Below are 54,555 nucleotides of genomic sequence, written 5' to 3'. Positions count from 1 at the left end.
TGGATCATCTTGCCGCCGAGCCCCTGGCCGCGCGTCGAGGCGGCCACCCTGACGGCCTCGATCTGGCACCGCTCGGAGCCCAGCCGCGACAGCCCGGCCAGGTACGTGAGCTGCATCGTGCCGACGACCTCGCCCTCCCGCTCGGCCACGATCAGCTCGTCGTGCGGGTTGGCCTCGATGCGGTCGAAGGCCATCAGGTAGCGGGTGTCGTCGGGGGCTCCCTCGCGGGCGGCGCCGAGCGGGTCGTCGGCCAGCAGCCGGACGATGGCCGGGACGTCCTCCTTGCGCGCCTGGCGGAACAGCAGGGACAGCACGTAGTGGGACTCCATCAGGGACGGGTTGGAGGGCAGGGCCATGACCTTGCCGCTGCGCACGAAGCCCTTGGCCGCGTAGAGCGCGCGGGCGGCGTGGTTGCCGTCGACGGCCCAGAGCTGCACCTGCTCGGCCCCGGCCGAACGGGCCCACTCCACGGACCGGTCGACCAGCCGGGAGGCGAGCCCGCGTCCCCTGGCCTCGGGGGCGACCCACATGGACAGCAGGTGGGCGCCGGACTCCTCCAGGAGCATGCACACCAGGCCGACGTCGCCCAGGCCGTCGCCCTCGGCCACCCACCACCGCGAGTGGGGGTTCTTCAGCCGCTCGGCCCAGTCCTCGGCGGAGAACGCGACCTCGCGCGCGTAGGAGGAGCCGAACGCGTCCGGTGACTCCTGCAGCGCCCGCAGCCGGACGTCCTTCAGTCGTTCCCCTTCGTCCGGCCCCAACTGCACAATGGCGATTTCCGTCATATGGGAATCATGTCAGGGACAGGTCAGGGTCCGTCCCCGATGCCTCATGGGGGCCCGCGGCGGCACCATGAGGACATGAACGAAATCAGTAGACGCGACGAGGTCTCACTGTCCGCGGCGGCCCTGCGGGGCGCCCCTTGGAAGACCGCCGCCATCGGCGGCGTCGTGGTGTCGGCCGCCAGCTTCGGGATGGGCCTGGTCACCGGCGGCGGTGACCTGGTCTGGGCCCTGGGCCTCGGCATCAGCCTGTTCGCGCTGATCGCCGCGATCGGCGCGGTCGCCAAGCCGCACGAGGGCGACCGCGTCACCCGCCAGGCCCGGCTCTGGTCGCTGCGGCACCCGTGGAAGTTCGCGCTCCTGCCCGCCGCGATCACGGCGGTGCTCGACTACCCGGTGCAGCTCGTGCTCGACGACGAGGGCGTGTTCGGCTCGGCCGTGCAGGCGATGTGGCACGGCGCGCTGGTCTACCTGATCGCCGCGATCCTGACCCTCACGATGAAGGGACGAGCACGATCTTCCCAGTGACCCGCCGCTCCAGCAGGTCGTCCATGGCCCGGCCCGCCTCCGCCAGCGGCCTGACCTCCGGCGCCGCCGGGACGATGCCCGGCATCGCCAGCAGACCTTCGAGCATGGCCCGGTTCTCCACGGCGTGGCCCATGGACCACGCGCCCCAGTCGACGCCCACCACGGCCCGGTTACGCAGCAGCACCTGGTTGGCCGGCAGCCTCGCGATTCCGCCCGAGGCGAATCCGACGACCAGGAGCCGCCCGCCCTCGCGCAACCCGCGAAGGGCCTGCTCGGACAGCTCGCCGCCGACCGGGTCGAGGGCCACGTCCACGGCCCACGCCCTGGCCGCTTCCTTCAGCCCGTCGTAGCCGATCACGTCGTCGGCTCCCGCCCGCCGGGCGCGCTCCCTCTTCTCGCCGGTGGACGCCGCCGCCAGCACGACGGCGCCGAGCGCCTTGGCGACCTGGACCACGGCCAGCCCCACACCGCCGCCCGCCCCGAGCACGAGCACCCGCTCGCCGGGCAGCAGCCGGCCGCGCTCCCTGAGCGCGTACATGGCCGTGCAGTAGCTCTGCGGGAACGCCGCCGCCGCGAGCACGTCGAAACCCTCGGGCAGCGGTACGGCCTGCGCCTTGTGCACCAGCACCCGGGTGGCGAAGCCGCCCAGCCCGGTGATCGCCACGACCCTGCCGCCGTCGGGCAACCGCCCGGCCACCTCGTAGCCGGGGGTGAAGGGCAGCGGTGGCCTGATCTGGTAGCCGCCGCGCACCATCAGCCCGTCCACGAAGTTGACGCCGGCCGCCTCGACCTCGACGACCACCTGGTCAGGACCGGGGACGGGATCGGGCAGCTCGGCCAGCCGGACCGGCTTGCCGTATTCGGTGCAGACGACGGCCCTCACGCTCATGGGGCCAGCTTCACCGACAGAACATCATTCCGGCAAGGCCTTCTCCGCCTCGCTCCGGCACACGCAGAACTCGTTGCCCTCGGGGTCGAGCATGGTCACCCAGCCCGTGCCGTCGGGCCTGCGCTGGTCCTGGAAGACGGTCGCGCCGAGGCCGAGCAGCCGCTCGACCTCCTCGTCACGCGTACGGCCCTCGGTGCCGTTGACGTCGAAATGCACCCGGTTCTTGCCGGTCTTGCCCTCGGGCACGCGGATGAACAGCAGGAACGGGTCCTGCGGCGTGCGCAGCATCACCTCGTCGGCGCCCGGCTTGTCACCCTCGGCCAGCGGCCATCCGGTGGCCTGGCTCCACCAGTTCGCGATCTCGTAGGGGTCGGTGGCGTCGACGGTGATGGCATGGATCTCAATCATCGCACTAGTGTCCACCAGCCAGATTGAGCCCCACGACACCGGCCAGGATGAGCGCGATCGAGGTCAGGCGCAGCGGCGACACGTCGTCGCCCATGGCGACCATGCCGAGGATCGCGGTGCCGACGGCTCCGATGCCGGTCCACACGGCGTACGCGGTGCCGACCTCCAGGGACTTGAGCGCGTAGGCGAGCAGCCCGAAGCTGAGGGCGGCCGTGGCCAGGAAGGACAGGGTCCACCACAGGTTGCCGAGGCCGTTGCTGAGCTTGAGCGACAGTGCCATGGCCACCTCGAACAGGCCGGCCAGCACGATGAGGATCCACGCCATGATCAGTACTCCTGAGGACGAGACGTACAGGTACGTGCGTCGTCTTGGCGTTTCCGGGTACGGCGCGTCTCGTCCGGGAGCTGTCAGCTCAATTTCTACAACGGCTCAGCGAAACGGATCATTCCCACCAGACGGTGACCCACCGGTCACGCGGCACCGGCCACATGCCCAGCTCGACGGCGGTCTCGGCCACCTCCCCCACCCTGGACGGGTCGAGGCACACCCGGCGGCAGGCGCTCTCGGCCAGCTCCTCGACGGTCGTGAAACGTTCCAGGGGCGCCTCCCGCTCCTCCACGCGCACGGGGAAGCCCAGCGCCGCGGCCAGGGCCACGCAGTCTTCCGCGATCGGCCGGACCGGGCGGTCGACGCCGTGGAAGTGCTGCCAGAGCGGCGTCATCCAGCTCATGGGATGGCGGTGGGGCAGTTCGAGCACCACCCGGCCGCGGGTGCGGCGGCCGAGCGCCTGAAGGAACTCCGCGAGGTCGGGCACGTTGTAGACCACGTGCGCGGCGACGGACACGTCGACCACGGGCACCTGATCCGCCACGTCGGGCCAGCGCCCCTCGACGGTGGTGGCGGGCACGCCGAGGTCCATCGCGCGGACCTTCAGGCCCTCCAGCATGGGCGCGGACGTGTCGACCGCGTAGAGGTGGCCGACGCGCTCGCGCAGCGGCAGCGACGCGGCGCCGGGGCCCGAGCCGACGTCGAGCAGCGTGCCCTTGTCGGGCAGCGCCTCGGCCAGCCGGGTCATGGTCGGGCCGTCGTCGGGCTCGGCCAGCGCCCGGTCGGTCCGCGTGGCGAACCGGGCCGGCGAGTGGCTCCACGGATCGGCCGGAGCCTTGGCCAGGATCTCCTCGGGGATGGCCCAGGATTCCAGTCGCTCCCGCCATCTTGTGGCGAGTTCTTCGGCGTCCATGGAGTCGAGCATGCCACGCATGGGCGGGGTTACCCGCGGGTAGCATTGCAGGTAAGGTTACTGGCCAGTACATGAAGACCTCGGTTCAAGGAGATCTGCACCCATGGGCCACTACAAGAGCAACGTGCGTGACCTGGAATTCAACCTCTTCGAGGTGTTCGGTCGACGCGAGATCCTCGGCACCGGCCCCTTCGGCGAAGTGGACGAGGACGTCGCGCGGAGCATCCTGGACGAGGTCAACAGGCTGGCGACCGGCGTGCTCGCCGACTCCTTCGAGGAGGGCGACCGCACCCCGCCGGTGTTCGACCCCGCGACGAGCACGGTGACCGTCCCGGCCGGCGTCAAGAAGTCGTTCAAGGCGCTGGTGGACGGCGGCTGGGCGCACCTCGACCTGCCCGCCGAGCTGGGCGGCCCCGGCATCCCGCGCACCCTCGCCTGGGCGACGGCCGAGATGGTGCTCGGCTCCAACCCGGCCCTGTACATGTACGCCGCCGGCCCCAACTTCGCCTACACCCTGTGGAAGCTGGGCACCCCGGAGCAGAAGCGCTTCGCCGAGCTGGCCATCGAGAAGAACTGGGGCGCCACCATGGTGCTCACCGAGCCGGACGCGGGCTCGGACGTCGGCGCCGGCCGGGCCAGGGCGGTCCAGCAGCCCGACGGCACCTGGCACATCGAGGGCGTCAAGCGCTTCATCACCAGCGCCGAGCACGACATGGCCGACAACATCTTCCACCTGGTCCTGGCCCGTCCCGAGGGCCACGGTCCGGGCACCAAGGGCCTGTCGATGTTCCTGGTGCCCAAGTTCCACGTGGACCTGGAGACCGGCGAGCTGGGCGAGCGCAACGGCGCCTACGTCACCAACGTCGAGAAGAAGATGGGCCTGAAGGTCTCCACGACCTGCGAGCTCACCTTCGGCGACAAGCACCCGGCGATCGGCTGGCTGGTCGGCGACGTGCACGAGGGCATCAAGCAGATGTTCATGGTGATCGAGCACGCCCGCATGATGGTCGGCACCAAGGCCATCGCCACGCTGTCCACCGGCTACCTCAACGCCCTCGACTACGCCAAGTCCCGCTACCAGGGCGCGGACCTGACCAAGATGGCCGACAAGTCCGCCCCCCGGGTGACCATCACCCACCACCCGGACGTGCGCCGCGAGCTGATGCTGCAGAAGGCGTACGCCGAGGGCATGCGCGCCCTGGTCCTCTACACGGCCACCTTCCAGGACGCCCTCCTGATCGACCCGGCGGACCGGCACGCGGAGGCCATGAACGACCTGCTGCTGCCCCTGGTCAAGGGCGTCGGCTCGGAGCGCTCGTACGAGCTGCTGGCCCGCTCGCTGCAGACCCTAGGCGGCTCGGGCTACCTCCAGGACTACCCGATCGAGCAGTACATCCGCGACGCCAAGATCGACTCCCTGTACGAGGGCACCACCGCGATCCAGGGCCTCGACCTGTTCTTCCGGAAGATCCTGCGCAACCAGGGCGCCGCGGTCGGCGCGCTGCTCGCCGAGATCAACGAGTTCGCCGCCTCCGAGGCGGGCAACGGCCGCCTCAAGGAGGAGCGCAAGCTGCTCGCCGAGGCCGCCGCCGAGGTCAAGGTCATGGGCGACACCATGGCCGGCTGGGCGCTCGGCTCGCTGGAGAAGCCGGAGGAGGTCTACAAGGTCGGCCTGAACAGCACCCGGTTCCTGCTCTCGCTGGGCGACCTGGTGATCGGCTGGCTGCTGCTGCGCCAGGCCGAGGTGGCCCTGGCCCGGCTGGCGGAGTCGGAGGACCCGTTCTACCAGGGCAAGGTGGCCGCGGCGTCGTTCTTCGCCACGACCGTGCTGCCCAGGCTGGCGGCCGAGCGGCGCGTCCTCGCCGCCACCGGCCAGGACCTCATGGAGCTTCCCGAAGAGGCCTTCTGAGCCACCGTTTGTGACGCCCGCCTCCCGTCCGGGGGGCGGGCGTCGCTGTTAGGTTCCGGGCATGAGCTCTTCTCCTCATGACCACCCCCTGCCCCCGCCGCGCGTCGAAGAGGTCTCCGAGGGCGTCTACGCCTACGTCCAGCCCGACGGGAGCTGGTGGATCAACAACACCGGCTTCCTGGCCGGGCGGCGCGGCGTGATCTGCGTGGACGCCTGCTCGACCGAGCGCCGCACCCGCGACCTGCGGGCGGCCGTCGGCAAGGTCAGCAGCGGGCCGATCACCACGCTGGTCAACACCCACCACCACGGCGACCACACCTTCGGCAACTGGCTGTTCCCCGAGGCCACGATCGTCGGGCACGAGGGCGTACGCGCCCAACTCCTGGCCGACGGGGTCCCGGCGTACCGGGGGGCCTGGTCGCCGGAGGTGGTGTGGGGAGCGATGGAGGTCGCGCCGCCGTTCCTGACGTACACCGAGGGGGTCACCCTCCACTCCGACGACCTGCGCTGCGAGGTGCGGCACGTCGGGCCGGCCGCGCACACGACCAACGACTCGATCGTCTGGATCCCGGAGCGGCGGGTGCTGTTCTCCGGCGACCTGGTCTTCAACGGCGGCACGCCGTTCGTCCTGATGGGCTCGGTGGCCGGGACGATCGCCGCCCTGGAGACGCTCAGGGGGCTGGGCGCCGAGACGATCGTCCCCGGGCACGGCGAGGTGTGCGGGCCGGAGGTCTACGACCGGGTCGAGGGCTACCTGCGGTTCGTCCAGGAGACCGCCCGGCGGGGCCACGCGGCGGGCCGGACGCCCCTGGAGGCGGCGCGGGAGACCGACCTCGGCGAGTGGGGCGCGCTGCTCGACCCCGAACGGATCGTGGGCAATCTCCACCGTGCCTACGCCGAGCTGGACGGCCGCCCGCCGGGCGCGCCGATCGACGTCGGCGCGGCCGTCCAGGACATGATCGCCTACAACGGCGGGCGGCCACTGTCCTGTCTCGGCTGACGCGGCGGGGGTGTGGTCACCGATACCCGGGTATGACCGTGGGCACATCTCGCCTTTGCCTGGAGGTCGTCATGGGTGTCGGGGTCAGCATCTTCTTCCTCACGCTCGGCGCCATCCTGCGGTTCGCCATCGAACCCGACGTGTTCGGCCAGAGCGTGCACATGGACATCGTCGGCGTCATCTTCATGATCGTCGGAGGCGTCGGCGTCGTGCTCAGCATCGTGCTCGCGCCCCGGCGCGGGCGCACCTCCGAGGACCGGCTGATGCACCGCGAGAACCACCCGCCCGAGCTCTAGAGGCTGAGCTGCACGGCGGCGCGCGTCGCCAGGATCGGCTTGATGTACTCCGCGATCACGGCCTGGTGCCGGGGATGGTCGCGGTAGATCACGAAGTCGTCCACGCTGTCGAGGTCGGCGACCACGGCGAACTCGTGGTTGCCCGGGGTGATGCCGGCGTCGGGCCCCACCGTGTACGCCCGTAGCTGCGGGATCTCGCCCGGCAGCTTGCGCAGCTCGGTCGCGACCGCGGCCTTCTGCTCGTCGGTGGCGTCGTCGGCCCAGGTGAACAGCACAATGTGACGGATCATGCGCCAACCCTATCGACACACACCCGTCGGCGGAGTTATTCTCAAATCGAGACTGACTCGAACTGAGAAGGACTTGGGGATGGAAGAGTTCCTGGCCGGTTACAACCCCCGGCGCTACGCGCCGGTCGCGGTCACCGTCGACGTGGTGGCGCTGACCATCCGCGACCGGCGGCTGCACGTCCTGATCGTCGAGCGCGGCGTGGAGCCGTACGCGGGCTGCTGGGCCCTGCCCGGCGGTTTCATCAAGCCGGACGAGGACCTCGCCGAGGCGGCGGTGCGCGAGCTGGCCGAGGAGACCGGCGTGGCCACCCGCCCGGCGCACATCGAGCAGCTGGCCAGCTACGGCGGCCCCGGCCGCGACCCCCGCATGCGGGTGGTGTCGATCTCCTACCTCGCCTTCGCCCCCGACCTGCCCGACCCCCGGCCCGGCACGGACGCCGCCGCGGCCGTCTGGCACCCGGTCGACGACGTGCCGCCGCTGGCCTTCGACCACGCTCGCATCCTGGCCGACGGCGTCGAGCGGGCCCGGTCGAAGCTGGAGTACACGCCGCTGGCCACGGCCTTCGCCGGCGCCGAGTTCACCGTCTCCGAGCTGCGGCTGATCTACGAGACCGTGTGGGGCACGCCGCTGCACGCGGGCAACTTCCACCGCAAGGTCCTGTCCGTCCCCGGGTTCGTCGAGAGCACCGGCCAGACGACCGAGACCGGCGGCCCCAGAGGCGGCCCGCGGGCCAGGCTCTACCGCGCGGGCGACGCCCGGCTGCTCCACCCCGCGCTGCTGCGGCCCGCACGGGAGGAGGAGGTGCGATGAACACCGAGCGGGCGGCGGCGATCGTCATGGGGGCGCGATCGGCCCAGGAGCTCTTCGCCGGCGGGTCCGCGGCCCGCGTCTACCGGCGGTTGGCCAGGGCGCTGCATCCCGACCTCGCGCCGGGCGGCGAGGAGGCGTTCAAGCGGCTGGTCGCGCTCTGGGAGACCTACCACCGGGGCCAGCGGGTCGGTGACTTCCTGGTCGGGCCGCCGCTGCACAAGGGCGGCACCGCCGTGCTCTACCCGGCCGGGCGCGGCGCCGAGCGCGACTCGCTGCTCAAGGTGGCCCGCGACCCGGCCGCCGACCGGCTGCTGGTCCGCGAGGCCGCCGCGCTGCGGAAGATCGCCGCCGACGGCGATCCGCGTTTCCTGCCGTACGTCCCCCGCCTCGTCGCGAGCTTCCGCTACCGCGGCGGCGAGGTGGTCCGGCAGGCGAACGTGGTCAGCCGGGCGCCCGCCGGGTTCGTCACCCTCGACCGCGCCGGCACCGGCCTCGACCCGCGCGACGTGGCGTGGATCTGGCGGCGGCTGCTCGTGGCCGCCGGGCTCGCCCACCGGGCCGGCGTCGCGCACGGCGCCGTGCTCCCCCGCCACGTCCTCATCCATCCGCTCGACCACGGGCTCGTGCTGGTCGACTGGTGCCACGGCGACCGGCTCGACGAACGCGCCGACATCGCCGCCCTGACGCGGTGCGTCGACCACCTGATGGGCGAGTGCCCGCGCCGGATGCGCGCCTTCGTCCGCGGCTGCCTGCTGCGCCCGCCGTCCGACGCGTGGGAGCTGCTGCGCGAGCTGGACGACCTGCTCGACGACCTCTACGGGCCCCGTACGTACCGTCCGCTCCACCTTTGAGGGAGGCTGCCATGGGCAGCGGAATCTGGTCCACGAACGTCTACGACTCCGCCGCGCGCTACCGCGCGGCCACCGGCTCCAGCGCCTTCGCCTACAGCGACGGCGGCGCCCGGCGCGTCCACCCCGACCTCGACCCCTTCGGCGTGACGCGGGAGAGCCGCGACTCGGCCGAGCACCCCGACTCGCTGGCCATCGCCGTGCTCTTCGACGTGACCGGCTCGATGCGCGCGGTCCCCCGCACGCTCCAGGCCCGCCTGCCCGACCTGCTCGGGCTGTTGCTGCGCAAGGGGTACGCCACCGACCCGCAGATCATGTTCGGCGCGATCGGCGACGCCACCTGTGACCGGGCGCCGCTGCAGGTCGGCCAGTTCGAGTCCGACAACCGCATGGACGACCAGCTCGGCCTGATCCTGCTGGAGGGCGGCGGCGGGGGGCAGAAGCGCGAGTCCTACGAGCTGGCCATGTACTTCATGGCCAGGCACACCTCCATCGACTGCCACGAGAAGCGCGGCAAGCGCGGCTACCTGTTCGTCATCGGCGACGAGATGCCCTACCAGCGGGTGTCCAGGAACCACGTCAAGGACCTCGTCGGCGACCGGCTGACGGCGCCCCTCGGGGTGGACGACGTGGTGGCCGAGCTGACCCGCAAGTACGACGTCTACTTCATCCTCCCGCAGGGGGCCAGCTACGCCGGCGACCCCGAGGTGCTGGACTCCTGGCGCCGTCTGCTCGGCCAGAACGTGCTGGAGCTGGACGACCTCGACGCCGTGTGCGAGACGATCGCGCTCACCGTCGGGCTCGGCGAGGACGCGATCGGCCTGGACGAGGGCCTTGAGGACCTGGCCGAGCTGGGCTCGACGGCCGGCGCGTCGGTGTCGCGGGCCCTGGCCAGGCTCGACCGCGGCACGGTGGTCAGCGCCGAGCCGCTCGACGGGCTCGACGGGTTCGGCGGGCTCCGGGCGTGAACGAGCACCTGGTCGTCGTCGACCTCGGGTACGGCGACGCCGGCAAGGGCACGGTCGTGGACTGGGCGTGCGCCACGCTGCCCGTCCACGCCGTGGTCCGGTTCAACGGGGGCGCCCAGGCGGGGCACAACGTCGTCCTGGACGACGGGCGGCACCACACGTTCGCGCAGTTCGGCGCCGGGACGTTCCGGGGGGTTCGCACGCATCTCTCGCGGTTCGTGGTGGTCGATCCGCTGGCGTTGTCGGCCGAGGCGGAGCACCTGGCCCGGCTCGGCGTGCCCGACCCCTTCGGGCTGCTCACGGTGGACCGGGACTGCCTGCTGGCGACGCCGTACCACGTCGAGGCCGGGCGCAGGCGGGAGCTGGCGCGCGGGGAGGCGCGGCACGGATCCTGCGGGATGGGCGTCGGGGAGACGATGGCGTACCACCTGGAGCACGGCGCGCTCGCGCCCCGGGCGGGCGACCCGCCGCGCGAGCTGACGCGCAAGCTGACCGTGCTGCGGGAGGCGCTGGGGGGCGAGGGGCCGCCGGTGGCCGACTGCGTGGCCGTCTACCGGGCGTTCGCCGAACGGGTGCGGCTGGTGGACTCGTCGTACACCGCCGGGCTGGTCAGGCGGGGGCCGGTGGTGTTCGAGGGCGCGCAGGGCGTGCTGCTGGACGAGCGGTGGGGGTTCGACCCGTACACGACGTGGAGCACGACGACCTTCGCCAACGCGCTGGAACTGCTGGACGGGGCCGGGGCGGCGCGGCTCGGCGTGCTGCGGACCTACACCACCCGGCACGGCCCCGGCCCGCTGGTGACCGAGGACCCCGGCCTGGAGCTGCCCGAGCCGCACAACGTGACCGGGCCGTGGCAGGGGGCCTTCCGCCGCGGGCACTTCGACGCGGTCGCCCACCGGTACGCGGCCGAGGCGGCCGGCGGCGTGGACGGTCTCGCGCTCACCCACCTCGACGCGGACGTCACCCGCATGTGCGTGCGCTACGACCGGCCCGTCACGTTCGCCGAGCCGGACCGTACGGCCCGGCTGCTGCGGGCGACGCCGGTCTACGAGGAGGGTGTATCAGACTGGCCCGCGGCGGTCTCTCATGTCGTGGGCGCGCCCGTGTGGCTGGAGTCGTACGGCCCCCGCGCGCGGGACAAGAAGGCGCCCTGGCCGAGCCTGCGGTGACCGCCGGGGAGAGGGGTCCTCCCGGCGGTCACCGCCCGGCTTCGGCCCGGCTTCGGCCCGGTTCAGCCCCAGGCGAGCATGCGGAGCGGGTCCTCCAGCATCGCGCCGACGTCGCGCAGGAACATCGAGCCCAGCTCGCCGTCGACGATCCGGTGGTCGAAGCCGAGCGCGAGGGTGGTCACCTTGCGCACCGCCAGCTCGCCGTCCACCACCCACGGCATGTCCCTGACCTGGCCGAAGGCCAGGATGGCGGACTCGCCCGGGTTGAGGATGGGGGTGCCGGCGTCGACGCCGAACACGCCCACGTTGGTGATGGTGATCGTCCCGCCCGCCATCTCGGCCGGCTGGGTGCGGCCCGCCCTGGCCGTCTCCGCCAGCGCGCCCAGCTGCCTGGCCAGCTCGGGGAGCGGGAGGGCGTGGGCGTCCTTGATGTTGGGCACGACGAGGCCGCGCGGGGTGGCGGCGGCGATGCCCAGGTTCACGTAGTGCTTGACCACGATCTCCTGGGCCGCCTCGTCCCAGGAGGAGTTGATCATCGGGTAGCGCCTGACCCCGGTGAGCAGGGCCCGGCAGACCAGCAGCAGCGGGGAGACCTTGACCTCGGCGAAGTCGGGCAGGGCCCGCAGCCGCCGGACCGCCTCCATGGTCTCCGTCACGTCCACCTGGAGGAACTCGGTGACGTGCGGGGCCGTGAAGGCGCTGGCCACCATCGCCTGGGCGGTCATCTTGCGCACGCCCTTGACGGGGACGCGCTCCTCCCGCCGCTGGGGCTCGGCCTGCCGGACGGGCTCGGGCGCCGCCTGGAGACCGCCCTGCGCGGCGGCGTGCACGTCGTCACGCGTGATGGAGCCCTGGGGGCCGGTGCCGGTGAGCGTGGCGAGGTCGACGCCCAGGTCCTTGGCCAGCTTGCGGACCGGCGGCTTGGCCAGCACGGCCACGCGGCCCCGACCGACGGCCGCGACGACGGGCGGGGGGCCGACCGGCTCGGCCGGGCGGGCCGTCGGGGCCGGGCCGGGCACCTCCACGCGGGCCGGGTTGGCCACCTGCGCGGCCGGGATCGGCTCCGCCGGCCGCTTGCGGGGACGGCGTTTGGAGGCGCCGGTCTTGACCCCGTAACCCACCAGGACCGCCTGCCGCTCCTCCTTGGGCGCTGGGCTGCCGTGGGCGCCGGGCTCGGCCGCGCCCTCCTCCGGCGGCTTGGGGACCATGTCGTCGGCCAGCGCTTTGAGGCCCTGGTCAGCCGGGCCCTGGTCGGCACGGCCCTGGTCGGCCAGGCCCTGGCCGGCGGGGCCCTGGTCGGCGCCGCCCGCCTCGCCGCCGGTGTCCACGGCGACGATCGGCGTGCCGACGTCGACCGTGCGGCCCTCCTCGACCAGCACGCCCGCGACCACGCCGTCCCAGGGGATCGGCAGCTCGACGATGGACTTGGCGGTCTCGATCTCCACCACGATCTGGTTGACCTTGACCTCGTCGCCCGGCCGCACGTGCCAGCGGACGATCTCGGCCTCGGTCAGGCCCTCCCCGACGTCGGGAAGCTTGAACTCGCGTCGCATGGAAGCGCGTCCCCCTTTCAGAACCCGAAGGCGCGGTCGACGGCGTACAGCACCCGGTCCAGGTCGGGCAGGTAGTGCTCTTCGAGCTTCGACGGCGGGTAGGGGGTGGAGAAGCCGCCGACCCGCAGGACGGGCGACTCCAGGTGGTAGAAGCACTGCTCGGTGATCCGGGCCGCCAGCTCGGCGCCGAAGCCGCTGTAGACGGGCGCCTCGTGGACCACGACCACCCGGCCGGTGCGGCGGACGGACTCCATGACCAGCGGCTCGTCCAGCGGGTTGAGCGAGCGCAGGTCGATCACCTCCAGCGAGCGGCCGTCGTCCTCGGCGGCCGCGGCGGCCTCCAGGCAGGTCTTGACCATCGGGCCGTAGGCCAGCAGCGTGACGTCGGAGCCGGGCCGCACGACCGTGGCCTTGTCGAACGGCGTCCACCAGTCGGTCGAGGCCGTGTCGATGTCGGCCTTCTCCCAGTAGCGGCGCTTGGGCTCGAAGAAGATGACCGGGTCGTCGCTCCGGATGGCCTGCTGGATCATGGTGTAGGCGTCGGCCGGGTTGGAGCAGGCGACCACGCGCAGGCCGGCCGTGTGCGCGAAGTACGCCTCGGGCGACTCGCTGTGGTGCTCGACCGCGCCGATGCCGCCGCCGCACGGGATGCGCACGACGACGGGCAGCTTGATCGCGCCGAGCGAGCGCATGGGCATCTTGGCGAGCTGCGTGATGATCTGGTCGGCGGCCGGGAACACGAACCCGTCGAACTGGATCTCGCACACCGGCCGGTAGCCGCGCAGCGCCAGGCCGATCGCGGTGCCGATGATGCCGGACTCGGCGAGCGGCGTGTCGATGACCCGGTCTTCGCCGAAGTCCTTCTGCAGGCCGTCGGTGACGCGGAACACGCCGCCGAGCTTGCCGACGTCCTCGCCCATGATGAGGACCTTGGGGTCGTCCTCCATGGCGCGGCGCATGCCCTCGTTAAGCGCCTTGGACAGGCTCAACACCGTCATTTCTCGAAGCCCTCCAAGTAGGCGGCGAACTGAGCGCGCTCTCCGTCGATGAGCGCGTGGGGCTCGCGATAGACGTGGTCGAAGATATCGAGCGGCTCGGGGTCGGGCATCGCCAGGCACCGCCTGCGCAGGTCGGCGCCGAGCTGGTCGGCCTCGGCGGTCACGGCGTCGAAGAAGCCCTGGTCGGCCAGCTCGTTGCGGAACAGGTACGACTTGACCCGCTCGATCGGGTCCTTAAGCTTCCACGCCTCCAGCTCGCTGGCCACCCGGTAGCGGGTCGGGTCGTCGGTCGTGGTGTGGGCGCCCATCCGGTACGTGAACGCCTCGATCAGCGTCGGCCCCTGGCCCGTACGGGCGGCTTCGAGCGCCTTCCTGGTCACCGCGAGGCAGGCGAACACGTCGTTGCCGTCGACCCTGATGCCCGGGAAGCCGAAGCCCGAGGCCCGGCGGTAGAGGGGGATGCGGCTCTGCTTCTCCAGCGGCTCGGAGATGGCCCACTGGTTGTTCTGGCAGAAGAAGACGACGGGCGCGTTGAACACGCTGGCCCAGATGAACGACTCGTTCACGTCGCCCTGGCTGGTGGCGCCGTCGCCGAAGTAGACGATCGTGGCGGCGGAGGCGTCGTCGCGCTGGATGCCCATGGCGTAGCCGACCGCGTGCAGGGTCTGGCTGCCGATCACGATCGTGTACAGGTGGAAGTTGTGCTCCTTGGGGTCCCAGCCCCCGTGGTTGACGCCCCTGAACAGGCCGAGCAGCTTCACCGGGTCGACGTCACGGCACCAGGCGACGCCGTGCTCGCGGTAGGTGGGGAAGGCCATGTCGGAGTCGGTGAGCGCGCGGCCCGAACCGATCTGGGCGGCCTCCTGGCCGAGCAGCGAGGCCCAGATGCCCAGCTCGCCCTGACGTTGCAGCGCCACGGCCTCCAGGTCGATGCGCCGGACGAGCACCAGGTCGCGGTAGAGCGACCTGACCTCTTCGGGCGTCAGGTCTATGTCGTAGTCGGGATGCTCGACCCTCACTCCTTCGGGAGTGAGCAACTGCACGAGCTCAGGGGGTGCTTCGGCACCACGAGAGGCGTCGACTGTCACGTGCCGCTCCTGTGCGATCGGGGCCGGTGTCGATGGGGTCGCCACCTGAGGCCAGCCGTGTGTGCGTGCGAACCATGTGGTGGTGGTTCATACGCGTTTGGGGACATCGTGGCAGACGTCACAGCCCTCCGCGCAAGCCCCATGTCCTCCCCGTTCCCGTTGTGTTGACGGCCATGCGCGCCGGTAGGCTTGCTTTCCCAAGCACCCACTCCACCCAGGAGGAACGTAGTGGCGCGCGTCATCGTCGACGTCATGCTCAAGCCCGAGATCCTTGACCCGCAGGGCCAGGCCATCGCCAGGGCGCTGCCCAGGCTCGGTTTCTCCGGCGTCTCGGCGGTCCGTCAGGGCAAGCGGTTCGAGGTCGAGCTGGAGGGCCCGGCCGACGAGGCGGCCCTCGACGAGGTACGGAAGATGGCCGAGACACTCCTGGCCAACACCGTGATCGAGGACTACAGCGTCCGGGTTGAGGGGTAGAAGGCACATTTGATGCCTGGTTTTACCCCTGGTGAGTTAAAGTCGCGTTCGGGCATGCCACAATGCCACGGGCGTGCCAACACTAAATAACAACAACGTGATTTTGCGGTTAGCCCCGATTTCACAGGGAAACCTACTCCAGGTGACATTCCGGAGCCCGGAGGAGTCCGGTGGATATTGAGTTCTCGTTGGCGCTGCCTCGGGATGCGATCGGCATACCGATGGTCAGGCGAGTGCTTGGCGACGCGATGCGGTCACTCAACGTGAGTGAGACCTGCATCGCCGACATGCTGCTCGCCGTCTCCGAGGCGTGCTCCAACGCGGTGCGACACGGCGGCCCCGCCAATCGTTACGAGGTCTCGGCGTCGATCGGCTACGGCCGCTGCGACGTGCGCGTCGCCGACAACGGCGACGGCCTCCCGTCGATGCCGCTGCACTTCCCTCCGCCCGACACCGAGAACGGCCGCGGCCTGCTCATCATGCGGTCCGTGGTGGACGAGATCTCCTTCGGCACCACGCCCGGCCGCGGCACGACGGTCCACCTGCGCAAGATGCTCGCCTGGGACGACGAGGCCGAGGGCGCCCGTCACCGCGAGCTGGCCGCTGTCTGAGCGCTGTCTGGGCGCGGCCTGACCCGCTGCCCGGAACACAGCCGCGCACCCGATAATCTGAGTACACCGCCGTAGACCGCCGTCCGCCCCCAAAGAGACGGTGGCACGCGCGTGCGCATTCCTCGGAGGGGACGACTGTCATGAGCGCTGCCCGTGTGGGCGTAGTCACGTTTCCAGGAACTCTCGACGACCAGGACGCCGCCAGAGCCGTGCGCCTCGTGGGCGCGCAGGCGGTCCCGCTGTGGCACGCCGACCACGACCTGAAGGGAGTCGACGCCGTCTTCCTGCCCGGCGGCTTCTCCTACGGCGACTACCTGCGGTGCGGCGCGATCTCCAAGTTCGCCCCGCTGATGGACGAGCTCGTCCCGGCCGCCAAGGCCGGTCTGCCGGTCATCGGCACCTGCAACGGCTTCCAGATCCTCTGCGAGGCCCACCTGCTGCCCGGCGCGCTCACCCGCAACGCCTCGCTCCACTACGTCTGCCGCGACCAGCGGCTCACGGTGGAGCAGACCGCGACCGCCTGGACCGGCTCCTTCGAGCAGGGCCAGGAGATCGTGCTGCCGGTCAAGCACGGCGAGGGCCGTTACGTCGCCTCCGCGGAGACGCTGGCCGAGCTGGAGTCCGGCGGCCACGTCGTCGTGCGTTACGCCGGGGGCAACCCCAACGGCTCGCTCAACGACATCGCCGGCATCCGCAACGAGGCGGGCAACGTGGTCGGCCTCATGCCGCACCCCGAGCACGCCGTGGAGGAGCTGGTCGGCGCGCCGAGCACCGACGGGCTCGGCTTCTTCACGTCCATCCTGAAGAATCTGGTGAACGCATGAGCACCGACAACGTCAAGCGGGCCGCCGAGACCCCCGACGAGCCGATGCCCTTCGCCGAGCTGGGGATGAAGCAGGACGAGTACGACCGGGTCCAGCAGATCCTGGGTCGCCGTCCCACCGGCTCCGAGCTGGCCATCTACAGCGTCATGTGGTCCGAGCACTGCTCGTACAAGTCGTCCAAGGTGCATCTGCGGCAGTTCGCCACCAAGGCGCCCAAGTCCGAGGCGCTGCTCGTGGGCATGGGCGAGAACGCGGGCGTCGTCGACATCGGCGACGGCTGGGCGGCCACGTTCAAGATCGAGTCGCACAACCACCCGTCCTACGTCGAGCCGCACCAGGGCGCGGCCACCGGCGTCGGCGGGATCGTGCGCGACATCATGTCGATGGGCGCCCGCCCGATCGCCGTCATGGACGCGCTGCGCTTCGGCGGCGCCGACGCCGTGGACACCCGGCGGGTGCTGCCCGGCGTGGTCGAGGGCATCAGCCACTACGGCAACTGCCTGGGCCTGCCCAACATCGGCGGCGAGGTCGTCTTCGACCCCTGCTACATCGGCAACCCCCTGGTCAACGCGCTGTGCGTCGGCCTGCTGCGCAAAGACCAGATCAAGCTGGCCACCGCGCCGGGGCCGGGCAACCAGGTCGTGCTGTTCGGCGCGTCCACGGGTCCCGACGGCATCGGCGGCGCGTCCGTGCTGGCCTCGGCGACGTTCGAGGACGAGTCGCAGGCCAAACGGCCCGCCGTGCAGGTGGGCGACCCGTTCATGGAGAAGCTGCTCATCGAGTGCTGCCTGGAGCTCTACGCGGCCGACGTGGTCGTCGGCATCCAGGACCTCGGCGCGGCCGGCGTCTCCTGCGCCACGACCGAGCTGGCCGCCAAGGGCACCGGCGGCATGAAGGTCGACCTCAACCTGGTCCCGCTCCGCGACTCCTCGCTCAAGCCCGAGGAGATCCTGATGAGCGAGTCCCAGGAGCGGATGATGGCCGTGGTCCGGCCCGACGACATCCCCGCGTTCATGGCGATCTGCGCCAAGTGGGACGTCCCGGCCACCGTCATCGGCGAGGTCACCGACACCGGCCGCCTGGTCATGACCTGGGACGGCGAGGTCATCGTGGACATCCCGCCGGGCACCGCCGCCGACGAGGGCCCGGTCTACGAGCGTCCCTACCACGAGCCGGCCGGGCAGGGCGCGCTCAACACCGACACCCCCGACCGGCTGGCGCGCCCCGACGACCTGCGGGCCACCCTGCTGCAGCTCCTCGGCTCGCCCAACCTGGCCTCCAAGGAGTGGGTGACCTCCCAGTACGACCGTTACGTCCGCTCCAACACCGTGCTGGCCCAGCCCGCCGACGCCGGGATGCTGCGCATCTCCGAGGTCATCGCCGGAGCCGAGCCGACGACCCGGGGCATCGCGCTGTCCACCGACGGCAACGGCCGCTACGCCAAGCTCGACCCCTACGCGGGGGCGCAGCTGGCGCTGGCCGAGGCGTACCGGAACGTGGCCGTGACCGGTGCCAAGCCGCTCGCCGTCACCAACTGCCTCAACTTCGGCTCGCCGGAGGACCCCGAGGTGATGTGGCAGTTCGCCGAGGCCGTACGCGGGCTCGCCGACGCCTGCCGCACCCTCGGCGTGCCGGTGACCGGCGGGAACGTCTCCTTCTACAACCAGACGGGCTCGACGGCCATCAACCCCACGCCGGTCGTGGGCGTGCTCGGCGTCATCGACGACGTGGCCAAGCGGGTGCCGTCCGGGTTCACCGCCGAGGGACTGCGGGTGGTGCTGCTCGGCGACACCGCCGAGGAGTTCGGCGGCTCGGAGTGGGCGCACGTGGCCCACCGCCACCTGGGCGGCCTGCCGCCGCACGCCGATCTGGAGGCCGAGCAGGCGCTGGCGACCGTGCTGGTCGAGGCCGCTGCCCGCGGGCTGCTGGAGGGGTCGCACGACCTGTCCGACGGCGGGCTGGCCGTGGCGCTGGCCGAGTCGTGCCTGGCCCGCGGCATCGGGGCCACGGTGGCGCTGAGCGGCGAGCCGTTCACCGACCTGTTCAGCGAGTCGGCGGCGCGGGCCCTGGTCGCGGTGCGGCCGGAGGCGTTCGAGGAGTTCGCGGCGCTGTGCGGGCGGCACGAGGTGCCGTGCTACGGGCTCGGCGTCACCGGCGGCGCGTCGCTGGTGGTCGAGGGCGTGTTCGAGGTGGGGGTCGAGGAGATCCGCGAGACCCACTCGGCGACGCTGCCGGCGCTGTTCGGCTGACGTACACGAAAGGGCCGGTGCGGGGGTGAACCCCCGCACCGGCCCTTTCAGCGTTGTCAGACGCAGATCACGTAGACGATGCCACTGGCGTTGCTGTCGAACGTGACAGTCCAGCCCTTGGGGGTGCCGCCTTCGACGGTCGGGTAGCTACCGGTGGTCTTGCCGTTGGCGCCGGCGGAGTAGCCGCCACCAGTTGCGATCTTGCCCGCCGGGCAGCTTGCGCTTGCGGACTTGTTGTGGGAGAAGTTCGCGCTGACGACGGTCGCACCGGTAACGCCGCCACCGGTGCCGGGCTCACCCTTGGGGCCCTGGGGGCCCTGCGGGCCGGTGTCACCCTTGGGGCCCTCCGGGCCGCGCTCGCCGTCTTTGCCGGGCAGGCCCTGCTTGCCGTCCTGGCCGTCCTGGCCGTTCTTGCCGGGGAGGCCGTCCTTGCCGTCGTCGCCCTTCGGGCCCTGGGGGCCCGCCGGGCCGCGCTCGCCGTCCTTGCCGGGGAGGCCGGGCTTGCCCTGGGGGCCCACCGGACCCGTCTCGCCCTGCGGGCCCTGCTTGCCCTGGGGTCCCTGGTCGCCCTTGGGGCCGGACGTGCCACCGTTCAGCTGCGTCGTGCTGCCGCCGATCACGACGCGCTCTTCGGTCTTGCGGCACGGCGTGGTCGGGTTGACGATGCGGACGTACCGCGTCTTCTTGTGCACGCAGGCGTACACCTCGCTCGCCGCCGACGAGGCGGTGGCCACGCCACCGACGGCGAGGAGCGAGGCGGCGAGCGCTCCGACAGTGGCGAGGGTGAGCGTACGCCCACCGCGAACGTTGATAGCCACGGCTTTCCTTCCAGGAAACAAGTGATGCTCATGTGGTGCATGAGATTCACGTTTCGACCGTTCCAAAGGTTGGCAGAAACTACATAACGTATTTGTCACGAAACGGAGGGTTACTGACCGGATTGACCGACTGTCGCCATCGCAGTGGGTAAAAGGACGCATTGGCGGCGGCGATCCCGCGTGCATAATCGGGTCTGTGCCCAGCACCTACCTGCCGCCGGCCACGCAGCCCGTCCGAGGCGTGGTCTGGGTCATCCACCTCGCCCTTCCCCTGCTGGGGCTCTGGTTGCTGCTCGCCCAGCCACACCTCAACGTCGTCTGGCAGCACAACGCGGGCCACTTCTGGATGATCGTCGCGGTGGCCGGGATCAACGTGGCGCTCGGCGGGCTGATCACCGAGGCCGCGCGCCGCCGTCAGGACGCCCGGCTGTTCCTGGTCTCCATGGTGTTCCTCAGCAGCGCGGGCTTCTTCCTCCTGCACGGCCTGGCCACGCCGGGCATCATCCTGCCGACCGGCTCGCTGGGCTTCGACCTCGGGCAGCAGGTGGGGCTCACGATCGCCTCGATGTTCGCGTTCGCCTCGGCCCTGCCGCTGGGCGAGCGGGCGGCCAGGAGCGTGCTGGCGGGGCAGCACTTCGTCCGGGCGGTGTTGTTCGGGTTCATGCTTTTGTGGGCGCTGGTCTCGCTGGTGCCCGAGCTGACCGAGCTCAGTCAGCCGCCACCGGTCGCGCCGGTGAGCTGGCTGGGCGCGGCCTCGATCCCCGGCGTCCTGCTGTACGGCGCGGCCGGCGTGCTGATGTTCCTGCTCCACCGCCGCCGCCCCTCGGCCATGCTGGTCAGCCTGATCACCGCGTACGCGCTGCTGGCCGAGGCGATGGTCGCCGGGATGTCGCAGCTCAACTGGCACCTGACGTGGTGGGAGTGGCACGCGCTGCTCACCCTCGCCTTCGTGTTCGTGGCCTACAGCGCCTACCTGCAGTTCCGGCGCGAGGGGTCGAGCGCGGGGCTGTTCGACTCGGTGACGCTGGCGGCGACCGTCGCCCGCCTCCGGCAGGACTACGACCAGGCCCTGGAGGAGCTGGTCGAGCACGTACGAAGGGGCGAGCCGCTGGCCGCGGCCCGGTTGTCGGGCAAGTTCCGGCTGAACGAGAGCCAGGCCGCCGTGCTCGACCGGGCCGGGACGGCGCTGGCCCACGAGCGGGAGCTGTCGGAGCGGCTGGCCGCGCTGGTGGCGGTGAGCGCGCAGACCCGCGTGGGCCTGCCGGAGGGCGAGCTGCTGACCACCGCGCTCGACCGGGTCAGGCAGGCGTACGGAGACGTCAAGATCGCACTGGTGTCGGAGGGGAAGACCCAGATCGGCTCCCGCTCGTACGAGTTCGAGGGCGACGGCCCGATCCGCCGCGACCACCGGCTGGCCTACCCGCTCACGGTCAGGGGCCACCTCGCCGGCGTGCTGGAGGTGCCGGTGGGCCGCGGCGGCCACGACGAGGCGCTGGCCGCCACGCTCGCCGGCCAGTTGTCCATCTCGCTGGAGAACGCCCGCCTCTACCAGGAGCTGGACACCCTCTTCCGCCAGTACATGTCGCCCGACGTGGCCAACGCCCTGCTCGCCGACCCGGCGCGGGCGGCGCTCGGCGGCGAGCTGCGGGAGCTGACCGCGCTCTTCGCCGACCTCAAGGGGTTCACCTCGTTCTCCGAGCAGGTCGCGCCCGGCGAGATCGTCGAGATGCTCAACCGCTACCACACGGCCGCCGTCCCCTGCGTGCTGAACAACGGCGGCACGATCGTGCAGTTCGTCGGCGACGCGATGCTGGCCCTGTTCAACGCGCCCGCCCCGCAGGCCGGTCACGCCAGGGCGGCCTGCCGGGCCGCGCTGGAGATGCAGCGGGCCGCCGCCGAGGTGGCCGAGGAGATGGCCTGGAAACGCGTCGGCGAGGTGGAGTGGCCGACCTTCCGGGTGGGCGTCAACACCGGCCCCGCGCTGGTCGGCAACATCGGCAGCCCCGAGTTACGCGGCTTCAACGCGATGGGCGACTGCGTCAACGTGGCCGCCAGGCTCCAGGCCCTGGCCGAGCCGGGGACGGTGGTGATCGGCGAGACGACCCTCAGGCAGCTCGGCCGCGACGCCTCGGTGAACGCCCTCGGACGGCTCAGCCTGAAGGGCAAGGAAGAGCTCGTGGCCGCGTACGTTCTGACTGGAATGCCATAGAACGGCAATAGCCGTGCATACATAATCGGCGCATGGATCCAGAGCCCGGCGAGTTCCTTTCCCTGCTCACCGCCGAGGAGGTCGAGGCGCTGCGAGCTGCCGGGCGCCCGCGGCGATGGGACCGCGGCACGACGGTGATCACCGAGGGCGACGCGGCCGACTGGGTGCTCGTGCTGACGCAGGGCCGGGTCAAGGTGTCCTCGCACACGAGCAGCGGCACCGAGGTGGTCCTTGCGGTACGCGGCCCGGGGGCGCTGCTGGGCGACATGTCGGCCGTGGACGGCTCGCCGCGCTCGGCCACCGTGACCGCGCTGGAGCCGATCCAGGGCATCGTGGTCCGCGACTTCAGCGCTTTCCTGGCCGGGCACGGCCGCATCGCCGTCCTGCTTCTGCAGCTCCTCGTCGGCCGGCTGCGCGACGCCGACCGCAAGCGCGTCGAGTACGGCGCGTACGACACCACCGGCCGGGTGGCGACCCGGCTGCTCGAACTGGCCGACCGGTACGGCGAGCGCACCAGCACCGGCGTCCGGGTGGCCCTGCCGCTCAGCCAGGACGAGCTGGCCGGCTGGACGGGCTCCTCGCGGGAGGCGGTCAGCAAGGCGCTGCGGACCCTGCGGGACCGCGGGCTCATCGAGACCGGCCGGCGGCGGGTGGTCATCCACGACGTCGAGGGGTTACGCAGGCGAGCCAGGTGACCCCTGGTACAAAACGGACGTACGACGTACGTCATAGTGGGAGGCATGGTCGCGGTCACCCCCGAAGCCGGCACCCGCATGCGCTACGCCTGGCGCGTGTGCTCGGTCACCAGCCTGGGCCTCGTCCTCATCGGCATCGCCGGCAGCACGCTCAACGTCGCGCTGCCGACCGTCGTGCGGCACTTCCACGCCGACGCGACGCAGTCGGGATGGATCCTGCTGGCGTTCCTGCTGGTCAACACCGCGAGCCTGGTGTTCTTCGGCCGGGTCGCCGACCTGCTCGGCCGGCGCGAGGTGTACCTGGCGGGCTTCGCCCTGTTCACCGTGGCCTCGCTGCTGGCCGGGCTGTCACCGGACGTCTGGTTCCTGGTCGGCATGCGCGTGCTCCAGGCGATCGGCTCGGCCATGATCCTGGCCAACGGCACGGTGATCATCACCGACGCGTTCCCGCCCGAACGGCTCAGCCAGGGCATGGGCGTCTACATCGGCACGCTGTCGGTGGCCCAGCTCGCCGGCCCGACGCTCGGCGGCCTGATCGCCGAGACCGCCGGCTGGCAGTGGATCTTCTGGGTGAACGTGCCCGCCGGGCTGATCGCGCTCGGCTGGGGCGCGGTGATCTTACGCAAGATGCCGAAGAGGCCCAGGCAGCCGGTGGACGCGCTCGGCAACGTGCTGGTGTTCGCCGCGCTGTCGGCCGTGCTGCTGGCGGTCAATGAGGCCGGGTCGGGCGGCCTGACCAGCCCGGTCGTCCTGACGGGGGCGGCGCTGTTCGTGCTGCTGGTGCCGCTGATCGTGCTGGCCGAGCGGCGCTCGACCAACCCGGTGCTGGACCTGCGGCTGTTCGGCGGCCGGTTGCTGGCCTACGCCAACCTGGCCTCCTTCTGCAACGCGCTCGCGCGGTCCGCGCTGATCCTGGTGGTCGCGCTCTACTTCCAGGCGGCGCGCGGGCTCGACGCGTTCTCGGCCGGGCTGAGCGTGCTGCCGGTGCCGGTGGGCATCGGGCTGGCCTCGCCGATCGCGGGCCTGCTCGGGCCGCGGGTCTCGCCGTACGGGCTGTCGATCGGCGGCGCGGCGATGAGCGCGCTCGGGCTCGGCGCGCTCATGCTGACGGCCGACCCGGCGACGCCGTACTGGGTGACGGGGATCGCCCTGTTCGTGGCCGGCTGCGGCAGCGGGACGTTCCTGACCGGCAACACCACCCAGGTCATGGCCGCCCTGCCGAGCGGCAGCCTGGGCGTGGTCAACGGCTTCCGCGTCATGATCATGAACGTCGGCATCGTGATCAGCGTGGGCCTGTCGCTCAGCGTCGTGACCAGCTCCGTGGGCCCGGCGCTGCGCGCCCAGGTGTACGCGGGCACGCTGTCCACGCTCTCCCCGGTGGCCGTCGGGCAGCTCATGGACGGCTTCCAGCGGGCGTACGCGGTGCTGTTCGCCGTGGCGCTGGCGGGCGCGGTGCTGGCCGCGCTCGCCCGGTCTCAGAGGGCTCCGGCGAGCCTCGACTCCACGTCGCGGTAGCGCGAGACCGGGATGAGGTGCACGCCGTCGAACGCGCCCGAGTCGCGCAGCGCGAACACCTGCTCGCAGGCCGCCTCGACGCCCGCCATGCGGTCGGCGGCCACCCGCTCGACCAGCTCGCCGGGCAGGGCGATGTCGGGGATGGCGGCGGCCAGCGTACGGGCGTGGCGCTCGCTGGCCAGCACCATGACGCCCGCGTAGACCGGCACGTCGACCTGGTTGGCCTCGCGCCACCGGACCTGCGCCTCGACCGAGAAGCTGACCTGGGCGAACAGGAAGTCGGCCGCGCGCTTCCAGGCGGGCAGCGGGCGCAGCCCGGCCGCCGCGCCGACGCGGAAGGCCGGTGAGAAGCCCCTGGCCTCCTCGATCATCGAGCGGACCGTCAGGTCGCTGGTCCGGCTGCCGCTGGCCGGCTTGTCGCCGTGGACGAACAGGAACTGGTCGACGCCGTACGCCGCGGCCGTCAGCAGGTCGCGGTGGAAGCCGAGCAGGTTGCGGTCGCGGGAGTTGAGACAGGCGATGCTGCGCCCGCCCATCGCCTCCACCTCGTGGGCCACCGCCACGCTGGACACGGTGGCCCGGCCGATGTGGTTGTCGGGGATCAGGAAGGAATGGGCGACCTGGCTGAGCGTGCCGATCTGGTGGCGTACGCGCTTCAGATCGGGCTTGGTGGGCGGTTCGATCTCGCAGACCAGCTCGAAGGGCATGATCCCGACCCTAACGCCCGGCGGCCAGCGCCTCGATGCCGCGCAGCACGAGGTCGACGCCGAAGGAGTCGTAGAAGGCCGGGTCGGCGCCCGCGACCAGCGGTGAGGCCATCTCGACCAGGTACGGGTACTTCTCGGGCGGCAGCGACTGGAGGCCGGCCCGTTTGGCCCTGACCATCTCGTCGATCTCCTCGCCGGTCCGGCCGGCCTTGAAGTGCACGGGCGCGTCGGCGATCGACAGGGCGCTCTGCAGCAGGTACTTGGTGATCAGGCAGCTCTCCTCCACGTCGAACCCGGCCGTACGGGCCAGGCCCAGCGCCTTGTCCCAGACGACCAGGAAGTTGGGGACGGAGATCGGGTCGATCTGCTCGATGACGTTCTTGGCGCAGGGATGGGTGCGCAGGGTCCTGATGAGCCCGTGGGTCAGGTCGCGGAGCTGCTCCTGCCAGGGCCGCTCGTCGGCCGGCTCCGGCACGAAGCCGCCGATCAGGTGGTCGGCCATGCCGACCAGGAGCTGGTCCTTGTTCTTGAAGTGCCAGTAGAGGGCCATCGGCGTCACGCCCAGGTCGGTCGCCAGCCGGCGGATCGTCACGGCGTCGAGCCCCTCGGTGTCGCCGATCTCCAGCGCCCGCTCGGCGATGGTCCGCGCGTCCAGTTTTCCCATCACGGTTGACAACTATACGCCGTACAAGTTGAACTGTACGACGTACAAGTACGGCGTATAGGAGGTTGGCGACATGCGATGGTGGGCGCTGGGTGCCGTGACATTGGGCACCTTCATGACCTATCTCGACAACAACGTGGGGAACGTCGCGTTGCCGACGATCCAGCGGGAGCTCGGGCTGACGATCTCCGGGCTGGAGTGGATCGTGAGCTCGTACATCCTGGTCTTCGCCGGGCTCATGCTGGTCGGCGGCCGGCTCGCGGACCTGTTCGGGGCCCGCGTGGTGTTCCTGGCCGGGCTCTCCGTCTTCACCGCGGCCTCGCTGGGCGCCGGGCTGGCCACCTCGGGCGGCGCGCTGATCGCGGCGCGGGCCGTCCAGGGCGTGGGGGCGGCGCTGCTCACGCCCACGTCGCTCACCCTGATCAGCCAGATCTTCCCCGAGCCCGGCGAGCGCGGCAGGGCCGTGGGCATCTGGAGCGCGTCGGGGGCGCTGTCCATGGCGCTCGGCCCGGCAGCCGGCGGATTCATCAGCGAGCACCTGCACTGGGGCTGGATCTACCTGATCAACGTGCCGATCGGGATCGCCACCCTCGGCCTGGCCCTGTGGGCGGTCCGGCCCGCCTTCACCCGCCGCCGGCACCGGCTCGACCTGCCCGGCCTGGCCACCTCGGCGCTCGCGCTGGTCTCCCTGACCTACGCGCTCATCGAGGGCGACCGCGCCGGATGGACGTCGGCCGAGATCCTGGCCGCGTTCGGGCTCGCGGCGGCCGCGGCCGTGGCGTTCGCGCTGGTCGAGACGCGGTCCGAGCGCCCGATGATCGACCTGTCGCTCTTCCGCTCGCGGGTGTTCACCGGCGGCGCGCTGACCATGGGCATCTGGTCGTTCGGCGTGTTCGGCATCTACTTCTTCAGCGCCCTGTGGCTGCAGAACGTGCTCGGCTTCTCCCCCACGCAGGCCGGCCTGGCGTTCGTGCCGATGGCCCTGGTCATGGCGGTCGTCGCCATCACGTCGCAGCGGATCTCCGCCCGGCTCGGCACCGGCCGCACGGTGGCGCTCGGCATGGCGCTCATGGGCGCGGCGATCTACCTGATCTCCGGCGTCGGGGCCGACGGCGACTACGCCGACGTCGCCCCCTGGTTCCTGCTCTACGGCCTCGGCGGCGGCCTGCTGGTGCCGCTGACCTCGGCGATCCTCGGCGGCCTGCCCAAGGACAGGGCCGGCGTGGCCTCAGGCGTGCTGAACGTCTCGCGCGAGGTGTTCGGCCTGCTCGGCATCACCGTGCTGGGCGCCATCCTCAGCTCCCGCCAGAGCGGGAGCGACCGGCCCCCGCTGGCCGCCTTCCTCGACGCCTACCAGTTCACGCTGGTCATCGCGGCGGTGATCGTGCTGGCCGCCGTCCCGCTCGGCCTGTACGCGCTGCGGCCGTCCCGCCGCCCGCCGGTGACGGACGAGCCTCAGGCCACCGCCCCGGCGACCGTCGGCTCGTCGAACTGAGTGCGGTACAGCTCCTCGTAGCGGCCGCCCATGGCCAGCAGTTCGGCGTGCGTGCCCCGCTCGGCCACGCGGCCGTCCTCGATCACCAGGATCTGGTCGGCCGCCCGCACGGTCGACAGCCGGTGCGCGATCACCACGGCGGTCCGGCCCGCCAGCGCCTCCCCCAGGGCCTCCTGCACGGCCGCCTCGGAGGTGGAGTCGAGCGCGGCGGTGGCCTCGTCCAGGATCACCACGCGCGGCCTGGCCAGCAGGAGCCGGGCGATCGTCAGCCGCTGGCGCTCGCCGCCGGACAGCCGGTAGCCGCGCTCGCCGACCACCGTGTCCAGGCCGTCGGGCAGTGACTCGATCAGCGTCCGCAGCCGGGCCCTGGACAGGGCGTCCCAGATCTCCTCCTCGCTCGCCGCCGGCCTGGCCAGCAGCAGGTTCTCCCTGATCGTGTCGTGGAAGAGGTGGCCGTCCTGGGTGACCATGCCGAGGGTGTCGCGGATGGCGTCGAAGGTCAGGTCCCGTACGTCCACGCCGCCGAGGCGGACCGCGCCGGAGTCGACGTCGTACAGCCTGGGCAGCAATTGGGCGATCGTGGACTTGCCGGCCCCCGACGAGCCCACCAGCGCCACCATCTGGCCCGGCAGGGCCGTGAACGAGATGCCGTGCAGCACCTCCTCGCCGCCCCGCGAGTCCAGCGTGGCGACCTCCTCCAGCGAGGCCAGCGACACCTTGTCGGCGGCGGGGTAGGCGAAGCGCACGTCGTCGAACTCGACCGCGACCGGGCCCTCGGGGACGTCGCGGGCGTCCGCGCGCTCCTGGATCAGCGGCTTGAGGTCGAGCACCTCGAAGACGCGCTCGAAGCTGACCAGGGCGCTCATCACGTCCACCCGGGCGCTGGCCAGGGCGGTGAGGGGCGCGTAGAGGCGGGTCAGCAGCAGGGCCAGCGACACCACGGCGCCGGGTTCGAGCTGGTCGCGCAGGGCGTAGAAGCCGCCGAGGCCGTAGACGAGGGCCAGCGCGAGCGCCGAGACCAGGGTCAGGGCCGTGACGAACACCGACTGGTTCATGGCCGAGCGCACGCCGATGTCGCGCACCCGGCGCGCCCGCGCGGCGAACTCGGCGGACTCGCGCGCCGGACGGCCGAACAGCTTCACCAGCGTCGCGCCCGGCGCGGAGAACCGCTCGGTCATCTGGGTGCCCATGGCGGCGTTGTGGTCGGCTGCCTCGCGCCGCAGCCGCGCGATCCTGACGCCCATCCGGCGCGCGGGCAGCACGAACACCGGCAGGAGCAGCAACGCGAGCAGCGTGATCTGCCAGGAGATGCCGATCATCACGGTGAGCGTCAGCAGGAGCTGCACCAGGTTGCCCGCCACGCTGGACAAGGTGTCGGTGAAGGCCCGCTGCGCGCCGATCACGTCGTTGTTCAACCGGCTCACCAGCGCCCCGGTGCGCGTCCGCATGAAGAAGGCGACCGGCATGCGCTGCACATGGTCGAAGACCGCCGTGCGCAGGTCGAGGATCAGCCCTTCGCCGATGGTGGCCGACTGCCAGCGGTTCAGCAGGCCGAGCCCGGCCTCGGCGAGCGCCAGGCCCGCGATCAGCAGCGCGACCACGACCACCACGCCGAGCGGCTCACCGTTGAAGATCGCGTCGACCACCCGCCCCGCGAGCAGCGGCGACACCACGGCCAAACCTGCCAGCACCACGCTGAGCACCAGGAACAGCACGAGCCTGCGGCGGTGGGGACGGGCGAACCCGCCGATACGCCGGAGCGTCGCCCTGTTCAGCGGGCGACGCTCCGGCCGGTTGTTCATCGAGTAAAGCTGATGCCAGGCGGTCACTTCCATGCTCATGCATGGGAGACTATTTCCTCAAGTTAACTTGAGGTCAACTGGTTTTCGCCGTGGATCAGCTGCCGATCTTCTTGCCCTTGCCGTGCCAGACCACCGCCACCGACGGGCGCGGCTGGTCGCCGTCGGGCCAGCGGCTGGCCGGGTTCTCCGGGGTCGCGCCGTCGATCTCGCCCGGGTGCTGCACGGCCACGAACACGCTCTTCTGGTCCTCGGTGACCAGCGGGCCGCAGGTCTCGGCGCCGAGCGGGACCGTGAGGAACTGGCGCAGGTGGCCGCGGTCGGACCCGCGCACCGGCATGACGAACAGGCCGTCGTTGCTGCCGAGCTGGTTGCCGTCGGTGGAGATCCACAGGTTGCCGTCGGCGTCGAACGTCACGTTGTCCGGGCACGAGATCGGCGAGACCTTGGTCTTGTCGAAGCCGGCGAAGTAGGTCGTGGGGTCGTTCGGGTCGCCGCAGACGAGCGGGAGCGACCAGGCGAAGGTGGTCTCGCCCGCGTCGTTGCGCCGCTCGGCCACCTCCAGGATGTGACCGTGCTTGTTGGACGGGCGCGGGTTGGCCTCGTCCACCTGGGCGGCGGTGCGGTTGGAGTTGTTGGTCAGGGCCACGTAGACGCCGCCGGTGACCGGGTTGCGCTCCATGTCCTCCGGACGGTCCATCTTGGTCGCGCCGACCTTGTCGGCCGCGGTACGGGTGTAGACCAGCACCTCGGCGGCGGTCATGCCGTCCACGTACGACTTGTCGCCAGACACCAGCGGGATCCACCGGCCCGAGCCGTCGAACAGCCCGTCGGAGGGCAGCTTGCCGGAGCCGTCGATCTCGGCGGCCGGGCTGTCGCCGGTGAACTTGGCGACGTACAGGGTGCCCTCGTCCAGCAGGGTGCGGTTGTGGCGGTCGAAGCCCGGGATGTACCGGTTCTTGGAGACGAACTTGTAGATGTACTCGAAGCGCGAGTCGTCACCCATGTAGACGACCAGGCGGCCGTCCGCGGCCAGGGTGGTGTTGGCGGCCTCGTGCTTGAACCTGCCGAGCGCGGTGCGCTTGATCGGCGTGGAGTCGGGGTCGAACGGGTCGATCTCCACGATCCACCCGAACCTGTTGGCCTCGTTCGGGTGCTTGGCCAGGTCGAAGCGCTCCTCGACCCGGTCGAAGCGGCGGCTGCTCGCCGGGGTGCCCGTCGTGATCGTGTAACGCGAGATGTACGGCCGCTGCGCCTCGGGGACCTTGTCGCCGTTGACGAAGTACTGGTCGAAGTTCTCCTCGGCGGTCAGGACCGTGCCCCACGGGGTGGAACCGCCCGAGCAGTTGTTCAGCATGCCGACCGGCGCCAGGCCCTTGGGGTCGGCGGCCGTCCTGAGCAGGGCGTGACCGGCGGCGGGGCCGGAGAAGCGCATCGGCGTCTGCGCGGTGACGCGCCGGTTGTAGCGGCGGCGGCCCTTGGTGGTGAGCCTCCACTCGCCGGTGCCGTGCGCCCGCTCGATCTCCACGACCGAGCCGCCGTGCGCGGCCAGCGCGATCCTGATCTGCTCCTCGGTCGCGGCCGCGCCGCCCGTGTACCCGCGGAACATCAGGTTCTCGTCGGTGTACTCGTGGTTCACCCACAGCAGGCCGCGGTTGTGGCCCATCGGGAAGAACGTCACGTAGTCGCAGTTGTAGCCGAACTGCTTGTTCTGGGCGTCGGCCGTCTGGTTGTCGAAGTCGAAGGCCGGCGCGTCGTGCAGCACCGGGTCGCCCCAGCGCACGACCACGGAGGAGGTGTAGCCGTCGGGGATGCGCAGCGCGTCGTCCTTGTTCGGCGGCACCGGGGTGAAGGCGATCTCAGCCGGGCCGCGCCCGCCCACCGCGACCGGCGCGGCGGCGGTCTCGGCCGCCGGCTCGTCGGCGAGCGCCGGGACCGCGCCCGCCACGCCCACGCCCGCCACCAGCGCGCCGAGCGCGCCCGCGCGCAGCACGCCACGGCGCGTCAGCGCCTCCTTCACCACGTCGCCGAAGTAGGCGTTGCCCGTCGTGTTGGCCACGTCGTGCGCGCACGCATTCCCGCAACGGAACTGACAGGTCAGAGCGGATCGGCCACCTTTGTGCGGGGTGGAAAGCAGCGGCAGCAGCCGCCCCGCCTCAGGGTTCGCCACAGGTCCTCCAGATATGTGCGCGGTTGTACGGCGGGGACGTTACGGTCGTCAACGAAACCCGGGGTGAACGACGACCTCCGCCCCGATGAACGCTTGCCGCGAGACAATGGACCCGTGCCACCACGCAAGATGGACCCGGAGAAGTTGCGCGCGGCCCTCGACGGTCAGCTCGTCGCCCTCGACGAACCGCCCTACGACGGCCCCGCCTCGGCCCTGCCCGACGCCCTGGTCGCCGCGGTGCTGACCGCCTACGACCGCGGGCTCGCCCCCGAGCGCGACGCGGCCAGGCAGGCGGTGCGCCACCTGCTGGAGAAGCTGGCCGCCGCGGCTCCCGGCCGCACGGTCGAGGTGCGCGTGCCGCCCTACGCGGCCGTCCAGGCCGTCCCCGGCCCCCGCCACACCCGCGGCACGCCGCCGAACGTGGTGGAGACCGACGCCCGCACCTGGCTGGAGCTCGCGCTCGGCCGGCTGACCTGGGACGAGGCCATGGCCAGGGGCTCGGTCGCGGCGAGCGGCTCCCGCGCCGACCTGTCAGCCCACCTGCCGCTCTAGCGGCCTTTGCCCATCCAGGGGAACTTGCTCTCGAAGCACTGGTCGGCGAGCTGGCCGGGAAGCTGGCCGCACTCCTGGACCACCTTCCAGAACCAGATCGCGACGATCGCGAACAACACCAGCGACAATGCGCTGATCACGATCCCGGCGATGGCCCGGCCCCTGCCCACGCGCTTGGCGAGCGCCACACAGCCGAAGACGATCGACAGGATCGCCGTGAGCACGCCGGTGAAGCAGACGAACACCAGGAACGGGCTCGCCACGCCCAGCACCAGCGAGGCGGTGGCCAGGCCGCTGCCCGGCGGCGCGGGCGGCTGGGCGCCGTAGGGGCCGTACTGGCCGTAGGCGGGGGCTCCCGGCGGCGGGCCGTAACCAGGCGGACCGCCGTAGGGGCTGGAGGGCGTGGTACCGGGGACGGACGCGTCCCGCCCCCCGGTCTCGTACGCCCCCGGAGCCCCCTCATAGGGCCTCCCGGCCGCCTCCGGCCCCCCATAGGCCCCCTCGCCGCCGCCGGATCCCGGCCCTCCATGGGGCCCTTCGCCGCCGCCGGATCCCGGCCCTCCATAGGGCCCCTCCCCGCCGCCGGACGCTGAGGGTCCGCCGTAGGCTCCCTCGCCCCCGTACGGCGCCCCCGGCCCGCCGTAAGCTCCTTCGCCCCCGTAAGGGGCGCCAGGCCCTCCTGGGGGCACGCCCGCGCCTCCGGGGGTCGGCGTCACGCCTCCCGCGCCCCCGGTAGTGCCCGCGCCTACGGCGCCTCCGGGTCCTTCGACACCGCCTGGGCCTTCAGCACCTCTTGCGCCTTCCGCACCTAGCGGGCCTTCCGTACCAGCTGGGCCTTCCACCCCTCCTGGAGCGGGGGTGCCGGCCGAGCGCGGCGTGCCCTCGCCCGGCGGGCTCCGGAAGTCCGGCGCGCCTGCGATGCCCCCGGCCCCCTCAGCGCCCTCCGCACCGCCTTCCGCGCCGCCCGGCTCCTCGGGGCCTCTGGCCGCGCGGGTGCCGGTGGGCGGGGGCTCGAAGGTGGGCACGTCGCCGTATTCGTACCGGGAGGGCGCGGGGCGGCTCGGCTCCTCGTCCGGTTGCGTGCCCCAGCCCGGATAGGCCGGGGTGCCGCCGGGCACCGGATAGACCTGCGTCTCCTCGGCGTCCCCGCCGGACCACCGCGTCCTGCCGGTGCCGCCCTCGGCCGGTCCCGGCGTCTCGGGCGAGGTGGGCAGGTCGGGATGGTCGGGACGGCCCCCGGGCCTGGGCTCGTGCGATGGTGGCACGTCCGGTGGCGGCGGTGGCACCACGGGCGGCACCGGTGCGATCGGCTCCTCACCTTCCCGCTCCTCCTCGAACGGCCACTCATCCGCCCACCGCCCACCCCCGGGCCGCCCCCCAGCCCCTTCAGCCGCAGGCCGCCCACCCTCGGACTGCCGCTCCGCGTGACCAGCGGCGTGCTCATGGCCAGGCGCCTGCTCATGGCCAGGCGCCTGCTCGTGTCCAGAAGCGTGCTCGTGTCCAGGGGCGTGCTCGTGTCCAGGGGCGTGCTCGTGTCCAGGGGCGTGCTCGTGCCCAGGGGCGTGCTCGTGTCCAGGGGCGTGTTCGTGGTCGGGGGAGGTCCAGCCCTCCGGGGTGCCCGCGCCGCCGGTCGGCCCGGCGCCGGGCGGGCCGCCGACGGCCCACTCGCTCGGGCGCCACTCGTTGCTCGTCGGCCCGCCCTCGTACGGCCCGATCTCCGGCGGCTCCTCCTCAGGCGCAGGCCGATCCTCCTCGGGCGCAGGCCGATCCTCCTCGGCCGCCTCCTCCCGCCACCATTCAGGCGTGTGCTGCGGCGGCGTGGATTCGGGCCGGCCCTCGCGGGGGTGGCCTTCGGGGTGCTGCGGGTCCTGCCCCTCGCGGGGTTCGTTGGGGTCCCCAGGTGTGGTCACGTCTGCGTCTCCCGACGGGTCTGCATGCCGGATACTTCACCTTTTCGCGGAGGGCATCGGCTAAAGCGCACGACACGGTAAGACGGGCGCCATCCTTGGGTCACCATGCGCCTAAGCGGCAGGCGGCGGGCAAGATGAGTGCATGCTGGACGAGACCCTGACGTACGCCCTGATCATGGTCATGAAGACCCATCGCAACCGGATGGCCGCCGCCCTGGCGCCACTGGGCCTGCACACGGGCCAGGAACTGCTGCTCAACCAGCTGTGGCGGCAGGACGGCCTCACCCAGGGCGAGCTGATCGCCCGGCTGGGCGTGGAGCCGCCGACCGTCACCAAGACCCTCCAGCGCCTGGAACGCGCGGGCTTCGTCCACCGCTCCCCCGACCCCGACCGGCCGCGGGTGGGCCGCGTGCACCTGACGGAGGCGGGCAGGGCGCTGCGCGAGCCGGTCGAGGAGATCTGGGCCAGGACCGACGAAGAACTCCAGCACGGCCTGGACGACACCGAACGCGCCCTGCTGTCCCGCCTCGTCCGCGCCATCCCCCAGTAACCCTCTTCACCGAGAGCGAAACCCCCTTGCCTCCAATGGCCAAAAGCGACTTAGCTGGCTAATTAGTCGGCTAATCAAGAGAGGCATCCCCATGCACGCGTTCATCACCGGCGGCTCCTCCGGCATCGGCGCCGCGACCGCGCTCGCCTACGCCAGGGCCGGCGCCCGGGTCACGATCACCTACAACACCGGCCCCGGCCGCGCCGCCGAGGTCGTCAAGCGCATCGAGGAGGCGGGCAGCCAGGCGGCGGCCGTCCACCTGGACCTGGAGGACCACGCCACCATCGCGCCCGCCGCCGCCCAGGCGGGCCCGGTGGACGCCCTCGTGCTCAACGCCGTCCGCTGGGGCACGATCATGCCCAACAGCATGAGCTTCGAGGACGTGCCCGCCGCCGAATGGACGGCCGCCCTGCACGCGAACGTCGTCGGCAACGCCCTGCTCGTCCAGGCCCTCCTGCCCGGGATGCGGAGGAACGGCTTCGGCCGGATCGTCTTCGTCTCCTCGGGCGCCGCCGAGGAGGGCCAGCCGGGCCCCGGCCCGTACGGCACCGCCAAGATGGCCCTGCACGGCATGGCGCGCGCCCTGGCCTGGGAGGCCGGCCGGGACGGCGTGCTGGTCAACGTGGCCGTGGCCGGGCTCACGATCACCGAGGCCGAGCGCCCGGTCACCCAGGAGGCCCTCGACCGCGTCGCGGCCCGCACGCCGAGCCGCCGGCTCTCGACCGCCGACGACATGGCCGCGCTGATCCATTTCCTCGGATCGGCGGCGAACCGCAACGTCACCGGAGAGTTCGTCCGCGACGGATCCAACGCCGGCAGATCGTCCCACGCCGGCTGATGGAGCACCCGGGTGTGCGAGCACGGAAGCCCGCAACCTAAACTGAGGCATGTGCTGAAGGGCGACGGCCGGCTCGGCCATGACCTGGACCCCCACGACCGCGCACCCAAAGACGCCTGTGGCGTCTTCGGCGTCTGGGCGCCAGGCGAGGAAGTTTCCAAACTCACCTACTACGGGCTGTACGCGTTGCAGCACCGCGGCCAGGAGTCCGCGGGCATCGCGGTCAGCGAGGGCAGCCGCATCCTCGTCTACAAGGACATGGGCCTGGTGGCCCAGGTCTTCGACGAGTCGGTGCTGGGCACCCTCCGCGGCCACCTGGCCATCGGCCACTGCCGTTACTCCACCACCGGTTCGAGCGTGTGGGAGAACGCGCAGCCGACCCTCAGCTCCACCGAGGTCGGCGGGCTCGCGCTCGCGCACAACGGCAACCTGATCAACACGCCGGAGCTGGCCGAGCGCCTGGCTCCCGGCTCCACCCGGGCGACCACCGACACCGAGGTCCTGGCCTCGCTGCTCGCCCAGGATCGCACGCGTTCCATCGAAGACTCGGCGGCCGAGCTGCTGCCGCAGGTCAAGGGCGCGTACTCGCTGGTGTTCATGGACGAGAAGACGCTCTACGCGGCCCGCGACCCGCAGGGCATCCGCCCGCTGGTCCTGGGCCGCCTGGAGCGCGGCTGGGTGGTGGCCTCCGAGACGGCGGCCCTCGACATCGTGGGCGCCACGTTCGTCCGCGAGATCGAGCCCGGCGAGCTGCTCACCATCGACGAGGACGGCGTCCGGTCCCGCCGGTTCGCCCTGCCCGACCCCAAGGGCTGCCTGTTCGAGTACGTCTACCTCGCCCGCCCCGACACCACGATCGCGGGCCGCGGCGTGCAGGTCACCCGGGTCGAGGTCGGCCGCGTGCTGGCCCGCGAGCACCCGGTCGAGGCCGACCTGGTCATCCCCACGCCCGAGTCCGGCACGCCGGCCGCCGTCGGCTACGCCGAGGAGAGCGGCATCCCCTACGGCCAGGGCCTGGTGAAGAACTCCTACGTGGGCCGCACGTTCATCCAGCCCTCGCAGACCATCCGCCAGCTCGGCATCCGGCTCAAGCTCAACCCGTTGCGCGAGGTCGTCGCGGGCAAGCGCCTGGTGGTCGTCGACGACTCGATCGTGCGCGGCAACACCCAGCGCGCCATCGTGAAGATGCTGCGCGAGGCGGGGGCGCGTGAGGTGCACGTCCGCATCTCCTCGCCGCCCGTGGCCTGGCCGTGCTTCTACGGCATCGACTTCGCGACCCGCGCCGAGCTGATCGCCGGCTCGCTGTCGGTCGAGGAGATCCGGGCCTCGCTGGGCGCCGACTCGCTGGGGTACATCTCCCTGGAGGGCCTGACCAAGGCCACCACCATCCCCGCCGAGCGGCTCTGCCGGGCCTGCTTCGACGGCTCGTACCCGATCCCCATCGACCAGGACAACGTGGGCAAGTTCGTGTTGGAGAGCAAAGCGTGAGTACCTACGAGGCCGCCGGCGTCGACATCGAGGCGGGCGAGCGCGCCGTCACCCTGATGAAGGACAAGGTGGCGCGGGCCCGCCGGCCGGAGGTGGTCGACGACGCCAGCGGCTTCGCCGGGCTCTTCGACGCCTCGGCGCTGCTGCGTTACCGGCGTCCGCTGCTCGCCTCCTCCACCGACGGCGTGGGCACGAAGGTCATGATCGCCCAGCGCTACGGCAAGCACGACACGATCGGCATCGACCTGGTCGGCATGGTCCTCGACGACCTGGTGGTCTGCGGGGCCGAGCCGCTGTTCATGACCGACTACATCGCCGTCGGCAAGGTCGTGCCCGAGCGCGTCGCCGAGATCGTCGGCGGCGTGGCCGAGGGCTGCCGGCTGGCCGGCGCGGCGCTGGTCGGCGGCGAGACCGCCGAGCACCCAGGCGCCATGGGCCCCGACGAGTACGACCTGGCCGGAGCCGGCACCGGCGTGGTCGAGGCCGACGCCATGCTGGGCCCCGACCGGATCCGCGAGGGCGACGTGGTCCTCGGGCTGGCCTCCTCCGGCATCCACTCCAACGGCTACTCGCTGGTTCGGCACGTGCTGCGCGAGGCGTCGCTGTCGCTCGACGCGGTGCTGCCCGAGCTGGGCCGTCCGCTGGGCGAGGAGCTGCTGGAGCCGACCCGCGTCTACTCGCTCGACTGCCTCCACCTGGCCCGCACGACCGAGGTGCACGCCTACGCGCACATCACGGGCGGCGGCCTGGAGGCCAACCTGTCGCGGTCGCTGCCCGGCCACCTCGACGCGCTGCTCGACCGGTCGTCCTGGACCCCGCCGGCGATCTTCGGCGTCCTCGCCGGGCACGGGCAGATCGCCCAGAAGGACATGGACCGTACGTTCAACCTCGGCGTGGGCATGGCGGCCGTGGTGGCGCCCGGCTCGGCCGACGAGGCGATCCGGCTGCTCGCCGAGCGCGGTCTCCACGCGTGGGTGCTGGGCGAGATCGTCCAGGGTTCGGGCCAGGCCCGCTACCGCTGACCCGAAGGGGGCCGGCTCGACGCCGGCCCCCGTTCAGGCGGTCTTGTGCCGCTGGTAGTGGCGGGCGACGCGCACGCGGTTGCCGCACAGCTCCGGTGAGCACCAGCGCCGCCGGGGATGGGCGGGCAGGAAGACCATGCGGCACCGGGGGCCCTCGCAGGCCCTGATCCGGCTCGCCGCCGGATCGGTGAGCAGGTCGGCCGCGGCCTCGGCGAGCTGCGCGAGCAGGCGGGCGAGCCGGTCGCCGTCCCTGCGCGCGCCCTTGGTGAGCCCGCCGTCCGTGACGTCCAGACGCCCGTACGCGGGCGCGGCGCGCATCGCCTCGTTGATCGCCCCGACCGCCTCGCCGGGCGGCCTCTCACCCCCGCGCACGGCATTGACCGCCGCCGCCACGTGCGCCCGCAGCTCCCGGACCACGCCCAGATCGTCCGCCGTGTACGGCCCCCGGACGGAGGTCAGCCGGCCCGCCTGACGATCGAGCCAGTTCCCGAACACCTCGGGCGTGTCGAGGACGTCGAAGTCCTGGGCCCGGGTGTTCACCAGGTCCAGCGCGAGCGGCTCACCGATCAGGAACTCCATGGTTCCTAATGGTACATCTCCCCCTTGACGCGTTAGAAGTCTGCTCGCTATAACTAACGCATCATTGCGCGAGAAAGGCATTAGGTATGGAGATCCCGGAGATCCGCCACGGTTTCGTGGACGTGGAAGGCGTGCAGGTGTTCTACCGGGAGGCGGGCCCGCGCGACGGCATCCCCGTGCTCCTGCTGCACGGCTTCCCCTCGGCCTCCCACCAGTACAGACGCCTGATGGACGCCCTGGGCACGCGCTACCGCCTGATCGCGCCGGACTATCCCGGGTTCGGCCACACCGAGGCCCCCGGCGACTTCGTCTACTCCTTCGACCGCCTGGCCGACGTGGTCGAAGGTTTTGTGCAGAAGATCGGGCTCGACCGCTTCGTCTGGTACGCCTTCGACTTCGGCGGCCCCGTCGGCTTCCGCCTGGCCACCCGGCACCCCGAATGGATCGCCGGCCTGATCGTCCAGAACGCCAACGCCTACGACGAGGGCCTGTCGGACCTGGCGCGCACCACCGTCCACGCGCCCGCGGAGAGCCTGGGCGACCTGTTCACCCTGCCCGTCACGCGCGGCCAGTACGAGGGCGGCGCGTCGGACGTCTCAGCGGTCGCACCCGACGGATGGACCCTCGACCAGCACTTCCTGGACCTGCCCGGACGCCGGGAAGCCCAGCTCGCGCTCGCGCTCGACTACCGCTCCAACCTCGCGCTCTACGCCGACTGGCAGGCATGGCTGCGCCGCCACCGGCCGCCCACGCTGATCGTGTGGGGCCGCAACGACGCCTTCTTCCCGGAACCGGGCGCGCACGCCTACCTGCGGGACCTGCCGGACGCCGAGCTGCACGTGCTCGACACCGGGCACTTCGCGCTGGAGGACCGGCTCCCTGAGATCGCGCCGCTGGTCGCGGGCTTTCTCGACCGCACGCAAGCGTGACGAAAGCCCCACGGTTGCCCGTGGGGCCCGACGCTCATGAACGAGGATCCGGCACATGCCGGATCCTCGGCCACGTCACTCTGAAGAACGGCTATCGGCGACCGGGACGGCCGTCTTCGTCGTCCCCGGAGCCGTAGTCATCGGCGTAATCGGCATAGCGATCCGCCAGCTCATCGTTGAGGTCGTCGGCGTCGTCATTGCTGGAGTCTCCGACCCCGAGTTCGTCGCGCAGACGGTCAAGATCCGTGCCACCGCTGTTGTACTTCAGCTGGCGAGCAACCTTGACCTGCTTGGCCTTTGCTCGGCCGCGCCCCATTGGCTCGACCCCCTCGTGTGGGGTCGTCCCCGACCCCTCGTCGCTAACGCACCACACACTGACGCCGCCTGACTTTGGACGTCAGCCTATCGTTCGCCTATTACCGTACCTGTTTTGTGCCCAGCTCGGTACGTCGTATGGGCGTGGGGCGTCAGTGGCCCAGCCAAATGGCCCTAATACGCCCGACTTCCGACATTCTGCGCTCAGCTAGCCTATCCGCTGCCACAGCCGGCGGAACGCCCTCGTCCGCCGCGATCCCGAAGATCTTCAGAGTCGTGTCGTAGATCTGGGCCGCCTTCGCCCTGGCCCGGTCCATGCTGAAGCCCTCGATCTCGTCGGCGACCTGGATGACGCCGCCGGAGTTGACCACGTAGTCGGGCGCGTACAGGATCCCGCGGTCGGCCAGCTGCTTCTCGACGCCGGAATGCGCGAGCTGGTTGTTGGCCGCGCCGCAGACGATCTTCGCCCGCAGACCGGCCACCGTGGCGTCGTCGAGCGCGCCGCCCAGCGCGCAGGGCGCGAAGACGTCGATGTCGGACGTGGTGAGCGCCTGGGCGTCGGCGACCACCTCGACCTCCGGATGCCGCTGGCGCACCCGCTCGACGGCCCGCGGGTCGACGTCGCAGATCACGACCTCGGCGCCGTCCTCGCGCAGGAGGTCGACCAGGCGGTGGCCCACCTTCCCGACCCCCTCGACGCCGACCCGCCTGCCGTGCAGCGACGGCGTGCCGAAGACCCGTTCGGCCGAGGCGCGCATGCCCTGGAAGACGCCGAACGAGGTCAGGACGGAGGAGTCGCCGGCGCCGCCGTGGGCCAGGGTGCGGCCGGTGACGTGGCGGGACTCGCGGGCGACGACGTCCATGTCCTCGCTGAAGGTGCCGACGTCGCAGGCGGTGATGTAGCGCCCGCCGAGCGACTCGACGAACCTGCCGTAGGCGCGCAGCAGCGCCTCGCTCTTGACCTTGGCCGGGTCGCCGATGATGACGGCCTTGCCGCCGCCGAGGTCGAGGCCGGCCAGGGCGTTCTTGTAGGACATGCCCTTGGCCAGGTTGAGCACGTCGGCCAGGGCCGCCTGCTCGTTCTCGTACGGATAGAACCTGGTGCCGCCGAGCGCGGGCCCGAGGGCCGTGCTGTGGACGGCGATGATCGCACGCAGGCCGCTCTGCTCGTCGGCGCAGAAGACGACCTGCTCGTGGACGTCCTTGTGGGACGTGCCGAAGACGTCGGTCACGGTAGTGACTCCCTGTCCGGTCCACCGCTCCTTCGCGGCGGAGGTCACTCTCAGACTAGTAAGCCCGACGGTGCGCGCAGGTGCTCTTCGTGACACGATGCCTCCGTGCTGCCCTATGCCGCCTACCTCCGCGTCTATGAGCCACTGACCGCGTTCGCCGAGTCCGAGCGCAAGCTGTGGGCCGACTACGCCGACTCACGCGACCGTCCGCGCCGGGCGAACGCGCTCAATGCGGAGCACAGCGAGTCGGTCATGCGCCTGCTCGGCATGCCCCCTCAGCCCGTTCCCGCCCAGGAGAGCCCCAATGCCTATCTGCGGCGTGTTGAGGACCGTTTGTACGTATGTCCCTGGCAGACGCGTCTGCGGTCGTGGCTGGCCTTCTCAAGGCTTCGTGGCGCCACTCCCGTGAAGCTGATGGACCGGCTCGTGCCCAAGGCCATCGCCGAGCAGACGGCCGACGACTTCGACCGGTTCAAGCGCCGGGCCGGTTCGTCCGCCTTGCGTACGCACATTCGCACCACGGCGTGGCATGTGCCGCCATCGTGGTTCGTGCCGTTTGATGGGAACGAGCGCTGGCTGGTGCTCGGCTCCTCCACCCCGGGACAGGACGTGACGACCACTACGGGCCGTAACCTCATCTACGTCACCTCCATGGCGCAGGCCAGGAGGCGGGCGGCCCGCGCCCTCAACGTGATGCGCCGGCACCTCGGCGACGCGTCGTCCAACTTCGACGTGGAGGACATCGCGCGCTGGCTGGAGGAGTTCCACCCGCACTCGCTGGTCGAGCTCGACTACGGCGGCCTGGTCCACCTGATGAACGACGACGCCCTCCAGGCCGACCAGTCGGTTGCTGAGCTTTCGGCCGCTTTGACCGGTCTGGACACGGGTCAAGAAGAACTTGCCTATGCCATGTACCAGCGCGTCATCCTTCGGTGGAAGTCAATGCAACAGCTGGAATCCGCCAACTGATTCCCAAAACAACCGTCTGACCTGCATGAGTAGGTCACGTCTCGCGGCTGCTCTCTTCTGCGAACTGAGTAGTTTGCCGTTTTCACTGCGATACCACGAACCGTGTCGCTAGAATCACCGAGCGTGACATCGCCATGGGGGCGGGCAGTTGGGTCAAAGAAGGGCTCGCCAATCGCTCTGCGTGGCGGTATGGTCACATCGGGTGATGCCGCATATGGCTCAGAAAAGCCGCACGCTCTGCGCCATAGGGGGACATCCGTGACACGCGCAAAGGCAGTCACAGGATCGCTAAGCCGGTCCACACGGAGGAGAGGCCGCACAAATGTCAGCTCGTACACCCGAGGCCGAGCCGCTGCTCACGCCCGCTGAGGTCGCGACCATGTTCAGGGTCGACCCCAAGACCGTTACGCGGTGGGCCAAGGCGGGCAAGTTGACGTCGATTCGTACCCTCGGCGGTCATCGGCGTTACCGGGAGACCGAGGTTCGCGCACTGCTCGCGGGCATTCCGCAGCAGCGTTCCGAGTAGTCGCAAGGGTCGTCACGAACCTCAGGGGGGTTGAGGGTGGACCAGGTACGCTTGCCCGGTCCACCGACGTGACGTCGCACGGGGAAGTTGGCGTCGCCCGCCCGGCGCCACTCTTCCCCCCGCTACCCCAGTTGCTCGCCGGTGAGCACGTCGAGCAGCTCACCGACCTCGCCGTCGTAGGCGGCGGCCACGCCCAGCAGGGCCACCATGTGGTCGACGAGCATCTTCTCCAGAATCGGCCGCTCGACGTCGCGGTGCTCCAGCCAGTCGAGGCCGGCCGTCTCCACGGAGGCGATCCACGAGCGCAGCGTGGTGCGCAGCACCGGGCTCGGCTCCTCGACGCGCATCTGCTTCTGGATGAGGCGGAACAGCCTCCGGCGCACGCCGTCGACGATCTCCCCCACCTCGCCCGCCCGGTTGGCGGGCCCCCCGCGCAGCAGCGCGGCGAAGCCGGCGGCGTGCTCCTCGACGAAGTCGAAGTAACGCCCGAGGCCCGCGGCCAGCTCGTCGAGCGGCCTGCCGCCCTCGGCCGGGCGCAACCGCGACTCCAGCTGCTCGGCCGCGCTCCTCAGCGCGGCCACGTAGAGCTCCTGCTTGCCGCCGAAGTAGTGGTAGACCAGCGCCCGCGAGGCGCCTGCCGCGGAGGCGACGTCGTCGATCGAGACGTCCTCGGCGTCACGGGTGCTGAACAGCTCCAGCGCGGCCGCCATGAGCTCCTCGCGACGGCGGTCCACGCTCAGCCTTCGGCGTGCGGGGCGTGCCGTCTCGGCTGACTTCCCGGGTGTCACACCTGCACAGTATCCGACGGCATGCCCAATAGCGGACGTGTGGCGAATGGGTCAATATCAGGCTTCCCTAACCCGAAGCCGTACCCTGCGGCTTACTCGATCGTTTGGTGAGACAGGTGCCCATATCCGCATCGCGGGGGAGACACATGTCAGGACCGCCCGTCAACACTTCAACCATCGCCGAGCTCCGCGAGGTAGAGCCATTGCCTCGGCCACGACCCACCATCCGCAACGTCGCCGAGCGAGCCGGCGTCTCGAAGTCGCTGGTCTCACTCGTGCTGCGCGGATCCCCGCACGTGAGCGAGCACCGGCGGCAGGCAGTGCTCCAGGCGGCGCGCGAGCTCGGCTACCGGCCGAACGCCGTCGCGCGCAGCCTGGTGGAAGGACGTACACATCTGGTCGGGGCGCTCGTCGCCGACCTGCACAACCCGTTCTACGCCGAGTTCCTCGACGGCCTGCAGGAGAGCCTGCACGGCGACGGGCTGCGCATGCTGATCGGGAACAGCCAGTGGGACCCGGCGTTCGAGGACGAGGCCGTCGAGGCCTTCCTGGAGCTCCGGGTCGACGGGCTGGTGCTCTTAGGCATCGCGCCGACCAGCGAGACGCTGATCGAGGCCACCGCCTACACCCCGACCGTCGTCGTAGGGGAACGTGACATCGAGCTCGACGGCGTCGACATCGTGGTCGACGACGACCGGCTCGGCGCCCGGCTGGCCATCGACCACCTGGTGAACCTGGGGCACAAGCGGATCGCGCACATCGAGGGCCCCCGGTCCTCGCGCTGCGAGGGCTACCTCGTGGCGATGCGCAGGCATTCGCTGGCCCCGTACATCATGGTCGAGGCGGCGGACGCGACCGAGGAGGGCGGCCGCGAGGCGGCGATCGCCCTGCTGACCCGCGACCCGCGGCCGACGGCCGTGTTCGCGGCCAACGACGTGGTGGCGCTGGGCGTGCTGGCCGCCGCGGCCGAGCTGGGGCTGCGGGTGCCGGACGACCTGTCCGTGGTCGGCTACGACAACACCCACCTGTCGGCCTCACGGCACATCTCGCTCACCTCGGTCGACCAGCCGCGCCGTGCCATGGGCAGGTCGGCGGCCGCGCTGCTGAGCGACAGGATAGGCGAGCCGGCCAAGGGCGCCCGGCTGCGCGAGATCCAACCCGAGCTGATCGTGCGCCGCAGCACGGGACCCGCCTGAGGGGATATCTGCCGGTTGCGCTGCCGTTGCGGGCCTTTACCGGCGCCGCAATGGCACGGCGGGCCAATGCGCAGGTCTCTCGTCAGCAAGCCCGCCCAAAGCCTGGGTCAAGCCGTACGGCAGCGTCGCCGGACGGCGGTTTACTCGTCAGGGTCATGCTAATTGTGGCCGAATCTGGTTCGGTCACGATCTGATCCGGGGGACAGTCATGCGTGATCCAGAACTGGTGTCCTGCGCCCAGCGCGCGGCGGCCGAGCTCGAACGCGCCTGGGGGCACTGGCGGGCGGGCAGGGGGCGGGGCACCGACGTCGGCGCCGAGTCCGTCGCCAGCTACGTGGCGCATTCCCTCGACCATCCGTGGGGCCGCCCCCGCGTCGTCCTCGGCCTCGACGCCGAGGACGCGCGGGAGCTGGCCGCCCTGCTCGAACGGCAGGAGGTTGGCGAGCACGTGTGGTGAAGCGGACGGCGAAACCGCCAGGCGGGCCCTCGCAGCGGTCCCGATCCGGCACTTCGGCAGGGTCGCGAACCGACTCGCAGGATTGCTGTTGATACGGGCCTGAACGCGTGGCTTCACGTAAGTTGGAGCTCATGCGTGCTCTACCAGCCACCGTCCTCGCCGTCTGCGGCCTGATCGCCTCCGCGTGCGGCGGCACCGAGCCTGGTGGCGCCGCGGCAGGTCAGGCCCCCTCCACCGTCCAGGAGACCGGCAAGGCGTCCGTCCAGGACGAGCCGACGAAGACGGCCACGGCGAAGCAGGCACCACCCGGCGCCAAACCGCTCGCCGGCAAGGTCATCGTCATCGACCCCGGGCACAACGGCGCCAATTACCGCCATCCGGCCGAGATCAACCGCAAGGTCAACGTGCTGACCCAGATGAAGGAATGCGACACGACCGGCACGGCCACGAAGAGCGGTTACAGCGAGGCCGCCTTCACCTGGGACGTCTCCAACCGCATGGCGAAGATCCTTGAGCAGCGCGGCGCGACCGTCAAGCTGACCAGGCCGAACAACGACGGCGTCGGCCCGTGCATCGACAAGCGGGCCGCGATCGGCAACAAGGCCCATGCCGACGCGGCGATCTCGGTCCACGGCGACGGCTCGGACAACCCCTCGCACCGGGGGTTCCACGTGATCCTCCCGAAGAAGATCAACGGGCCGGTCGACAAGGTCGTGGGCGCCTCGACCAAGCTGGGGATCGACGTACGCGACGCCTACCTCAAGGGCACCGGCATCCCCTACTCCAACTACGTCGGCACCAAGGCGCTGAACTTCCGCAACGACATCGGCGGGCTCAACCTCTCGACCGTGCCGAAGGTCCTCGTCGAGTGCGGCAACATGCGCAACGCCATCGACGCGGCCAAGTTCCAGGACCCGAAGTTCAGGCAGCGGATCGCCTTGGCACTCGCGAACGGGATGCAGCACTATCTCGAACCATGATTCCTCGCCCAGAGCTGCTCAGTGATCTTTCCGGCTCCTTCGAGCTGACCTCGGGCGCGACCGTCGCCGGTCCGTACGCGGACGCGGTACGTCGCGCGCTGCCCCTCCTCGACCTGCGCCCGGGAGACTCGGGCGAGATCGAGGTACGCCAGGATCCCGCGCTCGGCGCGGAGGCCTACCGGCTGACCACCGGGTCGCGGGGGATCGAGATCGTCGCCGGCGGGGCGGCGGGCGCGTTCTACGCCGCGCAGTCGTTGCACCAGTTGCTGCCGGACGCCTCCTACCGGTTCGCCGAGGGCGCGTCGTGGCCGGTGCCCGGGGTGCGGATCGAGGACGCGCCGCGGTTCGCCTGGCGGGGGCTGCACCTCGACGTGGCCCGGCATTTCTCCCCCAAGCGGGAGGTGCTCCGGCTGATCGACCTGATGGCCGTGCACAAGCTGAACCGGCTGCACCTCCACCTGGTCGACGACCAGGGCTGGCGGGTGGAGAGCCGGGCGTACCCGCTGCTCCACGAGGTCTCCTCGCACCGGCAGCGCACGGCCGTCAACTACTACCGGGAGCCGGAGGCGTACGACGACATCCCGCACGGCGGCTACTACACGCTGGAGGACCTGGCCGAGATCGGCGCGTACGCGCGGTCCAGGTTCGTCACGGTGGTGCCCGAGATCGACGTGCCGGGGCACGCCTCGGCGATCCTGGCCGCCTACCCGGCGCTCGGCACCACCGGCGAGCCCTACGACGTGCTCGACCGGTGGGGCATCTCGCCGGCGATCCTGTCGCCGCTGCCGGCGACCGTCGAATTCCTGATCACGATCTTCGACGAGATCATCGGCGCGCTGGGCGAGGTGCCCTTCTTCCACATCGGCGGGGACGAGGTCGTGCTCGACCACTGGGCGCAGTCGGCGCAGATCACGGCCTACCGCGAGTCGCTGGGGCTGTCCACGGTGCCCGACCTGCAGGCGTGGTTCCTGCGCGCGCTGGCCGACGCCCTCGCCGAGCGCGGCGCGCGGGCCGTGGTGTGGGACGAGGCGTTCGTCAGCGGCGGGCTGCGCCAGGACACCGTCGTCATGCCGTGGCGCGGCATGGGCGTCGGGCGGCGCGCCGCCGCGGCGGGCCACGACGTGGTCGCCACCCCGGTGTTCCCGCTCTACTTCGACTACGCCGAGGCGGCCTCCGCCGACGAGCCGATGGCCATCGGCGACACCACCACGGTGGCCGACGTGGCCGCGTTCGACCCGGCCCCGGCCGACTGGACGGACGAGGAGCGGGCGCGCGTCATGGGCGTGCAGGCCCAGCTCTGGACCGAGCGGGTGCCCGACCCCCGGACCGTCGACTACCGGCTCTGGCCGCGGTCGTGCGCGCTGGCGGAGGTGGCCTGGGCCGGCTCGGGCGGCGAGGGGTTCGCCGGGCGGCTGGCGGAGCACCTGCGGCGGCTCGACGCGATCGGCGTGGAGTACCGGCCGGCGGCGGGCCCGCACCCGTGGCAGCGGCGGCGGCCGCACCGGCCGAGCGGCGTGAAGGTGAACGAGGTGATGGAGCGCATCGACGCCATGACGCACGACGCGGAGTCGACCAGGCCGAGCGTCTGACCGGCGGTCACATGGGCGCGGGACGGTCGTTGAGTATGCGCTGGAACAGCACGTGGTCCTGCCACGCGCCGTCGATGCTGACGGCGCGTGGGGCCATGCCGTACTGCTCGAAGCCCGCCTTGCGCAGGACCGCCTGCGAGGCCTTGTTGTGCAGCAGCGTGCCGGCCTCCACCCGGTGCAGGCTCAGGTCCTCGTCGGCGGCCCGGCACGCCTCCCGCACCGCCTTGGTGGCCAGCCCCCGCCCGTTGTAGGCGGCGTCCACCCAGTAGCCCAGCGACGCGCTCTGGGCGGCGCCGCGGATGATGCTGTTCAGGTTCATCCTGCCCACGACGCGGTCGCCGTCCGTGAGCACCCACGGCATCACGAAGCCGGCCGCACGGTCCTCGGCCAGTCGTTCGAGGCGTGCGGCCTGGCCCGCGGGGGTGAAGAAGTCGGCCGGCCTGCGGGGCTCCCAGGGGCGCAGGAAGTCGCGGTTGCGGCGGTAGGCGTCGGCCAGCGCCCGCGCGTCGGACCTGGCGACGGGGCGCATGACGACGTCGTCGGTGAGCTTCACCTCGGCATTGATCACGATTCCACGATAGGGGAGCCCTAGGCGGTGCGGCCGATCGCCTCGGTGACGGAGGACAGGCCGTGGCGGCGGACCCGGCGGGCGAGCTGCCGGTGGATGCGGGCGGCCCACAGCGGGCCGCCGTAGATCCAGCCGGTGTACCCCTGGACCAGGGTGGCCCCGGCCAGCAGGCGCTCCCAGACGTCGTCGACGTCCTCGACGCCGCCCACGGAGACCAGCGTGAGGCGGTCGCCGACCTTGGCGCGCAGCCGGCGCAGCACCTCCAGCGAGCGCCCCTTGAGCGGACGCCCGGACAGGCCGCCGGTCTCGCCGCCGTGCCGGATGGTGGTGTTGGTCGCGATGATGCCGTCGAGGCCCAGCTCCACGGCCAGGTCGGCGACCGCGTCGACGTCTTCGTCGGCCAGGTCGGGGGCGATCTTCACCAGCAGCGGCGTACGGCGCGGCGTCGCGTCGGCGACCTCCTTGACCGCGGCCAGCAGCGGGCGCAGCAGCTCGACCGCCTGGAGGTTGCGCAGGCCGGGCGTGTTGGGCGAGCTGACGTTGACCACCAGGTAGTCGGCCAGCGGGGCCAGCTCCCTGGCGCTGGTCACGTAGTCGGCCACCGCCTCGGACTCCGGCACCACCTTGGTCTTGCCGATGTTCACCCCGACCACGACCGGCACCCCACGCGTACGGCGCAGCCGCCGGGCGGCGGCGCGGGCGCCGGAGTTGTTGAAGCCCATCCGGTTGATCACCGCCCGCTGCCCCACCAGCCGGAACAGGCGCGGTTGCGGGTTGCCGGGCTGGGCGTGCGCGGTGATGGTGCCGACCTCGACGTGGCCGAAGCCGAGCGCGGCGATCGCCTCGGCGCAGGCCGCGTCCTTGTCGAACCCGGCGGCCAAGCCGAACGGGCCGGGGAAGTGCACGCCGAACGCGGTCACCCGCAGGACCGGGTCGTGCGGGGCGAACGCTCGGTGGAGCAGCCGCTTGAGCAGGGGCAGCCGGGCGAGCACGGCCAGGCCCTTGACGGTGAGACGGTGCACGGCCTCGGCGTCGAAACGCCGCAAGACCTGCGTGAACACGAGGCGATACATCACGGGTCAGGCTACCAATCCCGCCTCGTGGGCGATGATCGCGGCCTGGACGCGGTTGCGCACGTCGAGCCGGGTCAGGATCGTGCTCACGTACGCCTTCACGGTGCCCTCCACGATGTGCAGCCGCTTGGCGATCTCCGCGTTCGACAGGCCCGCGCCGAGCAGGGCGAGGACCTCCCGCTCGCGGTCGGTGAGCACGCCGACGCGGTCGCGGGCCTCGGCCTCGCGGGCCATCCGGCCGCCGGCGAGCTGGGCGATCACGCGCTGGGCCACCTTGGGCGACAGGTACGCCGCGCCGTCGGCGACCGCGTGGATGCCGGCGATCAGCTCGCGCGGGTCGCCGGACTTGAGCAGGAACCCGGCGGCCCCCACCTCCAGCGCCCTGGCGATGTAGTCGTCCTCGCCGAACGTGGTCAACATCACCACGGCCGTGGCGGGCGCGACGCGGCGCAGCTCGGCCGCGGCGGCCAGGCCGTCGAGGCGTGGCATGCGGATGTCGAGCAGCGCGACGTCGGGACGGTGGCCGATGGCCAGGTCGACGGCCTGTCTGCCGTCGCCTGCCTCGGCGACCACCTCCAGGGACGGGTCGGAGTCGAGGATCGCCTTGACCCCGGCCCGGATCATGGCCTCGTCGTCGGCGAGGAGTACGCGGATCACGCCCTCTATATTGCCGACATGGCACAAGTGAAGGTTTACGGGCGTCGTGACGTGTGGGCCGGACGGCAGCGTGAGATCTCCGATCTGCTGCAGTCGTGCCTGGTCAGCGCGTGGGGCGTGCCCGAGGAGAAGCGGTTCCACCGGTTCCTGCTGCTGGACGCCGACGACTTCGTCTGCCCGGGGCGCAGCGCGAACTACCTGATCATCGAGGTCGTGTGCTTCACGGGACGCAGCGACGACGCCAAGCGCGCGCTGATCCGGTCGATCTACGAAAAGTCGGGTTACGACCCCCAGGATGTGGAGATCACGATCATTGAGATGCCCAAGGTGAACTGGGGAATTCGGGGCGTTCCGGCCGACGAGCTGACGCTGTCGTACAAGGTGGAGGTCTAGCGTCAAGGGTGGCCTGGGGCGGGCGGTATGGTCCGAGTCATGAGCACTCACTATGACGTCGTCGTTCTCGGCGCGGGTCCGGGAGGATACACGGCCGCCGTCCGCGCCGCCCAGCTCGGGCTGCGTACCGCGGTCGTCGAGGAGAAGTACTGGGGTGGCGTCTGCCTGAACGTGGGCTGCATCCCGTCCAAGGCGCTGCTGCGCAACGCCGAGCTGGCCCACATCTTCCACAACGAGGCCAAGACGTTCGGCATCAGCGGCGAGGTGAGCTTCGACTACGGCGCGGCCTTCCAGCGCAGCCGCAAGGTGGCCGACGGCCGGGTCAAGGGCGTTCACTACCTGATGAAGAAGAACGCCATCACCGAGTACGACGGGCGCGGCACCTTCCTCGACGCCAACACCCTGCAGGTCAACGATGAGACGATCACGTTCGACCACTGCATCATCGCGGCCGGGGCCACCACCAGGCTGATCCCGGGCACGCAGTTGTCGGAGCGGGTGGTGACGTACGAGGAGCAGATCCTCACCGAGAACCTGCCGCGCAGCATCATCATCGCGGGCGCGGGCGCGATCGGCGTGGAGTTCGCGTACGTGCTGCACAACTACGGCGTCAAGGTGACGATCGTGGAGTTCCTCGACCGGGTCGTGCCGCTGGAGGACGAAGAGGTCTCGGCGGAGCTGGCCAAGCGCTACAAGCGGCTCGGCATCGAGGTGCTGACCTCGACCCGCGTCGACGGCATCGAGGACACCGGCGGCTCGGTCAAGGTCACCGTCACCCGCGACGGCCAGACCCAGGTGCTCGAGGCCGACAAGGTCATGCAGGCCATCGGCTTCCAGCCGCGCGTCGACGGCTACGGCCTGGAGAAGACCGGCGTGCAGCTCACCGAGCGCGGCGCGATCGCCGTCGACGGCCGCTGCCGCACGAACGTGCCCCACATCTTCGCCATCGGCGACGTCACCGCCAAGCTCATGCTGGCCCACGCCGCCGAGTCGATGGGCATCATCGCCGCCGAGACCATCGGCGACGCCGAGACCATGGAGCTCGACTACGTGATGATCCCGCGGGCCACGTACTGCCAGCCGCAGGTGGCCAGCTTCGGCTACACCGAGGCGCAGGCCCGCGACCTGGGCTACGACGTCAAGGTGGCCAAGTTCCCCTTCACGGCCAACGGCAAGGCCCACGGCCTGGGCGACACCGCCGGGTTCGTCAAGATCATCAGTGACAACACCCACGGCGAGCTGCTCGGCGCCCACCTGATCGGCCCCGAGGTCACCGAGCTGCTGCCCGAGCTCACGCTGGCCCAGCAGTGGGACCTGACCGTGCACGAGGTCGCGCGCAACGTGCACGCGCACCCGACGCTCGGCGAAGCGGTCAAGGAGGCGATCCACGGCCTCGCGGGCCACATGATCAACATGTGATCCCGTCGCGCGGATGCGCATCCCGGTGCTCGTCCATCGGGATGCATCCGGCCGGGTCAGACCCAGACGTACAGGGCGACGCCCAGCAGCGCCACGGCCAGCGCCGAGGCCCAGCCGCGCAGCGTGTTCCACCGGGTCCAGCGCGGCGCGTACGCCCGCCAGGCCAGGTCACCCGCCTCCAGGGCGTTGTTCATCGGCACGTTGATCGCGGCCGTGACGGCGATCGAGCCCAGGAAGTAGACGACGGCCGCCGCGAACGCCGGCATCGCCGGCCCGCCGTCCCCGCCGATCAGCAGGAACACGCCGGCCAGCAGCGAGGCCACGGGTGCGAGCATGAACGTCGACAGGAACCCCGGGTTGAGGATCTTCCTGTTCATGCTGCGCATGGCGGCCGCCGCGCCCTCCTCCCCCATGGATTCCCCCATGGCGTCCAGGCCGGGCATGACGGAGGTGGAGAAGGCGAAGAACACGCCCGCCATCAGCCCGTTGAGGACGAGGGCGAGCACCGAGGAGACGACCGCGAGTACGCTCACGTCCCTATGATCCCTTAAGTCACAGTTGTCCGGAAACGGCGGACAATCCGCGATTCTCATTGAACGTTCATGTATTCCTGAGATGTCTCTGAGACCGGGGGCACAACGTGGTGCCCGTGCCTCCAACGAACGCGCAAACACAGATCGGACGGCTCGGGGCCGTCACGGTACGCCTGGGGCTCTTCGGGCTGGTCGCGCTGGGCATCCTGGGCGCCGGCCTGGAGCTGGCCTTCGAGCGCCATTGGCAGTCCTGGCAGCAGTTCGTCCCCTGGGTGGCGCTGCTGGCGCTCGGGGCCGCGCTCGTGCTGCTGGCCCTGGACGCCTCGCCTCTCACTCTCAAGGTCGTCCGCGGAATCGCCCTGGTGGTGCTGCTCGCCTCCGCCTACGGCGTGTACGCGCACATCTCGGCCAACCATGGCATGGGCGCCTTCGACCCGCGCTACGCCGACACCTGGCAGACCCTCTCGCCCCTCACCCAATGGTGGTACGCGCTGACCAAGTCCGTCGGCCCGGCCCCGCCGCTCGCGCCCGGCATGCTCGCCCAGAGCGCGCTCCTGCTGCTGCTGACCACGCTGGCCCCCGCCAGGGCCAGGGAGAACGCCTGATCACACCCCGCAGGCGGCCCGCACGTCGGCGACGAGTCGTTCGGCGGCGGCCACCGTACGGGTGATCTCCTCCGGTGTGCCGCCGACGGAGGCGAGCAGCGCCTGGGCCCGCTCGCCGAAGCCGGACGGCGCCGAGGGCAGCCGGTCGGCGGCGGCGACCATGCCCTTCTCGTTGATCAGCCAGGCGCCGTCGGCCGCGTGCAGGGCGTGGCAGGCGACGCCGATCGCGCGGAACAGCGCCCCGGCGGCGTACACCGGGTCGCTCCCGGCGGCGCCGTACTCGGCGATCGTCAGCGAGAAGCCGGCCTCCCACAACGCCTGGACCAGCGCCTCGCGCAGCGCGGGCGGGTACGCGGCCGTCTCGGCGCGCAGGGCCGCCAGCTCGCCGGACGGGTCGGCCAGCACCTTGCACAGCGCCACCTCGCCCGCGTAGGCGTGGGAGTAGAAGCCCAGCGGGTGGCCCGGCTGGACGCCGATCTCGTACCGTCCGGCGCGGCAGTCCTGCCAGACGCGGCGCACCCGGTCGAGGTCGCGGTAGATCCAGTCCACCCGCCACCCCTCGACGGTGAGCCAGCCGCCGCCGTCGACCCACGGGCCCCAGCCGCCGGGCTCGGTCACCTCGGTCGGCTCGCCGGTCATCTCCTGGGCGAGGGCGCGCAGGTCGCCGACGGCGAGCGGCCCCCGGTAGTACAGGCCCAGATCGATGTCGGAGTCCGGCCGGTGCGTGCCGCGCGCCCGGCTGCCGCCGAGCGCGACCGCCACCACGCCGGGCACCTCGGCCAGCTTCGCCGCGATCTCCCGCAGCCGTTCGTCACGCATGCCGGTCCGCCATCCGTCCAACCTACCGAAGGCCCAAATCGCATATTTCCGAACCACTCCGGCATTCTCCGCGTCACACTCAAGCACAGCCCGGTGTGTGATCCACGAGACTGGAGAGACCGAAGTGGCGTCAGGTCGCAAACTCGTAGCCATGGCCGTGATGACGGCCGCCGCGCTCACCACGGGAGGAGCCGTGGCCCGGGGCGAGGCCCGCCCGGCCGCCGCCGCCGTCCAGGAGCCGGCCCCCGTGACCACCACCGCTCTGACCACCACTCCCGCCGCCGTCGCCGAGCCCGCCTGCATGCGGGTCAAGGGCGCCGAGGTGTGCGTGGGCCCGGACGGCAGCGACCGGCCCGGCATCTGGGTCGAGGACACCCGCAACGACAAGCTGCACGCCGCCGTCGAGTACCACCTGAACGAGTACCTGGGCACCAAGTACGTCATCCACAACCTGGCCGGCAAGGGCGAGATCCGGGGCAACCGCGAGATCGGCAGGACCGTGACGTTCCGGGCCGCCGTGTACGAGGGCAACCACCGTGTCCGGGTGGGCCGCTGGAAGACCGTCCGCAACCTCACCAAATACCCGGTCAAGCGCGACACCGGCGTCACCCCGGCCGCCGCTCGGGGCCGTGCGGAGCTGTGCTCGTACACCAAGGGCGGGGCGAGCGTGTGCTTCCACGAGCGCGACACGTACGTCTTCGCCTGCGACACCAGGGCGGACGAGTACCAGGCGCGGGCCGAGTACTTCGTGGCCGGCGACCCGACCGCCCGCTACGAGATCCACCAGCTCGCCGGCCTCAACACCTGCGGCAAGGCCGAGCACGGCGACCAGTCGATCAGCATGTACCGCGCGTCGGTCTACAACGGCTCCCACCGGGTCGCGACGCGGCAGTACAAATACAACTAGCTTGCAAGCGGCCCCGCAAGCCGGTTGAAATCGGGCCAATGCACTGTGTGGTCATCCCAGAGAGGAAGGAACCCCTCGATGACCGCCTCCCGTACCGCCGCCGTCCTGACCGGTGTCGCCGCCGCAGCCCTGGTCGCGCTTGCCTCCTCCCCCGCCCAGGCCGCCTCGGCCGCCCCGTGGGGTCCCTACTACGCCCCCGGGCACGCCGCCAAGGCGACCGGCACGCTGAGCGCGACCGGCGAGGACCACGCCGACCTGCCGACCGCCGACGTGGTGCGGATCTCCGGCAAGCTGACCGACCAGACCCGCAAGGACTCCGCCTGCGGCTGGGCGGTGTTCCGCATCACCTACCGCGACGGGAGCAACCTGCCCAACAAGGAGCGCGGCATCCGCAACTGCTCCTCCAGCTCCGCCAAGCGGTTCTCCTTCGAGTACCACGACGTCTACCAGGTCGAGCTGAAGGTCTGCGCCGAGGGCAAGGGCTCCAAGCCGTCCCTGAACTGCCTGTACGCCGGCACCTGGAAGACCCTCTACCTGTCGAAGTGACCACCCCCGGCGGCGGGGGGGCGCCCCCCCCCCCCACGCGGGGGGGGGGGGGGGGCCCCCGCCCCCGCGGCCCCCAGCGAAAAAAAAAGAAACAGAGGAAACAAGAG

57 protein-coding genes and 1 riboswitch (1 of these 58 only partly in view) are annotated in these 54,555 nt (G+C 71.3%); of the genes, 33 read left to right on the top strand and 24 right to left on the bottom strand.

From position 1 onward, the window contains the following. On the bottom strand, positions 1-785 hold the 5' portion of the coding sequence (locus tag AB0J46_RS48150) for a GNAT family N-acetyltransferase (RefSeq protein ID WP_364342942.1). The gene continues 142 nt to the left of window position 1, outside the view; 785 of the gene's 927 nt are visible here — the first part of the coding sequence; it begins with the start codon at positions 783-785; its stop codon lies off the left edge, out of view. Positions 786-860: 75 nt separating this feature from the next. Between AB0J46_RS48150 and AB0J46_RS48145 the strand changes: the two genes are divergently transcribed. After that, positions 861-1,310: a hypothetical protein gene (locus AB0J46_RS48145; protein ID WP_358302049.1), complete on the top strand. Its 450-nt coding sequence runs from the start codon at positions 861-863 to the stop codon at positions 1,308-1,310. Here the strand turns inward: AB0J46_RS48145 and AB0J46_RS48140 are convergent. From AB0J46_RS48140 to AB0J46_RS48125, 4 genes are all read right to left on the bottom strand, one after another. Beyond that, positions 1,276-2,199 (bottom strand): zinc-binding dehydrogenase, encoded by a 924-nt coding sequence (locus AB0J46_RS48140; RefSeq protein WP_364342939.1) that lies wholly within the window; start codon positions 2,197-2,199, stop codon positions 1,276-1,278. The genes AB0J46_RS48145 and AB0J46_RS48140 overlap by 35 nt on opposite strands. A gap of 24 nt (positions 2,200-2,223) precedes the next feature. Beyond that, the gene (locus AB0J46_RS48135) at positions 2,224-2,607 is read right to left on the bottom strand and encodes a VOC family protein (protein ID WP_364342936.1); all 384 of its coding nucleotides are present in this window, start codon (positions 2,605-2,607) and stop codon (positions 2,224-2,226) included. Between the two features lie 4 nt (positions 2,608-2,611). Next, positions 2,612-2,932: a multidrug efflux SMR transporter gene (locus AB0J46_RS48130; protein WP_364342933.1), complete on the bottom strand. Its 321-nt coding sequence runs from the start codon at positions 2,930-2,932 to the stop codon at positions 2,612-2,614. A 33-nt stretch (positions 2,933-2,965) separates the two neighbouring features. After that, positions 2,966-3,025: riboswitch (guanidine-III (ykkC-III) riboswitch) on the bottom strand. A gap of 25 nt (positions 3,026-3,050) precedes the next feature. Continuing rightward, entirely contained in the window at positions 3,051-3,848 is a 798-nt protein-coding gene (locus tag AB0J46_RS48125; RefSeq protein ID WP_364342930.1) for a class I SAM-dependent methyltransferase, read from the bottom strand. Between the two features lie 103 nt (positions 3,849-3,951). Here AB0J46_RS48125 and AB0J46_RS48120 point away from each other — a divergent pair, with 103 nt between their 5' ends. The 3 genes from AB0J46_RS48120 (at position 3,952) to AB0J46_RS48110 (ending at position 7,053) form a co-directional block, all read left to right on the top strand. Then, positions 3,952-5,757, top strand: a complete 1,806-nt coding sequence (locus tag AB0J46_RS48120) for an acyl-CoA dehydrogenase (protein WP_364342927.1) — start codon at positions 3,952-3,954, stop codon at positions 5,755-5,757. Between the two features lie 61 nt (positions 5,758-5,818). Beyond that, entirely contained in the window at positions 5,819-6,757 is a 939-nt protein-coding gene (locus tag AB0J46_RS48115) for an MBL fold metallo-hydrolase (RefSeq protein WP_364342924.1), read from the top strand. 71 nt (positions 6,758-6,828) lie between these two features. Next, entirely contained in the window at positions 6,829-7,053 is a 225-nt protein-coding gene (locus AB0J46_RS48110; protein WP_358302033.1) for a hypothetical protein, read from the top strand. Here the strand turns inward: AB0J46_RS48110 and AB0J46_RS48105 are convergent. Continuing rightward, a complete protein-coding gene (locus AB0J46_RS48105) occupies positions 7,050-7,343 on the bottom strand; it encodes a Dabb family protein (RefSeq protein WP_358302030.1) in 294 nt (97 codons plus the stop codon). The genes AB0J46_RS48110 and AB0J46_RS48105 overlap by 4 nt on opposite strands. A gap of 79 nt (positions 7,344-7,422) precedes the next feature. Between AB0J46_RS48105 and AB0J46_RS48100 the strand changes: the two genes are divergently transcribed. The 4 genes from AB0J46_RS48100 to AB0J46_RS48085 are packed head-to-tail and all read left to right on the top strand — an operon-like array spanning position 7,423 to position 11,139. Continuing rightward, positions 7,423-8,154 (top strand): NUDIX hydrolase, encoded by a 732-nt coding sequence (locus tag AB0J46_RS48100; protein ID WP_364342921.1) that lies wholly within the window; start codon positions 7,423-7,425, stop codon positions 8,152-8,154. Then, positions 8,151-9,005 (top strand): molecular chaperone DnaJ, encoded by an 855-nt coding sequence (locus AB0J46_RS48095; protein ID WP_364342918.1) that lies wholly within the window; start codon positions 8,151-8,153, stop codon positions 9,003-9,005. The genes AB0J46_RS48100 and AB0J46_RS48095 overlap by 4 nt, the downstream gene beginning before the upstream one ends. A gap of 11 nt (positions 9,006-9,016) precedes the next feature. Continuing rightward, on the top strand, positions 9,017-9,970 hold the full coding sequence (locus tag AB0J46_RS48090; RefSeq protein WP_364342915.1) for a hypothetical protein: 954 nt from the start codon (positions 9,017-9,019) through the stop codon (positions 9,968-9,970). After that, positions 9,967-11,139 carry an adenylosuccinate synthetase gene (locus AB0J46_RS48085; RefSeq protein ID WP_364342912.1) on the top strand — a complete coding sequence of 391 codons (1,173 nt, stop codon included), beginning with the start codon at positions 9,967-9,969 and terminating at the stop codon, positions 11,137-11,139. Before AB0J46_RS48090 ends, AB0J46_RS48085 begins: the two co-directional genes overlap by 4 nt. A gap of 62 nt (positions 11,140-11,201) precedes the next feature. On the opposite strand, the gene AB0J46_RS48080 is transcribed toward AB0J46_RS48085, so the two are convergent. From AB0J46_RS48080 to pdhA, 3 genes are read right to left on the bottom strand one after another with little or no spacing between them, the layout of a single operon-like run. Next, the gene (locus AB0J46_RS48080) at positions 11,202-12,692 is read right to left on the bottom strand and encodes a 2-oxo acid dehydrogenase subunit E2 (RefSeq protein ID WP_364342910.1); all 1,491 of its coding nucleotides are present in this window, start codon (positions 12,690-12,692) and stop codon (positions 11,202-11,204) included. Between the two features lie 17 nt (positions 12,693-12,709). Next, positions 12,710-13,690, bottom strand: coding sequence for an alpha-ketoacid dehydrogenase subunit beta (locus tag AB0J46_RS48075; protein WP_364342908.1), 981 nt, complete (start codon positions 13,688-13,690; stop codon positions 12,710-12,712). Next, positions 13,687-14,778, bottom strand: a complete 1,092-nt coding sequence (gene pdhA / locus AB0J46_RS48070) for a pyruvate dehydrogenase (acetyl-transferring) E1 component subunit alpha (RefSeq protein WP_358302009.1) — start codon at positions 14,776-14,778, stop codon at positions 13,687-13,689. Before pdhA ends, AB0J46_RS48075 begins: the two co-directional genes overlap by 4 nt. Before the next feature lie 228 nt (positions 14,779-15,006). Here pdhA and purS point away from each other — a divergent pair, with 228 nt between their 5' ends. From purS to purL, 4 genes are all read left to right on the top strand, one after another. After that, positions 15,007-15,252: a phosphoribosylformylglycinamidine synthase subunit PurS gene (purS, locus tag AB0J46_RS48065; RefSeq protein ID WP_352320496.1), complete on the top strand. Its 246-nt coding sequence runs from the start codon at positions 15,007-15,009 to the stop codon at positions 15,250-15,252. Between the two features lie 221 nt (positions 15,253-15,473). Next, the gene (locus tag AB0J46_RS48060; RefSeq protein ID WP_364342904.1) at positions 15,474-15,863 is read left to right on the top strand and encodes an ATP-binding protein; all 390 of its coding nucleotides are present in this window, start codon (positions 15,474-15,476) and stop codon (positions 15,861-15,863) included. A 140-nt stretch (positions 15,864-16,003) separates the two neighbouring features. Then, a complete protein-coding gene (gene purQ, locus AB0J46_RS48055) occupies positions 16,004-16,687 on the top strand; it encodes a phosphoribosylformylglycinamidine synthase subunit PurQ (RefSeq protein ID WP_364342901.1) in 684 nt (227 codons plus the stop codon). Next, on the top strand, positions 16,684-18,936 hold the full coding sequence (gene purL, locus AB0J46_RS48050) for a phosphoribosylformylglycinamidine synthase subunit PurL (protein ID WP_364342898.1): 2,253 nt from the start codon (positions 16,684-16,686) through the stop codon (positions 18,934-18,936). Before purQ ends, purL begins: the two co-directional genes overlap by 4 nt. 56 nt (positions 18,937-18,992) lie before the next feature. On the opposite strand, the gene AB0J46_RS48045 is transcribed toward purL, so the two are convergent. Beyond that, the gene (locus AB0J46_RS48045) at positions 18,993-19,754 is read right to left on the bottom strand and encodes a hypothetical protein (RefSeq protein ID WP_364342895.1); all 762 of its coding nucleotides are present in this window, start codon (positions 19,752-19,754) and stop codon (positions 18,993-18,995) included. A 196-nt stretch (positions 19,755-19,950) separates the two neighbouring features. Here AB0J46_RS48045 and AB0J46_RS48040 point away from each other — a divergent pair, with 196 nt between their 5' ends. From AB0J46_RS48040 to AB0J46_RS48030, 3 genes are read left to right on the top strand one after another with little or no spacing between them, the layout of a single operon-like run. Then, the gene (locus tag AB0J46_RS48040; protein ID WP_364342892.1) at positions 19,951-21,963 is read left to right on the top strand and encodes an adenylate/guanylate cyclase domain-containing protein; all 2,013 of its coding nucleotides are present in this window, start codon (positions 19,951-19,953) and stop codon (positions 21,961-21,963) included. A 32-nt stretch (positions 21,964-21,995) separates the two neighbouring features. After that, on the top strand, positions 21,996-22,658 hold the full coding sequence (locus AB0J46_RS48035; protein ID WP_364342889.1) for a Crp/Fnr family transcriptional regulator: 663 nt from the start codon (positions 21,996-21,998) through the stop codon (positions 22,656-22,658). A 45-nt stretch (positions 22,659-22,703) separates the two neighbouring features. Next, positions 22,704-24,173: an MFS transporter gene (locus AB0J46_RS48030; RefSeq protein ID WP_364342886.1), complete on the top strand. Its 1,470-nt coding sequence runs from the start codon at positions 22,704-22,706 to the stop codon at positions 24,171-24,173. On the opposite strand, the gene AB0J46_RS48025 is transcribed toward AB0J46_RS48030, so the two are convergent. Together AB0J46_RS48025 and AB0J46_RS48020 are read right to left on the bottom strand one after the other, a co-directional pair. Next, a complete protein-coding gene (locus AB0J46_RS48025; RefSeq protein WP_352320480.1) occupies positions 24,134-24,880 on the bottom strand; it encodes a methylenetetrahydrofolate reductase in 747 nt (248 codons plus the stop codon). The two genes, AB0J46_RS48030 and AB0J46_RS48025, sit on opposite strands and share 40 nt — an antisense overlap. A gap of 10 nt (positions 24,881-24,890) precedes the next feature. After that, entirely contained in the window at positions 24,891-25,544 is a 654-nt protein-coding gene (locus tag AB0J46_RS48020) for a TetR family transcriptional regulator (protein WP_364342961.1), read from the bottom strand. Between the two features lie 73 nt (positions 25,545-25,617). Here AB0J46_RS48020 and AB0J46_RS48015 point away from each other — a divergent pair, with 73 nt between their 5' ends. Further along, entirely contained in the window at positions 25,618-27,039 is a 1,422-nt protein-coding gene (locus tag AB0J46_RS48015; RefSeq protein ID WP_364342883.1) for an MFS transporter, read from the top strand. Here AB0J46_RS48015 and AB0J46_RS48010 read toward each other — a convergent pair. Together AB0J46_RS48010 and AB0J46_RS48005 are read right to left on the bottom strand one after the other, a co-directional pair. After that, positions 27,000-28,880: an ABC transporter ATP-binding protein gene (locus AB0J46_RS48010; RefSeq protein ID WP_364342880.1), complete on the bottom strand. Its 1,881-nt coding sequence runs from the start codon at positions 28,878-28,880 to the stop codon at positions 27,000-27,002. The genes AB0J46_RS48015 and AB0J46_RS48010 overlap by 40 nt on opposite strands. Positions 28,881-28,935: 55 nt before the next feature. Continuing rightward, a complete protein-coding gene (locus AB0J46_RS48005; protein WP_364342877.1) occupies positions 28,936-31,008 on the bottom strand; it encodes a PhoX family phosphatase in 2,073 nt (690 codons plus the stop codon). Between the two features lie 129 nt (positions 31,009-31,137). Between AB0J46_RS48005 and AB0J46_RS48000 the strand changes: the two genes are divergently transcribed. Continuing rightward, a complete protein-coding gene (locus tag AB0J46_RS48000) occupies positions 31,138-31,560 on the top strand; it encodes a sterol carrier family protein (protein ID WP_352361113.1) in 423 nt (140 codons plus the stop codon). Here AB0J46_RS48000 and AB0J46_RS47995 read toward each other — a convergent pair. Continuing rightward, positions 31,557-33,470, bottom strand: a complete 1,914-nt coding sequence (locus tag AB0J46_RS47995; RefSeq protein WP_364342874.1) for a hypothetical protein — start codon at positions 33,468-33,470, stop codon at positions 31,557-31,559. The two genes, AB0J46_RS48000 and AB0J46_RS47995, sit on opposite strands and share 4 nt — an antisense overlap. A 142-nt stretch (positions 33,471-33,612) precedes the next feature. Here AB0J46_RS47995 and AB0J46_RS47990 point away from each other — a divergent pair, with 142 nt between their 5' ends. The 4 genes from AB0J46_RS47990 (at position 33,613) to purM (ending at position 37,368) form a co-directional block, all read left to right on the top strand. Beyond that, positions 33,613-34,020 carry a MarR family transcriptional regulator gene (locus AB0J46_RS47990; protein ID WP_364342871.1) on the top strand — a complete coding sequence of 136 codons (408 nt, stop codon included), beginning with the start codon at positions 33,613-33,615 and terminating at the stop codon, positions 34,018-34,020. Between the two features lie 91 nt (positions 34,021-34,111). Continuing rightward, positions 34,112-34,858 carry an SDR family NAD(P)-dependent oxidoreductase gene (locus AB0J46_RS47985; protein ID WP_364342868.1) on the top strand — a complete coding sequence of 249 codons (747 nt, stop codon included), beginning with the start codon at positions 34,112-34,114 and terminating at the stop codon, positions 34,856-34,858. A 51-nt stretch (positions 34,859-34,909) separates the two neighbouring features. Continuing rightward, entirely contained in the window at positions 34,910-36,346 is a 1,437-nt protein-coding gene (gene purF / locus AB0J46_RS47980) for an amidophosphoribosyltransferase (protein ID WP_352361025.1), read from the top strand. Beyond that, positions 36,343-37,368 (top strand): phosphoribosylformylglycinamidine cyclo-ligase, encoded by a 1,026-nt coding sequence (gene purM, locus AB0J46_RS47975; RefSeq protein ID WP_364342864.1) that lies wholly within the window; start codon positions 36,343-36,345, stop codon positions 37,366-37,368. The genes purF and purM overlap by 4 nt, the downstream gene beginning before the upstream one ends. A 33-nt stretch (positions 37,369-37,401) precedes the next feature. Here the strand turns inward: purM and AB0J46_RS47970 are convergent, their stop codons facing one another. Continuing rightward, positions 37,402-37,947: a CGNR zinc finger domain-containing protein gene (locus AB0J46_RS47970; RefSeq protein WP_364342861.1), complete on the bottom strand. Its 546-nt coding sequence runs from the start codon at positions 37,945-37,947 to the stop codon at positions 37,402-37,404. An 86-nt stretch (positions 37,948-38,033) separates the two neighbouring features. Between AB0J46_RS47970 and AB0J46_RS47965 the strand changes: the two genes are divergently transcribed. Further along, complete coding sequence (locus AB0J46_RS47965; RefSeq protein WP_364342858.1) at positions 38,034-38,876, top strand: alpha/beta hydrolase; 843 nt, start codon at positions 38,034-38,036, stop codon at positions 38,874-38,876. 91 nt (positions 38,877-38,967) lie between these two features. Here the strand turns inward: AB0J46_RS47965 and AB0J46_RS47960 are convergent, their stop codons facing one another. Together AB0J46_RS47960 and AB0J46_RS47955 are read right to left on the bottom strand one after the other, a co-directional pair. Continuing rightward, the gene (locus tag AB0J46_RS47960; RefSeq protein WP_358301959.1) at positions 38,968-39,192 is read right to left on the bottom strand and encodes a DUF3073 domain-containing protein; all 225 of its coding nucleotides are present in this window, start codon (positions 39,190-39,192) and stop codon (positions 38,968-38,970) included. 151 nt (positions 39,193-39,343) lie between these two features. Then, complete coding sequence (locus AB0J46_RS47955; RefSeq protein ID WP_364342855.1) at positions 39,344-40,423, bottom strand: Glu/Leu/Phe/Val dehydrogenase dimerization domain-containing protein; 1,080 nt, start codon at positions 40,421-40,423, stop codon at positions 39,344-39,346. A gap of 105 nt (positions 40,424-40,528) precedes the next feature. Here AB0J46_RS47955 and AB0J46_RS47950 point away from each other — a divergent pair, with 105 nt between their 5' ends. Both AB0J46_RS47950 and bldC read left to right on the top strand, forming a co-directional pair. Next, positions 40,529-41,392, top strand: coding sequence for a hypothetical protein (locus AB0J46_RS47950; RefSeq protein ID WP_352320456.1), 864 nt, complete (start codon positions 40,529-40,531; stop codon positions 41,390-41,392). Between the two features lie 322 nt (positions 41,393-41,714). Continuing rightward, a complete protein-coding gene (gene bldC, locus AB0J46_RS47945) occupies positions 41,715-41,918 on the top strand; it encodes a developmental transcriptional regulator BldC (protein ID WP_013133571.1) in 204 nt (67 codons plus the stop codon). Between the two features lie 122 nt (positions 41,919-42,040). On the opposite strand, the gene AB0J46_RS47940 is transcribed toward bldC, so the two are convergent. Then, positions 42,041-42,652: a TetR/AcrR family transcriptional regulator gene (locus tag AB0J46_RS47940; RefSeq protein ID WP_358301955.1), complete on the bottom strand. Its 612-nt coding sequence runs from the start codon at positions 42,650-42,652 to the stop codon at positions 42,041-42,043. A gap of 257 nt (positions 42,653-42,909) precedes the next feature. Here AB0J46_RS47940 and AB0J46_RS47935 point away from each other — a divergent pair, with 257 nt between their 5' ends. The 4 genes from AB0J46_RS47935 to AB0J46_RS47920 all read left to right on the top strand — a co-directional run bounded on the left by AB0J46_RS47935 (position 42,910) and on the right by AB0J46_RS47920 (position 46,928). Next, complete coding sequence (locus tag AB0J46_RS47935; protein ID WP_358301952.1) at positions 42,910-43,902, top strand: LacI family DNA-binding transcriptional regulator; 993 nt, start codon at positions 42,910-42,912, stop codon at positions 43,900-43,902. A 208-nt stretch (positions 43,903-44,110) separates the two neighbouring features. Next, the gene (locus AB0J46_RS47930; protein WP_125645653.1) at positions 44,111-44,359 is read left to right on the top strand and encodes a hypothetical protein; all 249 of its coding nucleotides are present in this window, start codon (positions 44,111-44,113) and stop codon (positions 44,357-44,359) included. 131 nt (positions 44,360-44,490) lie between these two features. Next, positions 44,491-45,339: an N-acetylmuramoyl-L-alanine amidase gene (locus tag AB0J46_RS47925; protein WP_364342850.1), complete on the top strand. Its 849-nt coding sequence runs from the start codon at positions 44,491-44,493 to the stop codon at positions 45,337-45,339. Then, positions 45,336-46,928, top strand: coding sequence for a beta-N-acetylhexosaminidase (locus AB0J46_RS47920; RefSeq protein WP_364342847.1), 1,593 nt, complete (start codon positions 45,336-45,338; stop codon positions 46,926-46,928). The genes AB0J46_RS47925 and AB0J46_RS47920 overlap by 4 nt, the downstream gene beginning before the upstream one ends. Before the next feature lie 7 nt (positions 46,929-46,935). Here AB0J46_RS47920 and AB0J46_RS47915 read toward each other — a convergent pair whose 3' ends face one another. The 3 genes from AB0J46_RS47915 to AB0J46_RS47905 are packed head-to-tail and all read right to left on the bottom strand — an operon-like array spanning position 46,936 to position 49,226. Further along, positions 46,936-47,496: a GNAT family N-acetyltransferase gene (locus AB0J46_RS47915; RefSeq protein ID WP_364342844.1), complete on the bottom strand. Its 561-nt coding sequence runs from the start codon at positions 47,494-47,496 to the stop codon at positions 46,936-46,938. 20 nt (positions 47,497-47,516) lie between these two features. After that, a complete protein-coding gene (locus AB0J46_RS47910; protein ID WP_364342841.1) occupies positions 47,517-48,569 on the bottom strand; it encodes a quinone-dependent dihydroorotate dehydrogenase in 1,053 nt (350 codons plus the stop codon). A gap of 6 nt (positions 48,570-48,575) precedes the next feature. Continuing rightward, positions 48,576-49,226 (bottom strand): response regulator transcription factor, encoded by a 651-nt coding sequence (locus tag AB0J46_RS47905; RefSeq protein ID WP_364342838.1) that lies wholly within the window; start codon positions 49,224-49,226, stop codon positions 48,576-48,578. A gap of 18 nt (positions 49,227-49,244) precedes the next feature. Here AB0J46_RS47905 and AB0J46_RS47900 point away from each other — a divergent pair, with 18 nt between their 5' ends. Continuing rightward, complete coding sequence (locus AB0J46_RS47900; RefSeq protein WP_364342835.1) at positions 49,245-49,619, top strand: tautomerase family protein; 375 nt, start codon at positions 49,245-49,247, stop codon at positions 49,617-49,619. 39 nt (positions 49,620-49,658) lie between these two features. Further along, positions 49,659-51,038 carry a dihydrolipoyl dehydrogenase gene (gene lpdA, locus AB0J46_RS47895; protein WP_357708034.1) on the top strand — a complete coding sequence of 460 codons (1,380 nt, stop codon included), beginning with the start codon at positions 49,659-49,661 and terminating at the stop codon, positions 51,036-51,038. A 56-nt stretch (positions 51,039-51,094) separates the two neighbouring features. Here the strand turns inward: lpdA and AB0J46_RS47890 are convergent, their stop codons facing one another. After that, entirely contained in the window at positions 51,095-51,571 is a 477-nt protein-coding gene (locus tag AB0J46_RS47890; RefSeq protein WP_364342832.1) for an anthrone oxygenase family protein, read from the bottom strand. A gap of 116 nt (positions 51,572-51,687) precedes the next feature. Here AB0J46_RS47890 and AB0J46_RS47885 point away from each other — a divergent pair, with 116 nt between their 5' ends. Then, positions 51,688-52,176: a hypothetical protein gene (locus tag AB0J46_RS47885; RefSeq protein WP_364342829.1), complete on the top strand. Its 489-nt coding sequence runs from the start codon at positions 51,688-51,690 to the stop codon at positions 52,174-52,176. On the opposite strand, the gene AB0J46_RS47880 is transcribed toward AB0J46_RS47885, so the two are convergent. Next, positions 52,177-52,995, bottom strand: coding sequence for a nucleotidyltransferase domain-containing protein (locus AB0J46_RS47880; protein ID WP_364342826.1), 819 nt, complete (start codon positions 52,993-52,995; stop codon positions 52,177-52,179). Between the two features lie 151 nt (positions 52,996-53,146). On the opposite strand from AB0J46_RS47880, the gene AB0J46_RS47875 reads away from it, so the two are divergent. Then, entirely contained in the window at positions 53,147-53,902 is a 756-nt protein-coding gene (locus AB0J46_RS47875) for a hypothetical protein (RefSeq protein WP_364342823.1), read from the top strand. Between the two features lie 78 nt (positions 53,903-53,980). Then, positions 53,981-54,448, top strand: coding sequence for a hypothetical protein (locus AB0J46_RS47870; protein WP_364342820.1), 468 nt, complete (start codon positions 53,981-53,983; stop codon positions 54,446-54,448). Positions 54,449-54,555: the final 107 nt, after the last annotated feature.

It is taken from the genome of Nonomuraea sp. NPDC049758 (genome assembly GCF_040674635.1).
Taxonomy (GTDB): domain Bacteria; phylum Actinomycetota; class Actinomycetes; order Streptosporangiales; family Streptosporangiaceae; genus Nonomuraea.
Note: the sequence above shows the minus strand (reverse complement) of the source record. Positions and strands in the feature narration are given on the sequence as shown.

Excerpts from the sequence above, each read along its gene's own strand:
- AB0J46_RS47925 (WP_364342850.1), top strand. The coding sequence starts at position 44,491 with ATGCGTGCTCTACCAGCCACCGTCCTCGCCGTCTGCGGCCTGATCGCC.
- AB0J46_RS47960 (WP_358301959.1), bottom strand. The coding sequence starts at position 39,192 with ATGGGGCGCGGCCGAGCAAAGGCCAAGCAGGTCAAGGTTGCTCGCCAG.
- AB0J46_RS48015 (WP_364342883.1), top strand. The coding sequence starts at position 25,618 with ATGCGATGGTGGGCGCTGGGTGCCGTGACATTGGGCACCTTCATGACC.
- AB0J46_RS47920 (WP_364342847.1), top strand. The coding sequence starts at position 45,336 with ATGATTCCTCGCCCAGAGCTGCTCAGTGATCTTTCCGGCTCCTTCGAG.
- purL (WP_364342898.1), top strand. The coding sequence starts at position 16,684 with ATGAGCACCGACAACGTCAAGCGGGCCGCCGAGACCCCCGACGAGCCG.
- AB0J46_RS47910 (WP_364342841.1), bottom strand. The coding sequence starts at position 48,569 with ATGTATCGCCTCGTGTTCACGCAGGTCTTGCGGCGTTTCGACGCCGAG.
- AB0J46_RS47900 (WP_364342835.1), top strand. The coding sequence starts at position 49,245 with ATGGCACAAGTGAAGGTTTACGGGCGTCGTGACGTGTGGGCCGGACGG.
- purQ (WP_364342901.1), top strand. The coding sequence starts at position 16,004 with ATGAGCGCTGCCCGTGTGGGCGTAGTCACGTTTCCAGGAACTCTCGAC.
- AB0J46_RS47970 (WP_364342861.1), bottom strand. The coding sequence starts at position 37,947 with ATGGAGTTCCTGATCGGTGAGCCGCTCGCGCTGGACCTGGTGAACACC.
- AB0J46_RS48095 (WP_364342918.1), top strand. The coding sequence starts at position 8,151 with ATGAACACCGAGCGGGCGGCGGCGATCGTCATGGGGGCGCGATCGGCC.
- AB0J46_RS47985 (WP_364342868.1), top strand. The coding sequence starts at position 34,112 with ATGCACGCGTTCATCACCGGCGGCTCCTCCGGCATCGGCGCCGCGACC.
- AB0J46_RS47965 (WP_364342858.1), top strand. The coding sequence starts at position 38,034 with ATGGAGATCCCGGAGATCCGCCACGGTTTCGTGGACGTGGAAGGCGTG.
- AB0J46_RS48090 (WP_364342915.1), top strand. The coding sequence starts at position 9,017 with ATGGGCAGCGGAATCTGGTCCACGAACGTCTACGACTCCGCCGCGCGC.
- AB0J46_RS48130 (WP_364342933.1), bottom strand. The coding sequence starts at position 2,932 with ATGGCGTGGATCCTCATCGTGCTGGCCGGCCTGTTCGAGGTGGCCATG.
- AB0J46_RS48100 (WP_364342921.1), top strand. The coding sequence starts at position 7,423 with ATGGAAGAGTTCCTGGCCGGTTACAACCCCCGGCGCTACGCGCCGGTC.
- AB0J46_RS48020 (WP_364342961.1), bottom strand. The coding sequence starts at position 25,544 with ATGGGAAAACTGGACGCGCGGACCATCGCCGAGCGGGCGCTGGAGATC.
- bldC (WP_013133571.1), top strand. The coding sequence starts at position 41,715 with ATGTCAGCTCGTACACCCGAGGCCGAGCCGCTGCTCACGCCCGCTGAG.
- AB0J46_RS48060 (WP_364342904.1), top strand. The coding sequence starts at position 15,474 with ATGGTCAGGCGAGTGCTTGGCGACGCGATGCGGTCACTCAACGTGAGT.
- AB0J46_RS47870 (WP_364342820.1), top strand. The coding sequence starts at position 53,981 with ATGACCGCCTCCCGTACCGCCGCCGTCCTGACCGGTGTCGCCGCCGCA.
- AB0J46_RS47875 (WP_364342823.1), top strand. The coding sequence starts at position 53,147 with ATGGCCGTGATGACGGCCGCCGCGCTCACCACGGGAGGAGCCGTGGCC.
- AB0J46_RS48105 (WP_358302030.1), bottom strand. The coding sequence starts at position 7,343 with ATGATCCGTCACATTGTGCTGTTCACCTGGGCCGACGACGCCACCGAC.
- AB0J46_RS48110 (WP_358302033.1), top strand. The coding sequence starts at position 6,829 with ATGGGTGTCGGGGTCAGCATCTTCTTCCTCACGCTCGGCGCCATCCTG.
- AB0J46_RS48135 (WP_364342936.1), bottom strand. The coding sequence starts at position 2,607 with ATGATTGAGATCCATGCCATCACCGTCGACGCCACCGACCCCTACGAG.
- AB0J46_RS48145 (WP_358302049.1), top strand. The coding sequence starts at position 861 with ATGAACGAAATCAGTAGACGCGACGAGGTCTCACTGTCCGCGGCGGCC.
- AB0J46_RS48125 (WP_364342930.1), bottom strand. The coding sequence starts at position 3,848 with ATGGACGCCGAAGAACTCGCCACAAGATGGCGGGAGCGACTGGAATCC.
- AB0J46_RS48115 (WP_364342924.1), top strand. The coding sequence starts at position 5,819 with ATGAGCTCTTCTCCTCATGACCACCCCCTGCCCCCGCCGCGCGTCGAA.
- AB0J46_RS48000 (WP_352361113.1), top strand. The coding sequence starts at position 31,138 with ATGGACCCGGAGAAGTTGCGCGCGGCCCTCGACGGTCAGCTCGTCGCC.
- AB0J46_RS48030 (WP_364342886.1), top strand. The coding sequence starts at position 22,704 with ATGGTCGCGGTCACCCCCGAAGCCGGCACCCGCATGCGCTACGCCTGG.
- AB0J46_RS48120 (WP_364342927.1), top strand. The coding sequence starts at position 3,952 with ATGGGCCACTACAAGAGCAACGTGCGTGACCTGGAATTCAACCTCTTC.
- AB0J46_RS47990 (WP_364342871.1), top strand. The coding sequence starts at position 33,613 with ATGCTGGACGAGACCCTGACGTACGCCCTGATCATGGTCATGAAGACC.
- AB0J46_RS48035 (WP_364342889.1), top strand. The coding sequence starts at position 21,996 with ATGGATCCAGAGCCCGGCGAGTTCCTTTCCCTGCTCACCGCCGAGGAG.
- AB0J46_RS48140 (WP_364342939.1), bottom strand. The coding sequence starts at position 2,199 with ATGAGCGTGAGGGCCGTCGTCTGCACCGAATACGGCAAGCCGGTCCGG.
- AB0J46_RS47880 (WP_364342826.1), bottom strand. The coding sequence starts at position 52,995 with ATGCGTGACGAACGGCTGCGGGAGATCGCGGCGAAGCTGGCCGAGGTG.
- AB0J46_RS48025 (WP_352320480.1), bottom strand. The coding sequence starts at position 24,880 with ATGCCCTTCGAGCTGGTCTGCGAGATCGAACCGCCCACCAAGCCCGAT.
- AB0J46_RS48080 (WP_364342910.1), bottom strand. The coding sequence starts at position 12,692 with ATGCGACGCGAGTTCAAGCTTCCCGACGTCGGGGAGGGCCTGACCGAG.
- AB0J46_RS47930 (WP_125645653.1), top strand. The coding sequence starts at position 44,111 with ATGCGTGATCCAGAACTGGTGTCCTGCGCCCAGCGCGCGGCGGCCGAG.
- lpdA (WP_357708034.1), top strand. The coding sequence starts at position 49,659 with ATGAGCACTCACTATGACGTCGTCGTTCTCGGCGCGGGTCCGGGAGGA.
- AB0J46_RS48010 (WP_364342880.1), bottom strand. The coding sequence starts at position 28,880 with ATGAGCATGGAAGTGACCGCCTGGCATCAGCTTTACTCGATGAACAAC.
- AB0J46_RS48075 (WP_364342908.1), bottom strand. The coding sequence starts at position 13,690 with ATGACGGTGTTGAGCCTGTCCAAGGCGCTTAACGAGGGCATGCGCCGC.